The organism is Mycobacterium asiaticum, assembly GCF_001673635.1.
Taxonomy (GTDB): Bacteria; Actinomycetota; Actinomycetes; order Mycobacteriales; family Mycobacteriaceae; genus Mycobacterium; species Mycobacterium asiaticum_C.
Genome location: NZ_LZMH01000043.1, coordinates 1 through 56,994, shown reverse-complemented (window position 1 = coordinate 56,994; position 56,994 = coordinate 1). Strand labels below are relative to the sequence as shown.

The window sequence follows — 56,994 nt, the reverse complement described above, 5'->3', positions numbered from 1 at the left end:
GATCGAGACACTGGGCTTCCGGCGCACCGATGTTCGCCACATCGTCGTGACGCACTTCGACTTCGACCACATCGGCGGAATCGGCGATTTCCCGGACGCTTTCGTTCATGTGACCACGGCAGAGGCCCGCGGCGCCGTGCACGCTCCGTCGCTACGGGAGCGGGTCCGGTATCGCAGTGTGCAGTGGGCTCATCAACCGAAGCTGGTCGAGCACAGTCCCTGCTGCGGTTGCAGGAGGAGATGTTCTCGTTCAACCGCAAACAGCTGCACGACAACCAGGCGCGACTTGCCGAACTCTATGAACGACAGGATCCGGACGTGGTCATCGTGTGCGCACACGATCCGAGCCTGTTGGCACTTGCTCGGAAGACAGCCTGAATCAGCTGGTCGGCGGCGGCACAGGTTCGTCGGAATGTGCGTCGTGCCAGCGCAGTTCCGCGTCTCGAACCTGGCGGTGCGCGCGTCGCAACCACGCCAGTCCGGCGCCGCCGATCACGAGGCCGGCCACGGCGCAGACCGTTCCGGCCGCGATGCTGCCATTGGCCAGCGCGGCCAGGCCGATGATCAGACCGGCTACCCCGAGCGCGACGCCGACGATGCCAAGGGCGTTCGTACCGTTCTTCATCGTCTCGCCGGCGTGCTGCCGGGTGGTGCGATGGTGGTCGATCGGGTCGGTCTCTGGATTGGTCACATTTGCTCCTTGCCGTGAAGCCACATACCCGGCGACACGGGGGCTAAACGGTGACGCGGGCCACCTGAGATGGGGTGACGTTTGATGTCGCGGGCGCAAGGGGTGGCCGATCCGAGGCAAGGGATAGCCGCGTCGGCCCAGGGCAACGTCATGCTGCCAAACCGGTAACCCCGTTCTCATTCGCTTCTGGCGGTGTGTCATAGTCGGCTACGGAGGTCGATATGGCGAGAACAGTGGTGATCGGAGCCTCGAGCGGTCTGGGGCGCTGTATTGGTGTCGGCTTGGCGCAACGCGGCGATCAGGTCGCGCTGCTCGCCCGGCGGCGGGAACGCATCGAGTCCGCCGCCCACGAGGCGGGATCGGCGGCCACCGCCATCGAATGCGATGTGACCGATGAGGCATCCGCGCAAGCCGGCATCAGCGCCGCGGCCGAGGCGTTGGGCGGCATCGACAACCTCGTCTACGCCCCGGCCATCAGTCCGCTGGTGCGCCTGGTCGATACCGACGCGCAGACTTGGCGGCGGGTGTTCGATACCAACGTGATTGGTGCATCGCTGGCGACGGCGGCCGCCGTCGGCCATCTGGCGGCGTCAGCGGGCAAGGTGGTGTACCTGTCTTCGGATGCGGGCACCTTCGGTCCGCCGTGGCCGGGGCTCGGCGCGTACGGCGTCAGCAAGGCGGCGCTGGAGCGGCTGGTCGAGGCGTGGCGCGCCGAACACCCCGAGATCGGCTTCACCAACCTCATCGTCGGCGAGTGCGCCGGCGGAGAGGGGGAGGCCCAAACGGGGATGAACACCGGGTGGGATCGCGAACTCGCCATGCAGGCCTATCCGCTGTGGGTCTCTCGCGGTTGCATGCCGGGTCAGCTGATGCCGGTCGAGGATCTCGTCGAGGTCGTGCACACGATCCTGCGCACCAACGCTTCGACGTCCATGCCGGTGGTGATCGCCCGGGGGGCACCGGCGGCGGCCGGGGCTGTGCTGGGCGGCCAGCGACCCTAGCTGCCGGGGGCGGCCACGAGGCACCGGCCACCGGCGGTATCGAAAAAGACCTCGGCGACCGCGGATTGCGGAATGGCTGGGAACTCGAAGCGGTGCACCTGTTGGCCCGCCTCGATGGTGCTCTCCAGCGTTTCGGTGCTGCCGTCCTTCTTGATCACCACCGCGGTGACCTGTTCGGCGGTCAAAATATGTTGCGGCTCATGGAAGTACCACACTTCGATGCCGGCGCCGGAAGACGTCGGCTGCCAGCCATCAGAGGAGAAGCAGGCCGGTGCGGCGGCCGCGGGCTGCCATCCGGCGGTCGCGAAGCAGCCCGCGGCCAGGACGAGCGCAAACATTTTCGACACGAGGGTTCCTTCCCGGTTCCCGGCTTAGCTGCGCGGATGAATGAAAATACCCTCCGCCGACACCATTACGCCCGCTTCGCCGCTGATCTGTCCCGCCGCAAACGTCTTGACGCCATCGATCCTGTCCACCCACGCGTCCGCGCGCAGTGGCTGCCGCAACGGTGTGGGTTTGTGGTAGCGCAGGGTCAATGTCCCGGTGTAGGCGGGCTTGCCCGGCTGGTGTGCCGTGGCGCCCAGCACATGGTCGAGAATCAGCGCCGACACGCCTCCGTGCACGTGTCCGACGGGCCCTTCGAACGCGGCGCCCAAATTGAACTCGGTCCACACCGACCCGTCGTCCTCATGGTGAACCACTAACGGCGGCGCCGACGGATTACGAACGCCGATAACAACATTGCCGGATGCGATGCCCTGACCGTCGTCGATTTCCCGCTGCCCGAACGTGCCCGGCATGAGCTCGGCGCTGAGTTGCGCGGTGACGCTGTCGATTCTGACGGTGGCGTCGGCGATGACGTCGTGGTCGACCTCGGTGCGGATCGTCGCGTCGATCAAGCGGCGCACCGACGCTGCCAACGTCTCGTATACGGGCAACGAATCAGTCATCGACGCAAACGAATCCACCATGCCCGTCACGATAGAGCAGCCGTGATTGTCCCGGTCAGCGGTCCGTGCCTGAGCGATTCGACGGTGGGGATTGTTAACCTGGCGAAGTGAGCGAACCCAGCGCACCCAGCGACAAGGTGAAGTCGGCGCTGGCCGCCACCAGCTGGGCGCTACTGGGCATGATGTCCTACGAGGAAGAGATCTCGGGCTACGACCTGAAGAAGTGGATCGATTGGAGCGTCGACCTCTACTACTGGAGCCCGTCCTACAGCCAGATCTACACCGAGCTGAAGAAGCTGGAAAGCCTCGGTTTGGTGACATCGCGCGTCGAGCGCGACGAGGGCACCCGCAGCCGGCGCCTCTACAAGATCACTCCGGAGGGTATGGCCGCGATCACCGACTGGACCAACAATGCGCCGCTGGACCCACCGGTACTCAAACACAGCATGCTGCTTCGGGTTACGTTCGGTCACCTGAGCAACCCAACCCGGCTCAAGGAGCTGCTGGCCGAACACGTGGCCTACGCCGAAGCCCGGTACCGCAAAGCCGTCGAGGACGCCGAGGGTGCCGAGGTGCAGCCCGCATGGGCGTATTCGGTGATGGCCCTGCGCTGGGCCGCCAAGTATTACGCGGCCGAGCGTGAATTCGCGCTGGAGTTGATGAAGGATATCGACGAGGCCGGCGCCGTCATCGAGAACGCAGCCAAAGGCGGGTTCGGCAAACCTCGGCCCACGCCGGGCTATTGGCGCGAGGTCGAGAAGCAGGTCCAGGCCAAGCGCGCCGCGGACTAACCCGCTGCGTCTCGCGCGGGGTTGCGCGCCGCGTCCCGGGCCGCGATGTAGCCGTACACCAGGCCCTGCGCGATCGTGGCGCCCGCACCCGGATAGGAAGTGCCGAACGCATTGGCGGCGGTGTTGCCGATGGCATACAGCCCGGGGATCACGCTGCCGTCCTCGCGCAGCACCCGCGCGCGTTCGTCGGCCCGAAGCCCACCGCACGTGCCCAGGTCGCTCAACACCATTTTCACCGCGTAGAACGGTCCGTTGGTCAGCGGGCGCAGGTTGGGGTTGGGTTTGATGGTCGGGTCGCCGTAGTAACGGTCGTAGGCGCTTTCGCCGCGGTGGAACTCGGGATCCCTACCCGCAACGGCGTTTTCGTTGAACCGGCGCATCGTTTCGGTGAATTCCGACGTTGGAACACCGATCTGCGCCGCCAGGTCGGCCAGCGTATCGGCACGCGCGGCGATCCCCGCGTCGAACCACAATTGCGGCACCTTCATCCGCGGGAAGAGTTCGGCGCCAAAGACATAACTGTTCCGATATTGCCGGTCAAATACGATCCACATCGTTTCGACGGGACTGCCGGACCGCTCCAGTTCGAGCAGCCGCTGGCCGAACGACATGTAGTCCGACGCCTCGTTGGTGAACCGGCGACCGTGCTGGTTCACGATCACGCAACCCGGTAGCGACCGTTCGGCCAGCATCACCGTCGGCGCCTTGCCGGGCAGCGGCGCGATCGCGGGGAACCACCACGCCTGGTCCATCAGGTCGATGCCGGCACCGATCTCCTGGGCGACCCGGATCCCATCGCCGGTATTGGTGTCGGCACCGAGGCTTTGGTTCGCCCCGAGCGACTCCGACTGAAACTTCCACCGCATGTCCATGCTGTGGTCGAAGCCCCCGGTGGCCAGCACGACGCCGCGGCGGGTGGTGACGGTCACCTCGCGGCCGCCGTGGCTGAGCACCGCGCCGGTCACCCGGTCACCGTCGTCGAGTAGGCGCGAAAGCGAGGTGCCGGTCCACACCGGGATGCCGGCGTTGATCACCCCGGCGAGCATGCCGGCCGCCAGGCCCTGGCCGCCCGCGGCGTAGCGCCGCCCGATCAGCAGCCCGCCCATGCCCTGGGCGATGCGCTTGCCGAATGTCGGTATGCCCTTGCGCGGCACGCGCGCAACCAGATTCATCCACCGGTAGTCGGCACCCGTCGTCGGAATCGCGAACCCGGCCTCCAGCACACCGGGCCGCAGGCGGGTGCGGTACTGGCCCAGGATCGCGGTGTCGAACGGATGGCACTCGCAGGTGCGGCCCGCCGCGCTGCCGCCCGGCTCCTCGGGGTGGTAGTCGGAATAGTCGCGGGCCCAGAACAGCCGCAGGGGCGTGGTGCGCCGCAGCATGTCGACCATTGCGGGCACGTGTTGGACAAACCCAATTGACCGCTGTGCGGGTGCCGAGCCGGCGACCACCGCCTCGAGGTAGCTGGTGGCCTTGGCGGCGGTGTCGCCCGCGCCGGCTTCCTGGAGGATGGGCCCGGCGGGCAACCAGAGGGCGCCGCCCGAGCGGGCCGTCGACCCGCCCACGCAGAGCGACTTCTCCACGATCAGCACCGAAAGCCCCAGCTCATGGGCGGTCAGCGCGGCGGCCATGCCGGTGCCGGAGCCGACCACCAGCAGATCCACGGAAATGTCGGCGACGGCGAGTCCGGACGGGATCGTCGCGCTGGGTGCAGTCACAGTTCTCACGCTAGGCCGGTCTGATCTGGGCGCGGAAGAGGCTTCCTGATCAGTGGAACATGTGATCGCCAAGCCGGGCCGGGGGGCGTTGAATGATGGCTATGACGTCGCAGCCCGAGACCGACGAGATTCGGCTGATTGAGGCCCAACCCGCGCCCACCCGGTTCGCCCGGGGCTGGCACTGCCTGGGCTTGGTCCGAGATTTCGGTGACGGCAAGCCGCACGCCATCAACGCGTTCGGTCAGAAGCTCGTCGTCTTTCGCAGCGGGGACGGCAGGATCAACGTGCTGGACAGCTACTGCCGGCACATGGGCGGTGACCTCTCGCAGGGCGAGGTGAAAGGTGACGAGCTCGCGTGTCCGTTCCACGATTGGCGGTGGGGTGGCGACGGCCGGTGCAAGCAGGTGCCCTATGCGCGGCGCACGCCGCGCACGGCCCGCACGAGAACCTGGACCACCATGGAGCAGGACGGGATGTTGTTCGTGTGGAACGACCCCGAAGGCAACCCACCCTCGCCAGACGCGACCATCCCGCGTATCGAGGGCGCCAGCAGCGACGAGTGGACCGACTGGCATTGGTACACCACCGTCGTCGGCAGCAACTGCCGCGAAATCATCGACAACGTGGTGGATATGGCGCACTTCTTCTACATCCACGGCTCGTTGCCCACCTACTTCAAGAACATCTTCGAGGGACACGTCGCCACGCAGTACATGAACGGCGAGGGGCGGCCGGATATGGGTGGTGAGGGCTCGAAGATGCTCGGCACCACCTCGGTGGCGTCCTATTTCGGCCCGTCCTTCATGATCGACGATCTGACCTACCACTACGAAGACGGTGACCAGCAGACGGTCCTGATCAACTGCCACTATCCGATCGACGCCAATTCCTTTGTGCTGCAATACGGCATCATCGTCAAGAAGTCCGAGACGCTGCCCGAGGACGAGGCCATGCAGACCGCGATCAGCCTCGGCGACTACGTGAAGATGGGCTTTGAGCAGGACGTCGAGATCTGGCGGCACAAGGCGCGGATCGACAACCCGCTGCTGGTCGAGGAGGACGGCCCCGTGTACCAGCTGCGGCGCTGGTATCAACAGTTCTATGTCGATGTCGCCGACGTGCAGCCAGACATGGTGGACCGCTTCGAGTTCGAACTGGACACCACCCGGCCCTATGAGGCGTGGATGAAGCAGATCGAGGCGAACATGGCCGCCAAGGCGGGTTCGGTGTCGTGATGCTCTCGGTGCGGACCGACAACCGGCTCGACGACATGCCGATGGCTCCGGTGTCGTGCGGCGCGTGTGGGGCCGCGGTGCTGGTGCGCAAGAGCAGCTGGAATCAGACCAGCGTGCAGTGGAACGCCGCGGCGTCCGCGCAATGCGCCGAGCGTCGCGACGCCGACCGGATCGCCGGGCACCACCGGCGGCCGTTCCTGGCCTGCTCGGCCCTGCGGGAGTCGATCGAAGCCGCCATCGTGGCAGGGAATTTGGCGATCGTTGACGGACTTTGACGCTCCCGTTGCGGTGGTGACCGGCGCCAGTCGCGGTGCCGGCCGCGGTATCGCCTGGGCACTGGCGGCTTCCGGGTGGCGGGTGTATGGCACCGGGCGCACCATCACTGACGCGCCCCCGGGTGGGGTCGCGGTTCGGCTCGATCACAGCGACGACGACGCCGTGGCCGCGTTCTTCGACCGGGTGCGTGCCGACGGTGGCCTGGATCTGCTGGTGAACAACGCCGCCGTCATCTCCGACGAACTTGTCAGCCCGAAACCGTTCTGGGAGAAGCCGCTTGGGTTGGCGGACGTATTGGATGTTGGACTGCGGTCTTCTTACGCGGCGTCCTGGCATGCCGCGCCGCTGCTGGTGTCACGCGGTCGTGGCCTCATTGCCTTCACCTCGTCACCGGGATCCGTGTGCTACATGCATGGGCCCGCATACGGGGCGCAGAAAGCCGGGGTCGACAAAATGGCCGCCGACATGGCAGTCGACTTTCGTGGGACGGGCGTTGCGGCGGTGTCGATCTGGATGGGCATTCTGCTCACCGAACGACTGCGCGGCGCCTTCGAAGGAAATCCGAAAGCGTTGGCGGCGACCGCCGAGCACGCCGAAACACCGGAATTCACCGGGCATTTGATCGATGCGCTGTATCGGGACCCCGGCCTGGCCGAGCTGAGCGGGCGGACGTTCATCGGGGCGGAGTTGGCGGACCGCTACGGCATCACCGACGAGGGTGGCCGCCGGCCGCCGTCGCACCGGCACCTGGGCGCGCCGCGTGACCCGAGCAGCGTGGTGGTCCGGTAGGGATGCTAGCCCGCGGGGCTTTCGCGAGCAGCGTGGTGGTCGCCAGTCCCCGCGAGCAGACGCAGAATCGCACAAACAGCGCTGTTTCAGTGCGATTCTGTGTCTGCTCGCGGGGAAACCGGGGAGACCGGGGAGACCGGGGAGACCGGGGGTACCGGCGCTACAGCTGGAAGGCGCTGATAGGCGCTTCCTCCGGGTAGACCGACGGCCCGCCCAGATCGAACGCCGCATTCAGCGCACTGATGAACGCCGCGTCATGCAGTGGCTCGCTGGGTATGTCCAGCTTGATGCCCCGGGTGCCGGCGTCGTCGACCATGATGTCGATGGCCTTTTCGATAGTCAGGTCGTCCGAGCCTTCCATGTTCTTCTTGAGTTCGTCGAAGTCGGAGAACACCTCGGCCGACCAGTGCACCAGGAACCGCAGTTCGTCGGTGTGGTGGCGGGCGATCACCTCGTCACCGTTCTTGAGCAGCCAGTGGTCGCGGTGGCCCGGGTCGCCGGTGAACACGGTGTCGAAGGCCAGTCCAACCGGAATCTGTTGCTCCAGCGGCCCGTTCGCCTCACCGCGGTGCACCATCATCTCGTTCTGCACCACCACGCCCCGATTGTAGATCGGCGGAAGCACCCGCTTGGGGGCCTTCAGCGGACCGTCCGGCCAATAGGTGAAGCCGCTGCTGGCGTCCAGCGAGAACCAGGTGATGACCTGAGCCATCTTGATCAGGTAATCGGTGAACAAGCCGGATTTGCCCATCACGCTGGTCAGCCACGTCGGGGCATTCTCGTGCCGCACACCGCGGAAACTGGGTGAATCCAGGTGTCCCGGATCGCGATTCGCGCACGGCCCGTTGATGTTGAACAGCATCAGTTGGGGTTTGGCGTACTCGGCGTTCCAATAGCTCTTGGCCAGCTCCAAAAACCGTGCGTTGTAGAAGCAGTCGTGCAGCTGCGGGTAGAGCACCGCACCGTAGTTGGCCAGGTATCCCCGGAACGTCGGCGTGAGGAACAGGTCCAGTGACGGGGTGTAGCCCTCCGGGAACAACCCGCTCATCGTCGCGATCAGCTCGTCGGCAGACGCGAAGTGCTGCGAGATGATCAGCCGCCACGGCCCCTCGGTGCGCACCACGTCCAGCAGCCGCTCACGCTGGTCGTCGGTGTAGACCTTGTCGACCTCGCGGGGCGGTGCGGCGGGCCGCAAGACATCGGACAGCTCCATCCGCCGCTCCTGGGTGAGCATCAATCGTCTCCTTCTGCCGCTGCGATACCCATGCGATTCTGCGCAGCACCCGCACGCCAGGGAGTCCGGTTGTCCGGTGACCGGGACGCTAAAAGCGAAGGGGGTTCTCGAACTTTGCGCGCAGCAGTGCGCCGATCTCGGCGATGGCCAGCCGGCCGCGTGCCGTCGCCTCGGACCGCATCAGGAAGCCGTGATACATCCCGGGGTAACGCGTGCACGTGGTCTGCACCCCAGCATCGCGGAGCCGGTTGGCATACCGTTCGCCCCAGTCCCGGATCGGGTCGCAGCCCGCCGTCACCACGATCGCCGGCGGCAGTCCGCTCAGGTCGGTCGCGTACGCCGGAACGAGATAGGGGTCGGTACCCATGTCGGCGAGGGAATGCAGGTAGTCGATGTCGTCGCGACTCAGCATCGGCGCGTCGGCGAGCAAAGTGATTGACGGCGCGCTCATGTCGCGATCCAGGCCGGGGTAGAGCAGGACCTGCGCGCAGATCGCCGGCCCCGCATGGTCGCGGGCGGCCAGCGCCACGCCGGCCGCCAGTGACCCGCCCGCGCTGTCCCCGACCACCGCGAGCCGCCCGGCGTCCACACCCAGTTCCTTGGCGTGCGAGGCAACCCACTCTGTCACCGCATACGCGTCGTCGAACTGGGCGGGTGGTGGCGATTCGGGCGCCAACCGGTATTCGACGGCGACGACGACCGCACCGGACGCCGACGCCAGTGCCCGGGCCAACGGTTCGAACGAGCGGTTGCTGCCCATCACCATGCCGCCGCCGTGGAAATACACCAGCACCGGCTGGCCGGAAGCGTCGGTGGGGCGATAGATCCGGGCCGGAAGGCGTTCGGGGATAACCACGTCGGTGATGCCGGCCATCTCCGGCATATCGTCGGGCAGGGGAGCGGCCTCGATGGCGGCTCGGACCGCCGCAAAGCCCCGCTCCCGCATCGGCGGAACGTCACCGAACGAGGCGATCCGCGCGGCGGCGTCCGGGTCGAGCTTCATGTCTGGCGCCGGGCCGGCGGGCTCTGTGTAGCAAGGACTTCGGCTCGCCGCATCATCGCCTCGGTCACCGATTCCTGGGTGACCAGATAGAACCGCCCCGCGGCGGCCTGGTCGAACAGCGTCTCGGCGGCGGTTAGCGGATCCATCGCCGCGGCCTTGATGTCGAGCATCGCGGCCCTCTGCGCCTCGGCGGCTCCGGTGTCACCGTCGTCGACCCCGCCCGCCGATTCGAAGATGTTGGAGACGACGGCGCCGGGCAGCACCGCCTGCACGTGGATGTGGTGGCCATGCCCGGCGGCTTCGATATCGAGACGCAGACACTCGGTCAGCGCGAGCACGGCATGCTTGCTCATGATGTAGGGCGACTGCAGCGGTATTGCGGTCACCCCGCCCACCGACGACAGGTTCCATACCCAGGCCTGCTCGTCGCTGGCCATCATCGCGGGCAAAAACGCTCGGACACCGTGGAATACGCCGCTGATGTTGATGTCAACGATGCGCCGCCAGTTGTCCAGCGGCGTGTCCCACAGATAACCGAACTGCTCGACGCCGGCGTTGTTGACCAACAGCCGTACCGGGCCGACGTCGCGATAGGTCCGGTCGGCCAAGTCTTGTACCGCATCGGGGTCTCGGACGTCGCAGTCGGCAGCGACGGCGGTGCCCAGTTCGTCACGCAGTGCCGCGATGGCATCGGCGTCGATATCGGCCAATACCACCGACATGCCCAGCCGGTGCGCGTACCGCGCCAGTCCCGCGCCGATTCCCGCGCCCGCGCCGGTGATGACGGCCACGCCGCCGGAGAACGTTTCGCGCGCGTTCACGACCCCATGCTGGCATGCCGCTCGGAAAGCAGCTCCGAGTTGGTGGTGTCGAGGACGACGTCCATCTCGGTGAACTCCAGGCCGTGGGTCCCGCCGCGTCGCACACCGACCTCCGCGACGCCGCTGGACACCGCGAACGGCACGAAGTTGGCGATCTGGTTGACGAAGAGGTAGAACCGGACGCGGGTGACATCCCCGTCGGAACCGAGGCGGTGCACGTTGGTTGCGTGGTGGCGCAACGGGTAGGGGCTCTGCTCCCGGTGCTCGGTCAGCCACTGCAGCACCTTCTCGCGGCCGTGCAGCTCAGGCGACATCAGCTCTTCGAAAGGGCTTGCGCCGCTGTCGCTTCTGCTCACATACCGGATGTCGTCGGCATACCGCGCGGCCAACTCTGGATAGTGCGCCTCGTCGTAGTAGTACCAGAAGCCGGCGATGAACTCCTGAAGTTCCGGCAGCGTGATGTCGTGGCTCATGGCTGTGAGTCAACCCCGGCGCAGCCCTGAAGGCACCCAGAGCGCCCGGTCAGTGGAACACCGTCTTCACCCGGTGATCAGGTCCCACAGCCCGCCGGCACTGGCGTGCAGCGCCGCGTCGGTGACCTGCTCGTCCCAGTAGCGCGTCGAACCGAACTCCGAGCGCCATGCAAGTGCGGCCCGGGTGAACTCGTGCAACCGGTGCTCGCGGGTGGTGCCGATCGCGCCGTGCACCTGGTGGGCGTTGCGCACCACCACCGCCGTGGCGTGGCCCGCGCACGAACGCGCCGCGGCGACCAGGAAATTCAGGTTGAACGCTGACCATCCGCTGGACACCGCGGTGGCCAGCGCCGCCTCCGTCGCCGCACGGGCGAGCGCAGCCTCGGACGCGATGTCGGAGAGCATGTGTTGCACCGCTTGGAATTTCGCGAGCGGCCGGCCGAATTGGACTCGCGCGGTCACGTGCTCGATGCACAGCTGCACGATCCGATCCAGGGCGGCGCAGATCTGGATGGCCCGCGCCAGGCCCGCCTTCAGCCGCAACTCGGTGACCAAAGCCAGGGTCGCCGGCTCACCGGACAACACCGTCAGGTCGGCGGCAATCGCGTCACGCGGCTCACCGATCAGGTTGACGCCCGGGGTGATGGACAGCTCCTCGACGGGGGCGTCTGCGACCCGGTACCCGCCCTCGGGCCGCCACACCACGACCACCCGGTCGGCGCCCGCGGCCCACGGCACCGCGGTCGCCTCGCCCTGCTTGTCGAGCACGGCCACCGTCCGCACCGCTGTGTCGACGGGCAGACCGGTCGCCTCTAACAGCCAGCAGCCCAGTAAATCATGCTCCGCCAACGGGATTCGCACACCATGACCGGCCGCGGCGGACAGCAGCTCGGCCGCCTCGTACCAGCCGGCCCCGCTACCGCCTACTGCTTCGGCGCCGGTCAACCGCACCAGACCGAGTTCGTCGAGCTGGCTCCACAACTCCGGATCCCGCCGGACGGTCGCGCCGGGCGGATGCTTCTCCCGGTACTCGCCGAACACGGCGCTCATCATCTCGACGAGGGCCGGGTCGGCGCTCATCGCAAACCCAATCCGCGCGCGATCACACCGTGCAGCACCTCGTTGGTGCCGCCGCGCAGGGTGAAGCCCGGCCGCTGGTCCACAGCGGCGCGAGCCAATTCCGAGAACACCGCATCGGGCGGGTCCTGCAGGTCGGCGAATTCGGCGATATCACCCTCGGTGCTGGTGCCAAGCACCTTGACCACCGCGGCGGGCAGGTCGGCAGGTTCGTGGCGTTGCAGCGCACCGGCCACCGCGGTCGACATGCGGTGCAGGCCGGCGATTCGTGCCACCAGCCGACCCAGATCCGCGTCGCGGGGGATCGCGTTCGCCGCCATCCGGTCGGCACACGCCGCCAGCAGCACGTAGGTGGACAGGAACCGTTCGGGTCCGCTGCGTTCGAAGCTCAGCTCGGAGGTCACCTGCCGCCAACCGTCGCCGATCGTGCCGAACACCATGGGGTCGGGCACGAAGGCGCCGTCCAGGATGACCTCGTTGAAGTGATGGGCGCCGTTCATTGAAATGATCGGCCGGATGTCGATGCCTGGGCCGCGCAGGTCGACGATGAACTGGCTGAGTCCGGCGTGCCGGTGCTGGGGGTCCACCGGCTCCGTTCGGGCCAGCGCGATAAATGCCTCGGCGACATGCGCTCCCGAGGTCCAGACCTTGGTGCCGGACAGCGACCAGCCGCCGTCGACCGGCTCGGCCCGGGTACGCACGCTGGCCAGGTCGGAACCGGAGTCGGGCTCACTCATCCCGATGGCGAAGAAGCACTCCCCGCGCACGATGCGCGGCAGAAAGTGCCGCTTCTGCGCTTCGGTGCCGTACTTGAGCAGCGACGGGACGATCTGGCGGTCGGAGATCCAATGCGCGGCGACCGGAGCCCCGGCGGCCAGCAGCTCCTCGGTGACGACGAACCGCTCCTGGAAGGAGCGTCCGTGCCCGCCGTACTCGACCGGCACCGTCATGCCCAACCAGCCCCGCGCGGCGAGCGCGGCGGTGAAATTCTGGTCCCACCGGGACAGCCACGCGTCGACGGTTGGCGTGAACGCGCCCGCCGCCAGCTGCTCGGCGACGAACGCGCGGACCTCGCCGCGCAGCTGTCCGGTGGCCTCGTCGTCGAGCCCTGCCGGCGGCACCAACCTGGGTGGCATCAGCGCGTCCGCCACTTGGCGATGCGTTCCTCGTGCTCGGGGTCGCGGTGCGCCAGCGGCTGCATCGCTGCCGCCATGCCCAGCGTCGACTCCAGGGAGCCCGTCCGGGACTCCTGCAACAGCCGCTTGGCCATCCGCAGCGCGTGCGGCGGGTTCTTGGCGATGCGTTCGGCCAGCTCGTTCGCCTTCGGCAACAGTTCGTCGTGCGGCACGACGCTGCTGACCAGGCCCCACGCGAGCGCGGTGGCCGCGTCGATGCGGTCACCGGTGAACGTCATCTCTGCGGCGCGTTGGTATCCGATGACCCGCTGCAGGAACCAGGTGCCGCCGTCGCCGGGGATGAGACCGAGTTGCACGAAACTTTCCGCGAAAGATGCTCGCTCAGAGGCGATTCGGATGTCACACATCAGAGCCAGGTCACATCCGGCGCCGATGGCCGCGCCGTTGACCGCCCCGATCAACGGAACCTCGAGCCGGGCCAGTGCCCGCGGAATGCGCTGGATTCCGTCGACGTAGGCACGGCGCTGGTCCAGCGCACTCAGCGCGAAGATGCCCGCCTGGTCGGCCATCTCCTTGACGTTGCCGCCGGCCGAAAAGATCTTGCCCTCGCCGGTGAGGATCACCGCGCGCACCTCGGTATCGGCATTGGCGCTGTCGACCGCCGCCTCGAACTCGGAGATGACGTCCTTGCCGGTGATCGCGTTTCCGACGGCCGGCAGGTTGATCGTCCAGGTGCGGATCGGTCCGTTGGTGCTGATATCCAAAGCGGTGCTCATGCTGGCAACTGTAGGGAGTCGGTTTCAGTCGCCCGCCGACGCGCGGGCGAACCGCTCCCGTAGCGCCCGTTTGAGCAGCTTGCCGCTGGGGTTCTTGGGCAGCGAATCGACGAGAAACACCTGCTTGGGCGTCTTGAACCCGGCCAGGTGTTCCCGGCAGTGCGAGATCAGGTCCTCCTCGGTGAGGCGCACGCCGTCGCGTGGCACTACCGCGGCCACCACGGCTTCCACCCACACCGGGTCGGCCAGCCCGAACACCGCGACTTCCTGCACGCCGCCGTGCCGGTACAGCACCTCCTCGACCTCCCGGCTGGCGACGTTCTCGCCGCCGGTCTTGATCATGTCCTTCTTGCGGTCGACGACATGCAGCAGACCGTGCTCGTCGTAGAAGCCGAGGTCACCGGAATGGAACCAGCCGTTTCGGAACGTTTCCGCGGTTTTCTCGGCGTCGTCGAGATATCCCAGCATCAGGTGCGGGCTGCGGTGCGCGATTTCTCCGACGACACCGGCGCCGACGGGTTCGTCGTCATCGTCGAGGATCGTGGTCTCCACGTTGAGCACCGGGCGGCCCGCGGCGCCGGCATGAGCGTCCTGCTCGTCGGGCTTCAGTGCCGAGGCCAACGGCGCCATCTCGGTCTGGCCGTAGAAGTTCCACAACCTCAAGTGCGGCAACCGTCGGCGCATTTCGCCGAGGATTTCGGTCGGCATTGCCGAAGCTCCGTAATAACCCTTGCGCAGGCTGGACAGGTCGACTTCGTCGAACAGCGGCGAGCGCAGCAGGCTGATCCAAACTGTGGGCGGCGCAAAGTAATTGGTGACTCTGTAGCGCTCGATGGTGCGCAGTACGGCCTCTGGTTCGGGACGCGGCAGGATGATGCTGGTGGCGCCGAGATATATATCGGGGATCAGGAAGTTGTCCAGCTGGGCGCAGTGGTAGAGCGGCAATGAGTGGATTTCGACGTCGTCCTCGCTCTTGTCGCCGGCCGCGATGGTGCTGATGTAGTTCCAGAGCAGGCTGCGGCTGCTGTGCATGACGCCCTTGGGGCGGGATTCGGTGCCGCTGGTGTACATCAACCGCAGCAGCTGGTCGTCGTCGATGAGCGGCTGCGGTGCTCTCGTCCTCGTTTTCAACCAGTCAGTGAAGTCGTCGCTCAGCGTGAATGTCGTCGTGTCGCGGCCGCCCACCCGCAGCGCGTCTTGGGCGGTTGCCAGGAATTCGTCCTGGACGAAGAACCCGCTGACGTTGCTGTGCCCGAGGATGAAACCGATCTCTTCGGCCGTGAGCATGAAGTTCACCGGGACCAGGACCACCCCGGCGCGCGCGGTTGCGAACACCAATACCGCGTACTGCCAGCAATTTCGGGCCAGCAGTGCGACGCGGTCGCCGGCCGTAAAACCCTTGTCGTGCAGGGCCGCCGCCGCCCGGTCCACCAGGTGCTCGAATTCGGCGAAGGTCAGGACGGTTTCGCCGTCGATGATCGCCGTCTTGTTCGGGTGCTTACGAGCCGGGCGGCGAGGGATGTCCCCGAGCGAGTGACTTCGCGCGCGGGCGATCACGTCTTGCATACGTCGAACATAGGCATCATGTCCCGCTCAGAGGAAAGCACCGTGGCCCTGATGCGCCATAGCTTCGATACTGACTTGCATGGCCAAGCCGGATCCCGAAGAACTGCGCGCGAACCTGCGGCAGGCGGATCCGGGCGTTCTGGTCGCCGTGCTGGCGCAGCTCACCGGTGATCGGGGGGTCGTCGACAGGTTCGGGCCCAAGATCTCCCACATCCCCGACCCGCCCGAACGCGCCGGCGTCACCGACCCGGCCACCTTTGATGCGCTCGTCGAGGCCGTGGTTTCCGCGCTGGATCGGTGCCCGGGAGCGCGTCCCGCCGATGACCCTGAATTGTTTCGCCGGTTGCTGCCATTGGCATTGGGTTCCCCTGTCGACGACGAGTTCGTGCCGCTGCTGCTCGAGCAGGGTGGTTTTCAGCTTTCCCAACCGACGTTGCCCCGTACGGTGCCGATCCCCGAGACGACGACGGTGGCCATCATCGGGGCGGGCATCGCGGGCATCATCGCCGCGCTGGCCGCCGCCGACGCTGGTGTCGCCTATCAGATCTTCGACCGCAACGACGAGGTCGGCGGCACGTGGCTGACCACCACCTACCCGGGTATTGGCGTGGACACCCCGTCGGCGTACTACTCGTTGTCACGCGAAATCAACCCGGAATGGACGAGCTACTACCCGCAGGGCGCCGAGTACCAGGCCTACCTGGTGAAGTTGGCCGACAAATACGGGCTGCGGGCACATACCCGGTTCGCCACCGAGGTCGAAGCGCTGTGGTGGGACAGCGACCGCGCGCAGTGGCATATCCACTCGGTAGACCGTGCCGGCAACCGGTCGATCAGCTATGCCCGTGTGGTCATCACCGCGGCCGGCTACCTGAACCGGCCCCGCTGGCCGGATCTGCCGGGACGGGAAACGTTCGCGGGCACCAGCATTCACTCCGCGCAGTGGGATCCGTCCCTGGATCTGACCGGCCGGCGGGTCGCGGTGATCGGCGCCGGGTGTACCGCGGTGCAGATCGTGGACGCCTGCGTCGACGAGGTCGAGCACCTGACGGTGTTTCAGCGGCAACCGCATTGGGTGGCGCCCCGCAAGCGGTTGACCGACGATGTTCCTTCGCACCGCCGCTATCTCGGCCGGCACCTGCCGTATTACGCGAACTGGAACCGGCTGAAGTCGTTCTGGGGCACCGCCGACAACAATTACCCGGTCATCCTGCGGGACCCGGAATGGGCGCAGACCCATCTTTCGATCTCACCAGCCAACGACGTGCTGTTGCAGATGTGCCTGGATTACATCGACCGAACCTTCGGTGCGGGAACGGAATTGGCGAAGAAGGTCACGCCCGACTTCGCGCCGTACGGCAAGCGGATCATCCGCGACCCGGGCGGCTACTATGCGGCGCTGACGCGCGACCACGTCGACGTCGAGGCCAGCGAGCCGCGCGAGGTCAATGCGAAAGGCATTGTCACCCAGGACGGTCGACAGATCGACCTCGACGTCATCGTGTATGCCACCGGTTACCATCTGGACTTCCTGTCCACCATCGACATCCGGGGCCGCGACGGCCGTCGACTCGTCGACGAGTGGGGGAACAGCCCGGCGGCCTATCGGGGCGGCACCGTGCCGGGATTCCCGAACCTTTTCATCAACTCAGCGCCGAACTACAGCCCGGGGCATGGGGCGGGCGCCAACTTCTCGATGGAAGTGATGGCGCACTACATCATCGAGTGTCTGCAGCTGATGGCGCTGCGCGGCGCGACCACCATGGAAGTGACGCGGCAGGCCTACGACGAATATGTGGCCGGCATCGACGAAGCGATGGCGGGCACGGTGTGGTGTCACACCCCGAACGCGCATACCTACTACCGGTCAGGCTCGGGACGGGTGGTAGTGGCCACCCCGTACCGATTGGTCGATCTCTGGCATGAACACCGGGCGCCGATCGAAGAGCATTTCGAGCTGCGATGACGGGGTTGCTCTCCGGGCGAACGGCTTTGGTGACCGGTAGCAGCCGGGGGATAGGTCGGGCGATCGCGCAGCGGCTTGCCGCCGAGGGGGCGACGGTGGTGGTGACGGCGCGGGCTCTGGAGCCGTCATCGTCAGTGCGGGCCGGAATGGCTGCGACCTTGCCCGGTACTGTCGGTGAGACGGTCGCGCTGATCGAGGCGACGGGCGGCCGGGCTATCGGGGTGGCAGCGGATTTGGAGAATCCTTCGCAGCGGGACCGTTTGATCGACGAGGTCCTCGACCGCACCGGCCGCATCGACATCCTGGTCAACAACGCGGGATTCGCCGACTACTCGCTGGTGGCGGACATGTCGATGGCGACGTTCGACCGGACCGTCGAGCACTATCTGCGGATCCCGTTCGCCCTGACCAAGTTTGCGGTGCCGGTTATGCGCGAGCAAGGTGCCGGCTGGATCGTCAACATCGGATCGGTGACCGGGTTGGCGCCGGTGCGGCCCTATCGGGATTACAACAAGACCGCCGGCGACGTGGTGTACGCGTCGTGTAAGGCCGCGCTGCACCGCTTCACGCAGGGCGTAGCCGCCGAGTTGCTTGATGCGAACATCGCGGTCAACTGCGTCGGCCCGTCGACCGCGGTCCGCACTCCCGGTGCGGCGCAACTGATTCCCGAGTCATTCCCGACCGAGCCGGTCGAGTATCTGGCCGAGACGGTACTGGCGATGTGTCATCGGCCGGCCGCCGAACGCACCGGATTGGTGGCATTCAGCCTGCACTATCCGTGGTCGCAGGGTTTAGTCGTGCACAGTTTGGACGGACGGTGCGTGCTGCCGGCACTGGAACCGCCGGAGTCAGCGAACCCAAATATTCGGGCTACTGGAATGTGATTGGGCCTTTGAGTCAAGCGGATTCGTCGTCGTCTTCATCCGCGAAGAGCTTTTCCGGGTGATGGAAGGTGTTGATTCTCGGTTGGCCGTGGTCCAGGTGGGCCGGTGGAAGCCATTCGGTGGCGCCGCGGGCGTTTTTGCGGGTGGTCCAGCCCTTTTCGGCCAGTCTGTTGTCGGGTCCACACGCCAGGGTGAGGTCGGTGATGTCGGTGCGCCCGGTGGTGGTCCAGCCGGTGACGTGGTGGACCTCGGTGTGATACGGCGGTTGGTCGCAGCCGGGCCGGGTGCAGCCACCCTCGAGGGCGTGCAGCATGAGCCGCTGCGCGGGGTTGGCGAAGCGCTTGGCGTGGTAGAGGGCCAACGGTTTGGCGTCGTCGAAGACCGCCAGATAGTGATGGGCCTGGGCGGCCATGCGGATCAGGTCGGCCATCGGGATTAGGGAGCCGCCGCTGGTGCGGGCCTTGCCGGTACCGGCTTCGAGATCCTTGAGCGTGGTGGTCACGATCACGGTGACCGGCAGCCCCCGGTGCTGGCCGAGCTGTTCGGAGGCGAACAACGTCCGTATCGCGGTGATCAGGGCGTCGTGATTGCGTTGCCCGGTGCTGCGGATATCACGGCGGGCGGTGTCGTAGTCGGGTTCGCCGTCCACGGCCGGGGCTTGGTCGGCGGGGTTGGCCATGCCGGGGGCGGCGAGTTTGGCGAGCATGGCTTCGATCAGCGCCCGTAGTTCGGGGGTGATCAACCCGGACAGGCGTGACATGCCGTCGTACTCTTGCTTGCCCAGCATCAGCGTGCGTTTGCGGGCGCGGTCCTCGTCGGTGTAGTCGCCGTCGGGGTGCAGCAGGTCCATGAGTTGGCGGGCGTATTTGGCGACCTGCTCGGGGCGGTACTGGCAGGCTTTGTCGGCTAGGTCGGCTTCGGCGGCCTCGCGGGTGAACACATCGACGTGGGTGGGTAGGTGGGTGAAGAAGTCGCGGATGACTTTGATGTGTCCGTCGCCGATCAATCCTTGTCGCTGGGCGCGTGCGGTGGCGCTCAACGTTGGCGCCAAGGTGCCCGGTCAATGCGCGTTGTTCACCGAGATCCTCGGCCTCGCCGATACGGCGGCTGGCTTCGGCTTTGGTGATCCGCAACCGATCGGCCAACGCGCACGACAGGGTGCCGCCCATTTCTTCGGTGCTCGCTTGGGCGCCGAGTTCGTTGATCAGCACATGCTGGGGCACCCGCAGCCGCCGACTCACCCGCTCCAAGCGCTCCAAGGCCCGCAACCGCTCCGGATTCGTCAACACCTCGAACGACAACGCACACAACCGATCCAACTCGGCATCGAACGCGTCGAAGACCTCCACGATCTCCTCACGCGAACTCGAAACCATAGCCACATGCTATGGCGAAGGACTGACAACTTTTTTCAGCGCAGAAGCCGAAACTCCTGCCTTGCAGGGCATTCCAACTAGCGAGGCAGCGGCAGATTGTCCCAGTTCGCGGTGTCGGGCAGCACACAAAAGCTGTGGCACACCCGATCGCGCACAATGACTTCCGGGCATTCAGGGTCGAACCAGCGATCCACCATCGCCCAGTGGATGGGATGCATCATGTACTGACCCACCAGACCGTCGACGTCGGTGAATCCCTGCTCGAACACATGCGTCCACGGGTTCCCAACCGGCTCGTCGACACGACTCAGCTGCCAGGCGGTGATCGTGTTCACGTAACGCGCTATCGACCCGAGCTCGGCCTCGAAACGTTCGATGATGTCGGCGGGGGTGCCGGGCGCCACCCGCAGCAACAGGGTGCGGTACACGGTGCCGCTCGTGACGTCGGTGCGCACGGGGCTCCCCGAATAGTTCGCACCGGTCATCCCCGTCACCGCGGCGTCGGCGACCACGGCAGCGAAATCGTCTTCGATGGAACGCCATTCGTCTTCTGCGGCGAAGCGCAGATGGAAGATGATGTCACCACCGTTGCGGGAGCCTGGCATTGTCGCTTGCACGATCGAGTACGGCGAGCGGACCGCTACCGCGCGCAGGTCACGAAGGATTCGGTCACGCTCGGACTCGTCTACGTCGAGCAACCTGATGACGCTATACATCGCACAGGTCGTCCACGTCGTCCGCGGCCGCCGCGAAGGACCGCGATCGCTCCACCACCAAGTCACTGATGCGCGCCCACCATTCACCCAACCCGGGATCCGGGCGTCCCTGCCACGTCATCTCCCACCACGCCTGCACGCTGGGTAGCGTCCAGGTGATCGTGATGGTGTTGACCTCGTCGTCGAACCAGATGGGCGGACTCACCAGGACATCGCGCAGTGTCATGCCCCGCTCGCGCGCGCCGGGGGCATATTCGGCCAGATAGGAGTCCACGAACCGGCGCGCGCTGCCGGGCTTGGTCACCACCCGGTCGATAACGAAGACCTGCCCGTCAGACATCGGCCGACCCAAGCGTCGCACTGAGCGCCGCACCGGCCCGTCGCCGTGCTTCCTGAGCTATGTCCAGCATCGGCATGCTCATGAAGCCATGTATACCGCCGTCGAATCTGAGTAGCGTCACCGGTACCTCGGCCGACTTCAGGGCGGACGCGTAGGCCCGCGCCTCGTCGCGCAACGGGTCGTGCCCCGCAATCACCAGGATTGCGGGCGGCAGTTCCCGGAGGTCGGCGTTCAATGGCGCGGCGTAGGGGTGAGTGCGGTCGGCGCGGGACGGCACGTACTGGTCCCAGTACCACTGCATGGCCGGCTGCGGGTTGTAGTACCCACGGCCGAACAATCGGTACGACTCGGTCGTGAAATCGGCTGCGATCACCGGGTAGATGAGCAGCTGCGCCGCGATCGCCGGACCACCGCGATCCCGGGCCATCACCGCCGCGACGGCGGCCAGATTCCCGCCGGCGCTGTCGCCACCGACGGCTATCCGGCCCGGGTCACCGCCGAACGCTCCGGCCGCTGCCGCGTCGGTCACCGCGTAGACGTCCTCGGCCGCCGCGGGCCAGGGATACTCCGGTGCCAGCCGGTAGGCAACCGAAACCACCATGGCGGGAACGTGATTGGCGAGGCTGCGGCAGAGGCCGTCGTGGCTGTCCAGATCGCAGAACACGAACCCGCCCCCGTGCGCGTAGACCAGCACCGGCAAGCGATCACCCTCGGGTCGATAGATGCGGACCGGGATATCGCCTCCGGGCCCGGCGACCACCGTGTCGCGGACCTCGCTGACGGGTTCGGGTACGGCCGGCGGCACGAACCGGTCGCGGATCACCGCCCGGGCTTGCGCACCAGTCATGGTGTGTACGGGCGGAAACCCGGCGTCCAGTCCTTCGATCAGCTCGGCGATCTGGGGATCGAGGCTCACGCGTATCGCAGCAGTGGCCTCGGCGACTGGAGCGTCGGCGCGACACGGCCGTCTTCGACGTTGCGCCAGATACCCATTGCGGCCATGCGCACCGGCGCCACGAGGCGTTGGTCAAACATCATGCGGTTCATTGGACCACACACCGACACCGCTGCCACCGCGTCACCAGGGCCACCGATCGGTGCTGCGACACAACCGAATCCGAGCAGAGACTCCTCCCGGTCGAATGCAAAACCGTGGCTGCGGATCTTGGCCAGTTCGGTTGTGAGCTGAGCAGCGGTGGCGATGGAGTATTTGGTCTTGCGTGTGGCCAGGTCGGCCGGTTCGTGGTTGTCCTGGTAGGCCAGCATCGCCTTGCCGACCGCCGCGCAGTGCGCCGGCTGACGCCCGCCGACCCGGGTGGGGATTGCGGCGATCATGCGGTCGCCGATCTTGTCGAGGTACAGGACGTCGGTTCCGTCCAGCACGGCGAGGTGAACGACCAGTCCGGTGGCCCGGTGCAATTCACCCAGCAGCGGTTTCGCCGCGCGCACCAGCCGGTCCTGGTGCACGGCCAGCGACCCCAGCTCGACCAGCCGCATGCCGAGCTCGTAGTCACGACCGCTGCGGCGCAGCCACCGCAGTTGCACCAGCCGCTCCAGCATCCGGTGCGCCGATGACCGCGGGAGACCGGTGCGGCGCACGATCTGAGCCAGCGTCAGGCGCCCGGGGCCCTCGAAAGCATCCAGCACCAACGAGATTCGGTCGATCACGGCGCTGGGCGTGGTGGGTTCTGGCGGTGCGGACACGGTCGCTGGCATAGGTCCTCCAAGAATCCCGCCTGCCTGGCTGCAATATTCCTATTAGGAATACCACACTGAGGTGCCTGATGTCACCGCATCCTGCCGAGCAGACGCAAAAGTCCCCTGAAATGTGAGTTTCAGGGGACTTTTACGTCTGCTCGCGGTGCTCCGCGCGCCTCGCGCTATTCCGCGCGCTAGAGGCGAGCGGCGGAGCGGCCGGCGCGGCGGCCGTAGAAGCTGCCGTCGCCCAGCGAGATGCCGCTGGCATAACCCCAGGCGGCCAGTCCAGCGGTCGAGCGGCCGGCCGCGAACAGTCCCGGGATGGGTTCACCATTGACGTGCAGCACCTCGGCGTCCAGCGAGGTGCGCAACCCGCCCAGGGTGAAGCCACCGGTGGAATCGCGCAGGTCGACCGCCCCGACCGGGGACCCGATCGGCCGCAGCCACTGAGACTTCTTGTGCAACAACGGGTCCTCGCCGCGCGCGGCGACTTCGTTGTATGCCGCGACGGTCGCCTGCAGCGAGCCGGGCGCCAGGCCCATCTCCGACTCCAACTCGGCCACGGTGTCGGCGACCCAGGTGGCCGGGCGCAGCATGAACTTGGGCGACCACGACGCCATGGCCTCTTCCTGCGAATCGTTGTCGATGATCAGGTAGGCGGTGTTGTCCTGGTGATAGAGGGTGAGCTGGCCGATCCGCCCCGGATAGGTGTCTTCGGGGACATAGCGCTGGCCGCGACCATTGACCAGGATGCCGCGCACCAATTGCTGGGGGTCGATGAAGATCGCGACCTCGGTGGCGTCCATGTGCGCCAGGTCGGCGCCCAGCGCCTGGGCCATCCGGATCGCCTGCCCGTCGTGCTGCTCGATGGACGCGGCGGGCCGGCCGGCGATCCGGGGTGCATACTGCGCCACCATCGCATCGTTGTAGGCGAAACTGCCTGTGGCCAAGATGATTCCGCGGCGGGCCCGAATATTAATCTCGGTGCCGTACCGCCGCGCCCGGATGCCCACCACCCGGCCGTCGGCAGCCACGATCAACGCCCGCACGCGGACGTCGTAGAGCGACTTGACCCCGGCCGCGGCGGCCGCTTCGACCAGCGGCTTCATCAACATGTAGCCAGCGCTGGCTTCGCCCTGCTTCTTGTTCGACATCTGCGGGACGTGACCCCGCGGCGCGGGAGAGGCAATGGTGTTGAACGGCCACGAGTTCTCTCCGCCGCTGTACATCAGGCCCTGATCGCCCATCGGCTCCCAGCCGGGCTCGGCAAAGAACTCGGCCTTGAACGGCACGCCGCACTCCACCAGCCAGTCGAAGTGGGCGACGCTGCCGGCGCAGTAGTCGGCGATGCGTGTCTCGTCGGCGCCGGGACCCATGGCGGCGTTGAGGAACGCCGCCATGTTCTCCACCGAATCGGTGAATCCGCAGGCCTGTTGCAGCGAGGTACCGCCGCCGAGGTAGATGAACCCGCCCGCCATCGACGCAGCGCCGCCCCACGAGCCGGTGCGTTCCAGGACCAGGACGTCGGCACCGGACCTGGCCGCCTCCACCGCGGCCGCCGCGCCGGCGATCCCGTAACCGGCGATGACGACGTCGGCCTCGTGCTCCCAGTCGGTGATCGTGCCTGCCGGGATAGGAGTGACGTCACGGTCGATCATTGAGCTCGGCAATCCCTTCTATCACTCAAGTCACAGGGGAGGCCTGTTGTCGCTGCAAGGCGGGCACATCGGCATATGCCCGGAAACACGTGACACATGAGACTGCTGTGACACGCTGCCCATAAACTCAGGGCCGCATCGCCGCGGGCATCTCACCGACCCACTGATGGCCCCAGTAACTGTCCGCGGTGATTTCCTCTGCGGTGTAATAGGTTTCGTCGACCCGCAGCCCGTCGGTGCCGAGCTCGATGTCCCAGTCGCCCGGTGTGCGGACATAGAACGACACCATCTTGTCGTTGGTGTGCCGGCCCAGGGTCGAGGACAACTGGATGCCTTCGGCGTTCACCCGGTCCAGCGCCTGGCCTACCGCGTCCAGGGTGTCCACCTCCACCATGACGTGCACGAGTCCCGGGTCGCGCTGATGCATGGCCGGGCAGATCGCCAGGCTGTGATGCCGCTCGTTGATGCCCAGGAAGCGGACCCGGATCGGCCCGAACTCCGGTGGCGCCGGCACCCGGAACGCCCCGCGAGACCGGAAACCCAGCACCTCGGTGTAGAAGTCGAACAACCCGTTGGGGTCCATTGCCGGCACCACGACATGGCCAAGCCCCTGGGCGCCGGTCACGAACTTCGCGCCGAACGGGGTGACCACCGGGCTGTGATCGAGCACCGCGCCGTGGAACACCTCGAGCGTGATGCCGGCCGGGTCCTGGAAAGTGATCACCTCTTCGACGCGGCGGTCGTCAGCCTCCTGCTGGGACAGTTCCTTGACCGCCACCCCGGCGCTATCCAGGCTCGCCTTGACGCGTTGCAGCGCCGCGCGGTCGCGCACCTCCCACCCGACCGTCATCACCCGGTCGGACTCACCCGGGACGACGATGATCCGGGCCGCACGCTCATCCATCCGCAGATATAAAGCGGAGCTATCGGTGCCCTTACCCTGCGCGAACCCCAGCACTCCGAACGCGAAATGCCGCCATCGTTCGATGTCGTTGGTCGAAACAGTGATGTAGCCAAGGCTTTTCAGATCACTCACGCTCGAACCTCCCTAGATCAGAGCCCGCAGCGGACCCATCGGCGGTTCCACGCCGAACGAGCTCAACGCCGATGCGTGGTAGGTCGTGCCGGGCATGTGAATGGCGTGCAACTGCCCGACGTGCACGTCGCGCCAATACCGCTGCAACGGCTTGTCCATCCGCGACGCGTTGCCGCCGGAGCGCGCGAAGATCTCGTCGACCGCCGACACCGCCCGCCACACCGCGCGGATCTGGGTGCGCCGTCCGGCCGCGCGATCCGCGAACGACACCTCCTTGCCGGCGGCGACCATGTCGTAGATCCGATCGGCGTTGGCGAGCAACTCCTGGCGGGCCGCGTTGATGTCGGCCGCGGCCTCACCGATCGCGTACATCACGTACGGGTCGTCCTTGATCGCGGTGCCGGTGGCCCCGACGCGCTCACGCTGGTAGTCCAGGTGCGCGGCCAGCGCGCCCTCCGCAATGCCGATCGTCGCCGCGGAGATGCCCAGTGGGAACATCGTCGACCACGGCATCAAGTACAGCGGCTCGGTCATGCCCGCCTCGCGCTGAGCGGTCCCGTCCATCACCTTCGTCGCGTCCATGGTCCGGTAAGTCGGGACGAACGCGTCTTTGACGATGACGTCCTTGGAGCCGGTTCCGCGCAGCCCCACCACATTCCACGAGTCGTCGACGATCTCGTAGTCCTTGCGCGGCAAAATCATGTGCAGCATCTGCGGCGGCATCAGTGGGACACCCTCAGGGTTGGCGAGCATGGCGCCCAGGATGATCCAGTCGCAGTGATCGGTACCCGAGCTGAACTGCCAGCGTCCGTTGAAGATGTAGCCGCCGTCCACCGGACGAGCCACACCTTGCGGCGCATACGGGGACGCCATCCAGGTGTCGACGTCGTCCGCCCAGATCTCGGCGGCGACCTTGGGATCCGCGTAGGCGAGCTGGTAGGGGTGCACCCCGACCACACCGACGATCCATCCCGCCGCCGGGTCCAGGGCGGCGGTCGCCATGGTCGTCTCGGCGAACTCGCGGGGGTGGGCCTCGAAGCCCTGGTACTGCTTGGTCTGCAGCAGCCGGATCAGGCCGGCGGCCTTCATCATCTTGACCGTGTCGTCGGTGAGCCGCCCGATGCGCTCGGCCTCGGGGGCCTGCTCACGCAATTGGTCGGCGATTTGCACGACTCGGTCGAGTACCCGCTCGCTCATGCTGTCGTCCTTACGTGTGTGGTCGTGCCTCTGTGTTTACTCCACTCGGTGTCCCGACTCACCGCCGATCCCGGTCAGCGGACGAAACGCTGGGTTCGGCGCCCCGCAGGACCTACCGTGGATGGTTGTGAACACTCTGGACGCAGTGGTGGTGGGCGCCGGATTCGCCGGTCTGTATGCCCTGCACAAGCTGCGCGGCCAAGGGCTCACGGCGCGGGTAATCGAGGCCGCGCCCGAAGTCGGCGGCACCTGGTACTTCAACCGGTACCCCGGCGCCCGCTGCGACGTGGAAAGCGTCGACTACTGCTACTCGTTTTCCGAGGAATTGCAGCAGGAATGGGACTGGACCGAGAAGTACGCCACCCAGGCCGAAATCCTGCGCTACCTCAACTGGGTCGCCGACAAACTCGACCTGCGCCGCGACATCTCGTTCAGCACGCGGGTGGTCTCGGCCGTGTTCGACGAGAACGCGATGTGCTGGTCGGTCACCACCGACACCGGGCAGACACTGACGGCCCGCTTCCTGCTGATGGCCACGGGTCCGTTGTCGGACGCGATGACACCCGACTTCACAGGCTTGGACACCTTCGAGGGTGAGATCCTGCACACCGCCCGATGGCCGCACCGCCAGGTGGATTTCACCGGCAAGCGGGTCGCGGTGATCGGCACCGGATCCTCGGGCATCCAATCGATCCCGATCATCGCAGAACAAGCCGAGCAACTTTATGTCTTCCAGCGCACCCCGAATTACAGCGTCCCGGCCGGCAACAAGCCACTGTCGGCCACCGAACTCGCCGACATCAAGGCCGGCTACGCCGAACGGCGGCGGCTGTCCTGGCGCAGTGGCGGCGGGTCACCGCACCTCACGGCGGCCAAACCGGCGATGCAGTTCAGCCCGGAAGAGCGCCGCGCGGCCTTCGAAAAGCGTTGGCAGCTGGGCGGTGTGCTGTATTCGAAGACTTTCCCGGATCAGATGATCGACCCGGCCGCCAACGAGGAGGCCCGGAAGTTCTACGAGGAGAAGGTCCGCGCGGTGATCGACGACCCCGAGGTCGCCGACCTGCTCATCCCAAATGACCATCCGATCGGCACCAAGCGAATATGCACTGACAGCAACTACTTTGAGACTTTCAACAAGCCCAACGTGACGCTGGTGAGCGTGCGGAGAACCCCGGTCCAATCCGTGGACCGCACCGGGATCAACACCACCGACGCGCACTACGACCTCGACATGATCGTGCTGGCAACTGGTTTCGACGCATTGACCGGCGCGCTGGCCAAGATCGACATCGTTGGCCGCAACGGTGTGAGGCTCCGGGAGAAGTGGGCGCACGGACCGCGCACCTATCTGGGGCTGGGCATCGACGGGTTCCCCAACCTGTTTGTGATCTCGGGTCCTGGGGCGCCGGCCGTGCTGGCCAACATGGTGTTACACGCTGAGGCGCAAGTGAATTGGATCGTGGCGGCCATCGAGTATCTCGACAGGACGGACTATGCTGCGATCGAGGCCCGCACGGACAGCGTGGACGCCTGGGGCGCCGAATGCGCCAGGCTCGCCGAAGCGACGTTATTCCCCAAGGCCAACTCGTGGTACATGGGCGCCAACGTGCCGGGCAAGCCGAGAGGTTTCATGTTGTTCGTGGGAGGTTTCGCCACCTACAACGGGATCTGCGCCGAGGTCGCCGACGCCGGTTACAAGGGATTCGACCTGATCAAGAAGCCATGCTGACCGGCCTGCGGGACAAGGTCGTGTTGGTGACGGGCGCTGCCCGCGGCACTGGGCGGGTGCATTGCCAAAGGTTCGCCGACGAGGGTGCCGACGTGATCGCACTGGACTTCCCGGCGGCCGCCGACGATCTCGCTTCGCTGGCAACCGAAGTCGAGAACCGCGGCCGGCGTTGCGTGACCGGCTCGGCGGACGTCGCCGACCTGCAGGCCGTGACCGCGGCCGTGGATGCCGGCGTCGAGCGGCTGGGTCGGCTGGACGTCGTGCTGGCCAACGCCGGGATCCACACGCCGGGCGGGCCCACCTGGGAACTCGACCCACGGGACTGGCAGCGCACGCTGGACATCAACCTCACCGGTGTCTGGCACACCGTCAAAGCGGGAGTGCCGCACATCGGTGCCGACGGCGGCTCGGTCGTCATCATCAGCTCGACCAGCGGGATCCGCGGCATGGCCAACGCCGCCCACTACACTGCCAGCAAGCATGCCGTGGTGGGCCTGGCCCGAACTTTGGCCAACGAACTGGGGCCGCGCGGCATCCGGGTCAACACCGTGCACCCCGGTGCCGTCGCGACGCCGATGGTGCTCAACGAGAAGACTTTCCGGCGCCTGCGACCGGATCTGGACAACCCGACGGCCGAAGATGCGGCCGAAGTGCTGCGGGCCCGCAACCTGCTGCCCGTGCCGTGGGTGGAGCCGGTCGACGTCGCCAATGCCGTCGTGTTCCTGGCCTCCGATCAGGCCCGCTACATCACCGGTACCCAGCTCGTCGTCGACGCCGGCCTGACGCAGAAGACGACATAAAACCGCACCGGCGCCTTTCGTCCGGAACTGGACCGAGATGAGGAGATGACGATGGCCGACCGCAGCCGATACGGCCCCTGGGCGCTCATCGCCGGCGGCTCGGAAGGCGTCGGCGCCGAATTCGCCAAACAGCTGGCGGGTGACGGCTTGGACCTGGTGCTGATCGCGCGCAAGCCCGAACCGCTGGCCGACACCGCCGCCCGCTGCCGGGAAATCGGCGCCCAGGTGCGCACTGTCGCGGTGGATCTGCTTGACCCTCAAGCGGTTGCGCGTATCACCGAGGAGACTGCCGACGTCGAGGTGGGCCTGTTGATCTACAACGCCGGCGCGAACACCTGTCGCGAGTTGTTCCTGGACGCCGACCTCGCCGCGATCGGTCGGGTCATCGATTTGAACGTGACCCGGATGCTGGCGCTGGTGCAGCATTTCGCGCGCCCCATGCGGCAGCGCCGCCGCGGCGGGATCATCCTGGTCGGTTCGATCGCCGGCACCTACGGTTCGATGCAGCAATCGGCATATTCCGGAGTCAAGGCCTTCGGCAGGTTGTTCGCTGAAAGCCTGTGGCTGGAATTGCGTGACCACAATGTCGACGTGCTGGACCTGATGCTGGGGGTCACCCGCACGCCGGCGATGGAGCGGGCCGGGCTGAATTTCGACGTGCCGGGGCTGTCTGTCTCCGACCCCGCCGACGTGGCCCGCGAGGGGTTGGCGAACCTGGCCAATGGCCCGGTGTTCGTTGCCGGCGACAACGCCGCCGCGGTGCGGTGGGGCAGCGGGGCGGACCGGGCCGCGATCGTCCTGGGCGCGCATCAGAGGGTCCAGGCGCTGATTGGGGGTTCCACATGACCGACATCGAGGCCCTTGCCGAGCGGCTGCGCAGGCTCGAGGACGAACGGGACATCGCAAGGTTGATCGCCGCCTACGGCCCCGCGGTAGACGCCGGCGACGCCGACATTGCCGCACGACTATGGGCCGTCGACGGCACCTATGACGTCGAGGGCTGGCGCATGCAGAGCCGCGCTGACGTGCACGCCATGGTGAGTTCGCAGCATCATCAGAACCTCGTGGCCGACGGTTGCTGTCATTTCCTGGGACCGTGCGTGGTGACCGTGGACGGTGACTCCGCGGTGGCGGTGTGCGAATCGCTGGTGCTGGTCCGCGACGGCCAGGGCTATCGGGTATGGCGCTGCACCGCAAACCATTTCGTGCTGGCGCGTGGCGAACAGGGGTGGCGGATCGCCGCGCGCACCAGTCGCGTGCTGGACGGCAAAGCCGAGGCGCACGCGCTGTTGACCAGGGGCCTGGCCGGCGCCGTCTAGCCGCGGGAAAGGAACGCCAGCACGGTGCTCTCGAACGCGTCCTTGGCCTCGATCATCGCCCAGTGCCCACAGTTGGGGAACACGTGCAGCTCGGCGTTCGGGATGGTGCGCATCGGAACGATCGCCATGTCGAGCGGGCTCACCCGGTCGTCGCGCCCCCAGGTCAACAGCGTGGGTGCGGCGACCTTGTGCATGACCGCCCACGGCATCGGCCGGTCAGAGGCGTTCATCGCCGCCATCATCGCCGCATAGGCGGCCTTGCCGTACATCCGGCGTGCCGCCGCCAAGGTGTCCGGATCGGTCGCCAACTGCCAGCGTTCCTCCATGAGTTCCTCGGTGACCAGTGACTGGTCGTAGACCATCGACTTCAGCCAGTCCACCAGCCGCTGCCTGGTGGGATCCTCGGTGAACTCCTGCAGCAGCCGAATGCCTTCGCTCGGACCGGGACTGAACGTGTTGGTGCCGATCCCGCCGATGGTCACCAGGCGGCCGATGCGGTCCGGATGCCGGATGGCGAAGTTGATGCCGACGCCGCCACCCATCGAGTTGCCGACGATGTGGGCCCACTCGACGCCGAGTGCATCCAGGAACGGCGCCACCACACCCTGAGCGGTCACCATCGGATGCCCACCGAAGTCGTCGGTCACGCCGAACCCGGGAAATTCCAGGATCAGGCAACGGAAGTGCTCGGCGAACACCGGCAGGACGCCGCGGAAGTTCCGCCAACCGGTCACGCCCGGACCGGATCCGTGCAGGAACAACAACGTCGGCGCTTGCGGGTCGCCGGCGTCGTAGTAGCGCAATGTGCCGTTCTCGGTGCCGATCTCGCGCAGGTCAGTTTCAGCAGTGTTGGCCACGTAGGCCACCCTGCCATGCCGCGATTGCCGGGTTGCGTGTCACCCCGCGTGGCGCAGCTGGGCGACGCGGTGTCCGGCCCGCGGCTCGACTCGGCGGACGGCGGTGGCGGTGAGCATCGTGCCCCAGGCGCGGGCGGCGCCGTGCCGCATGGCCGCCGGGTTCCCCGTGGTGAGGTAGACCCGCTCCGCGCGGTCGGCCGTCCGTGCCTCCGGATACCGGTAGGCGATCGCGGCCGCCAGGTGCTCGGCCGGATCGATGAGCAGTGCGTTCGGCAGCGCTTCGGCGAACCACTGGCGTGCGGCGGGGTAGTGCGTGCAGGCCAGCACCAGGGCTTCCACCTCGTGCAGCGGCGCCACGATGTCGGCCAGGTCGGCGCGGAACCGTCTGGAGCCGGTGCGGCCGGCTTCGATGTGCGCGGACAGCGGCTGCGCGACGCGGCTCAGGACTCCCCGCCCCGGGCGGGCGAGGCCGCGCCGGTAGAGCCCGGCATCGATGGTGCGCAGGCCGCCGACCACCCCGACCAAGCTGAGATCTTCGGGTACGGAGGCCAACCCATGGGCGATGATTCCCTCGACCGGCACCGGTGCTGAACCCAACCGTGTGACCACGGTGCTGGCGGCGTTGCAGGCCAGCACGACCTCGGTGGCGCCGCGTTCGGCGAGGTGGGTGACCACGGTCATCAGCCGATCGGTCAGCTGGTTGGCGCTCATCCGGCCGTAGGGTGTGGCTGCCGTGTCCGACCAGTACAGCACCGGCAGGCCGGGAGCCAGCCGGTCCAGCGCGTTGACCAGCCCCACACCGCCGATGCCCCAGTCGACGATGCCCAGCCGGGCGTCGGTTGACGTGGCCATCACGGGTAGGAGAGCGGGGCGGTCTGCCCCTTGGTCAGGGGGCCGGAGTCGAACGCGATCACCCGCGCGGACATGGTCGCTGTCAGCGTGTCCACTTTCGCGCCCGGGAATCGGCTGCCGAAATACCATCGATACTCGTGCTCAGCACGGATAGGGTTGTGTTGCAACATATTCCGCCAATCTGGGTGTTGGGTCAATGCGGCGAGGTCGTGGGCGAATTGCGGTCGGGCGCGGCGCGTCCGCAGGTGCGCGACGGCTGATCGGGCCAGGATGGGCAGCTCGCGCAGCCGCACCGGTTGCTCCACCATGTCGACCACCCACAGCCGGCCGCCGGGCGCAAGCACTCTGCGGATCTCGGCCATCACGGGATCCCAGTCCAGGTATCGGAAGGACAGGAAGGAGATCACCACGTCGATGTGGTCGTCGGGCACATCCAACGCGGGTCCATTGACCTTGCCGAATCGCAGGCGGGCGCGGTCGCGGCTGCGTTCGCGTGCCCGAGCCAACATGCCGGCGGAGCTGTCGACGCCGACGGCGAAGTCGATGTCACCGTTGTCATCCAAGGCGCGTAGCAAAGCACCGTTGCCGCAACCGATCTCGAGTACGCGGAGGCGTCGGCCGAGGTCGGCGTGCAAGCCGGCCAGCCGGTTGGCCACCCATTCCCATTCGGCGTCACGGACTCGGATGTCGGCGTAGGCGCGGTCGTACAGTTCGGCGACGCGATCGTAGGAGCGTTCCGGATGCGTTGCGGCGGGCAGACTTTGCGCCATCGGCTCGGCGGCGCAGCCGAGATACTTGCGCACGCTGCCGGCCCAGCCGTGCGACTTCTTGCCGGGAGCGGCGATCATATAGAGCTTCGGGCGGGCCGCCGGATGACGACCCGCCCACGCAAACCGGTCCTTGCGCGTGGACACGGTGGTGTAGTTGTGGTTGCCGAACGTGGCGACGCCGAACACGTCGGCGAAGAACGGCGTGAACCAGCGCGCCGTCCGGCAGGCGTGGAAATACGCCTGAGCACCGGCGGCGAAGGGGATCGTCATGTCCCGCCACTCATGCGGGGAGAACTGCTCGGGCCAATCGGTGGAGCCGAACATCGGCCCGTACATGCCGGAGTGGCTGATCAAATGCAGCTGACTGATCCTTCGGCCGGTCAGCGCGAGCCGGGTGAGTTCGGCTTCGAAGTCGGCCTTGCGGTGCAGACCCGAGACGATGACTTCCGCGTCGGGATTCTCCTCGGCAAGTTCGCGTCCCATGGTGGCCGCAGCCACCGCGAATTCGGCCGAGCCGCCGCGGTAGTGGGTGGTGTGCGCGACCCAGATGACGGGCTTGCGCCGGCTCTTGGGGGCGACGGCGGCGAACGGGATGCGCGGGTGGTCGCCCGATGGGATCCAGGCGCCGAAGTCACCGACGAGTTCGAGCACCTCGGCGCGCTCCATGTCGAAGACCCGCATTCCGGCCGGCGGTGGGCTGTAGAGGTGCAGGGTCAGCCCGCCCGCCTCGGCCGTCATGTCGTGGATGTCGTCGGGTGAAACCGGGATGGTGGTGGTTTCTCGGCGTAGGGCTTGCTCGGCGACGACCAACTGCGTGTCGTCCCAGTCGAACCGCCGCTCATGGAAGTTGCCTTCGACCGCGATCACGAAACCGCTCGAGCCGCCGTGGTCGTGCGGTGCGCAAGCGCTTTCCGGACGCCAGCGGGCGAGCATGATTTCGACCTGGTCGTCGACCCGCAGGACCGACCGGGAATACGGCTCGCCGTGCTTGGGGTCCTGCGCCAAAGCAGACAGCAGCGGTCGCGCCGCATTGGCGCGTGCGAGCAATTCGGGACCAGGGGCCTCGCCCCGGACCGCGACCGCGGCCAGCGCGTCGAGTAGGGGAGCCACGTCCGAGAGCCCGTCGTGCCTGGTTATCGGCTCGTCGTGCGCGATATCGGTCATGGTCGACCCCCTTTCGACGACCAAGCTGGGGTTGCCACCGTGATGGTTCTGGTTCGTCGCTTTTGCTGTGTTGTTACCAACCCACACGCTTGTGCCGAGCCCTTGAAGGATCCTTGGAGGATTCTTGGAACGCTGGACACGGGCGGGCGTCGAGCGTGGGCCTGATGGAGGCGTTGGGCGCGTTTCAGCTACGTAAGGCCCGCGCTCGGCGGGTAATGAGACGGCGCGCTATCACTCGCCGACACCGCGGGCGTCCAGTGGGCAGAGCCGGTCCACGTCGCCTTGCCGCAGGTACGAGGTGTCCAGGTCGCCGTTCGGGTTCATCGCGGTCATGCGTGCCGCAGGTCGTAGGTGTTGCCCAGCACCGCTTCGGTCATGGCGCCTACGCGCGAGGTGCGGCGTCCGCGCGCATGAGTTCGGCTCGCGTCTGGTCGATTTGGTCGTAGGCGTAGTTGGCCATCGCAGGGGTGGTCATGTTCCCGCCGACTTGCGCGCACCTTTCGTACGTTGCATCGCCCAACTCGTCGCGCAGCCGCCCAATCACGGTCTTGAGCTCGGGTACCGACTGCGCGGTCACCGGACTGAACGCGAATCCGGCCAGGGTGGCGGCCGGCTCGTACCGCCCTAACCGCTCGAAGAATGCGGCAAGCAGAGCCAGCGGTGTGCTCATCATCGCGGTGCTTCCCGCCTCGTGGTGATTGCGAATGGCCAGGGTGAAGAAGTCCAGCGCGGCCAGCGGGTCGCCGTGATTCGCTTCGACGCGGCACAGGACGGCCGCGAGGTGGGACACAGCACTGCGGTTGCCGGTTTCCTGGGCGATCGACAAGCCGCGGCGCATGACCTTCATCGCTCGTGCGGGGTCGGTGTCGCGGAAGGCGAAGCCATCGGCGAGGGCCGCGAAGCAAACTGCGAACGGATTTCGGGTGGCCTGGGCGGCCTCGACCAACCCGTCTGACAGTGCCATGGCCTCATCGCTGGGACCTTGGATCGATAACGCCAGGATGAGGCATCCCCGAGTGAGGGTGAGGACGTCAAGACCGCGGGCCAACTCGGCGCGGGACACCGCGATTCCACGGTCTGGTCTTCCGCTGACAGTGAAGGCGCCACTGAACCATGCGTGCAGACCGTAAGGCACTGTGTTGGGACAGGTGTCGAGCATCTGCACGGCGATTTCGGCATACCGGAGCGCGTCGGTGAATCGCCCGGCCGAATAGCACATCGACGCCAGCACATGAAGAAATGTTGACCTGGGATGATCGGCGGCGCGGGCAGCCTCCAACAGTTCTTCGGCCCAGGTGATCGGCTCGAAATTGTCCACCGCGTAGCCGAGAAAGGCGGCATTCTCGGCGATTGCGGCGGCATCGTCGAGAACCTCGTTGTCGGCCGCCCAGCGAAAAGCGGTACGCAGATTGGCCAGCTCGGCGGTGAACCATTGGTAGGCTTCGCGTTGAGCGGGGCTGTCCCACAAGGTCAGGATGTCGGTGCTCCGCCGGGCGAAGTGCTGGGTGTGAGCGCACCGAAATTCTTGTGCTACACCGCGACCCGCTAATTGTTCCTCGGCGAACTCACGGATCGTCTCGAGCATCGAGTAACGTGTCCGGCCCCCCCGTCGGTCGACGGTGACCAATGATTTGCGTACCAACGCATCCAGCAGATCCAAGACTTCGTAATCGTCGCTGCCCGATCCTGCTACCGCACAGGCGCTTTGCAGGTCGAACCCACCGGCAAACACCGAACAGCGTTCCAGCAGTAGCTGTTCCGCGGGGTCAAGGTGATCGTAGGACCACGCGACGGCGTGGCGCAGGGTTTGGTGCCGGCCGAGACCGCGTCGCGAGCCGACCAGCAGCCGGAACCGGTGGTTGAGCCGGTCGCGAACCTCGAGCGGCGACATCGACGCCATCCGCGACGCCGCCAGCTCGATCGCCAAAGGTATCCCGTCCAGACGCCGGCAGATCTCAACCACCGCGTTAGCGTCGTCGGCTTCCGCGACGCTGAAATCCGCCGAAACGCTCTGCGCGCGTTCGACGAATAGGCTGACGGCGGGAGAGGCGATGCCGTCGCCCACGTCCAGGGATGGCACCGACCACGACTGTTCGTCGGCGACGTCCAGCCGTTCCCGGCTGGTGGCCAGGATCCGTACGCTCGTCGAACGCGCCAGTATCTCCTCGATCAGATCGGCTGCGGCATCGCGGACATGCTCGCAGTTGTCGAAGACCAGCAGCCGAATCCGGCCCTCCAGCGCGGTGGCCACACTCTCGGTCATGTTCTTGCCCGGCTGCTGGGTGATGCCCAGCACCGCGGCCACCGCGTCGGGCACCGCGCCTGGATCGGAGACCGCGGCCAGCTCGAAAAACCAGACCCCGTCCGGGAATTCGTCGGACATGCGAGTAGCGACCTCACAAGCCAACCCGGTCTTGCCCACTCCGCCGACGCCGGCCAGGGTCACCAGCCGGTGCACCTTCAGCGCGGCGCGCACCTGGTCGACCTCGGACTCGCGTCCGACGAAACTCGTCAATGAAGGACGCAGATTGCCGGGACTGCTGTCCAGCGCTCGTAACGCGGGAAACTCAAAGCGCAGGCCCGGCGCTCGCACCTGAAACACCCCGACCGGCGTGGACAGGTCCCGCAGTCGCCGGGGACCCAACTCCACCAGGTCCACTCCGGTGACCAGCGCAGCCGTCGAATCGGTCAACAGGATCTGCCCGCCATGTCCGGCGGCCATCACCCGTGCGGCGCGATTGAGCACCGTGCCGAAATAGTCTGCATCGCGCAGTTCCGCTTCCCCGGTCGCCAAGCCCATTCGTACCGGCAGCTCGAGTGCCTGCTGCGCGGCGACGGCGGCGTCGACGGCGGATCGGGGCGAGGCGAACGCCGCGCACACTCCGTCACCGGTGTGTTTGAACACGTACCCGCCGCGGGTTTCGATGGCCTGACGCAGCACCTGGTCGTGAGAAGCTAACGCGGTCCGCATGCCCTGGGCGTCGGCTTCCCACCGACGCGTGGAACCTTCCACGTCGGTGAACAGGAACGTCACAATCCCCGTCGGCCAATCCTGCGGATCAGCGCTCACCCACGCAGAATGCCACAGCGAACGTCCAGGTGACAGACTTCTTCCGTGTCCGGAATTGACTTCACCTCGGTGGCACCTATCGTGCCCGTCCTTGACCTCGACGCCGCCCTCGACCGCTACCGTCGCCTCGGCTTCGATGCGCGCGTCTACGAAGGCCCGGAGCGGTACGGCTTTGTCGACCGCGGATCGGTGTCAATGCATCTGACCGAATGGGCCGAGCACGACCCGTTGGGTACCGCATCGAGTGTGTATCTCTATGTCAGCGACGCCGACGCCCTCTACGCCGAGTGGCAGGCTCTGGAAAACCTCGGCGGTCGCCTGCACCCACCGCACGACACCCCTTACGGCTTACGGGAATTCGCTTACGTCGATCCCGACGGCACGCTGCACCGCGTCGGCTCGAGGCTTTAGCTGTTGCGGTAGATCTTGATCGCGGTGGTGATCATCGGGATCTGCAACGGCAGCCGGGCCACCGCGATGGCCCGCATGTACCACGGCTTGTCCCACCACAGCCGAACCATATTGAGGTTGCCCGGGTAGACGCCGATGAACAACGCGGCCGCCGCCGCGGCGGCGGGACGCCGGGTGCGTCGCGACAGCAGCAGCGCTCCGATAACCAGCTCGGCGACCCCGGATGCGTAGGTGTAGAACCGTGCGCTGAAAGGAAGCTCGGCGGGGATGATGCCGTCGAACGGTTTCGGTGCCAAAAAGTGCAGGGTGCCGATGCCGAGCAGGCCAATCCCGACGCGCTGGGCGGCGGTCTGCGTTGAGTCGCGCTGAACGAGCGCTTCGGTGGTCATGGATGCCATTCTCACCGTCGAACCTGTGCGTTCACGACCGGGTGGCACGACGGTTGATCTCCCGTGCCACCCAGGAGGGTGCGAGGTTGGCGACCGCCATCAACGCCTTGCCCTGCGTACCCACCGCATAGTGCGGACCGTGGGGGAGGCGCGGCCGGCCCCGCGCGATCTTCAGGATGGACTCCGCGACGTCATCGGCAGTCAGCGACACTCCCATGGTCCGGGTGCTTCCGGTGTCCACGCCACTGACCATGCCGGTGTCGACGAACAGCGGCCACACCGCGCATACCCTGATATCGTCTGCGGCCCATTCCAATTCGAGTGCCTCGGTTAGCCCGCGGATGGCGAACTTGGACGCGGAGTACGCCGCCAGCTCGGCCTGTCCGTACATGGCCGATGCCGAACACACATTGATCACCTGGGCGTTGGGCGTCGATCGGAGGTACGGGTAGGCCGAATGACAACCGTTGAGTGTGCCGCCGACGTTGACATCGATGATTTTCCGCTGCGCTGGGAGAGGAATCTCTGCGAAGCGCCCCGATTCGAGGATGCCGGCGTTGTTGATCAGCACGTCCAATCGGCCGCCGGTGCGCTCGGCGAGCTCGCCCAGGCGGGTGCCCCATGCGTCAGCATCCTGCACGTCGAGGGAATCGACCACCGCCTCCGGCCGCAGCTCGGCACGCAGGGCCTCCAGCGCCGAAGGGTTGCGCCCGTAGGCGGCGACGCGGTACCCCGCGCGGTCGAACCGGACGGCTGTGGCCCGGCCAATACCCGCTGTGGCACCGGTGATCGCGACGGTTTTGCTGGTCATGGTTTGCCTCCTTGCCATCTCTATTGCCGCGTGACCGGCGTTCAACCTCGGGAAACGGCACAACCCGGACGTAGGATCCTGGAATGGCTAACCAGGCCGGTGGCGACGGGTACGGGCCGGACGAACTCGACCGGGACACTTCCGGGCGGCTCGGGTCGGGCGAGCGCCGCGTCGCGGGTTGGCAGCGGGCGCTGCGCTGGGTCGCCTGGCTGGCGTTTCTGGGCATCGCCGTCAAGAACTCCGACCGGCCGTCCTTCGGCGCGCTGGAGTTTCTGGCACTGGCGATCGCGATCGGCGTCAGCGTCTGGTGCCTGGCGCGGCCGCTGGGTGGGCCGAAGGTCGACATCGAGACCCCGGCCCAGGCGCGCGGGACCTTCGTGTCGAAGACCAGCTGGGGCCTGGTGTTGCTGGGTGCGATCCTCACGGTCGGCGGCGTGGGCGCCATCGGCGCGATCGTCTACGACCTGTCCAGCGGGCGCGCCACGATCGGGGATGTGCTGCACGACATCGCGATCTTCGTCGAGGGCTGGCTCGCCGAGATGTTCACCAACTACGCCTACGACGCGGAGCTGGAGAAGACGCACGCCTACGCGCTGTTCGTGCTGATCGTGCCCGGGCTGCTGCTGCTCGGTTTCACCCTCGTCCCGTTCGTGCGGCGCGGTCGGGAGTTCCGTGTCGAACCCGACGCCTCGATCTCGATCCGCACCACGCGGGGCTTCGAGCCACTGCTCGAATATGAATATTCCGACGTCACCGCCGACGGAACCACGATCCGCTTCACCCCGGTTACACCCCAGACACCGGCCATCGTCCTGCCCCAGGCGCGGGTGTTCTGCCGGGAGAACGGGGCGCGCCTGGAACCGGCCATCAGCGGCGAACTCATCGGGCAACGACTGGCCCGGCGCGGGTTCACCGTCGACGAGATCGACAGCAAACGCGGCTACTTTCGCGCCCGCCGCGGCGGTCCGGGCGCGGTCTAACATGCACAGGGACACACACGGAAGTCAGGAGATCCGATGGTCCAGATCCACATCGAACGAACGATCGCCGCGCCCGTGGAGAAGGTCTTCGACTGGCTGGCGGATCCGGCGAGCCTGACCGCCGCACCGTTGGTGATCAAGTCGGGCTGGGCGAAGGACTCACCGGCTCCGGGGGCGGGTGCCGTCCGAGTGGTGCTGGGCACCGGCATGTGGTTTCGCGAGGACATCACCGCCTACGATCGCCCGAACAAGTACTCCTACCTCATCGTTCGCTCAATTCCGGCCTTCAATCATGACGGTGGCACGCTGACCTTCACCCCGTCCGGGAGCGGCACCCGCGTCGACTGGCTGACCAACTACACGCACCCGTTGTATGCGGGTGGCAAGTTGCTGGAAAAGGTCAGCCGCCCGCTGTTGCGGTCGAATTTCGAGGCGATCCTGACGGCCTGCGCCAAAGCGCTGGAGAGCCGAGGGTGACGCGCGCTCAGGGACGCACCTTCGTGGTGACCGGTGCGGCCTCGGGCATCGGCCTGGCCACCGCGCGGCGCCTGTTGGACGACGGCGGCACCGTCGTCGGCGCGGACCTGAGCGCACCACCCGACCTGGGTTCGCGGTTCCACTTTGTGACGGCCGACGTCACCGACGAGGCCTCGGTGGCGGCGGTGTTCGCCGCGGTACCCGACCGCCTGGACGGGGTCGTCCATTCCGCCGGGGTGGCCGGCGGCGGGCCCGTTCATCTGCTTCCGCAAGCCGAATGGGACCGGGTGATCGGGGTGAACCTGACCGCGACGTTCCTGGTCGCCAAGGCGGCGCTGACGAAGATGATCGAACAGCCGCGGGTCGACGGTGAGCGGGGCTCGATCGTCACGCTGGCCAGTGTCGAAGGGCTGGAGGGAACCGCGGGCGGCAGTTCGTACAACGCCGCGAAGGGCGGAGTTGTGTTGCTTACCAAGAACATTGCGCTCGATTACGGTCCGAGCGGCATCCGGGCGAACGCCATCTGCCCGGGGTTCATCGACACGCAGATGCTCAAGTCCGTGTTCGAACTGCCCGGCATGGACGGGCCGCTGGACTCGATCACCACCGAGCACGCCTTGCAGCGGCTGGGCCGGCCGGAAGAGATCGCGGCCGTGGCTGCTTTCCTGGTTTCCCCGGACGCCTCATTCGTGACGGGCCAGGCTATCGCCGTCGACGGCGGCTACACCGCCGGGCGTGACCACGGGGTGGTCAAGCTGTTCGGGCTGCCCGGCTGATCAATCGCCTTTTCCGCCTTTGGGTTTCTTACCGTGCTTGCCCGGCGGCCCGGGGGGCGGCGGCGGCGCGGGTTCCGGCGTGCTGGCGACTGTTGTGGCGGGTGCGACGGTTGTGGTCGGCGGTGGCATTGGTGCGGTGGTGCCCGCCGGTGACGGCGAGGGCGTCGACAACGACGGGCTGATCACGATCAACAGGACCGCGAGCACGAAGGTGGCCAACAATGCCGCCGCCCACAAGCCGCGCCGCGAGGGAGGCGCCTGCGGTGGTGCGCCGATGAAGGTGCTGCTGCCCAACGCGGGCAACGGAGCCGTCATCACCCGCGTTGCCGGCCGAATCGGCGAGGTTGCCAGGTCCGCGCTGCCAAGCGCGGCGCGCATCTCTGCGGCCTGACCGAACTTCTGGCTGGGCTGGCGCGCCATAGCCCGTTCGATCACCGCGGCAATATTGGGCCGGACATCCGGTCGCACGGCGGTCAGCGGTGCCGGCGACTGGCGCAGGATCGCGTGCGCCAACGAACCGAAGTCGTTCTGCGGGAACGGGCGGCGCCCCGCCAGGGCCTCGTACCCTACAACTCCCAGGGCATACAGGTCGTCGGACGGGGTGGCCGGTTTGCCGGTCAACCGGTCCGGGCTCACATAGGCCATGCTGCCGACGATTTGACCAGTCATGGTCTGGACGCCGCCGCTGGTCTTGGCGATTCCGAAATCGGCCAGCTTGGCTTCGCCCGTCGCGGTGAACAAGATATTGCCGGGCTTGACGTCGCGGTGCACTATGCCTGCGTCGTGCGCGACGGCAAGCGCGTCGAGAACGTCTTCGAGGACGGACTGGACGAAGGGCTGGGGGAGCGGCCCGCGCGCGATGTGGTCGGCCAGCGACACCCCGGGCAATCGTTCCATCACGATGAACGGCATCCCATGGTGCTCGCCGACGTCGTGGACCACCACGATGTGCTGACTGCTCAACGCGGCGGCGGCGCGGGCCTCGGTCTCGAACCGCAGCCGGCTTTCCGGCCGGGACTCGCCGATCGGACTGAGCAGTTTGATCGCCACCCGGCGGCCCAGCTTCGAGTCCCACCCTTCGCGCACTTCGGCCATGCCACCGCGGCCGAGCACCGGCCCCAGTTCATATCGGCCTGCGAGCAGTCCCGGCGGTGGCTCCAACACCGCCGCACCCGTGGGCTGGGGCTGGCGACCTGTGGGGCTTCCGGGCTGAGTTTCCATGTGTCGTATTCAGGTCATGCGGGATCGCGCGCGATTTCTGCCCGTTGGGGTAGCCGAATGTCCGGACAGCGAAACCTGCGGCGTACTGTTCACCATCGATCGGCGGTGAAGCGGCGATAGGAATCAGGTGACGTCGGTGAGAGATGACCAGCTCGTTTCGCTGGCTCGCGGGATGCGTGATTTGGTGCGCGCCGAAGCGGCCGAATCCGAGCGGAAACGCACCATGACCGACGCCATTGTCGACGAGATGTGGGGCAGCGGGCTGATGACGGCACTGAGCCCCGCCGAGGCGGGCGGTATCGAGCCGTCGTTGGCCGAGACCATCGAGACATGGATCGAAATGGCGTGGCAGGACGGCTCTTTCGGGTGGATCGGGATAGCCAACCTGCCGTCCCGGTTCGCCGCGGCCACCTACCTTCCCGACGAGGGTTTCGCCGAAGTGTTCACGGCCCACGACAATCACGTCACGATGGGCGGGCAGTTCTTTCCCAACGGACAGGGTGCGGTCGTCGACGGCGGCTATCGGGTGAGTGGTTCGTGGAGTTTCGGCTCGGGTGTCGGTCATTCCCAGTACGTCGCGGCGGGGTTCTTCCCGATGGACGACGGCGAAATGCGCTGGGTTAGCGAGGGCATTCCCGAGATGCGGGTGGCGGTGATTGCGCGCGACGAGATCCAATTCAATGACGGCTGGCATGTGCAGGGTCTCAAGGGCACCGGTTCCTACGATTACACCGCCGAAGACGTGTTCGTGCCCGCGGCCAGGACGTTCGGGCTGTTCGACCGCCGCCCGTACCGCGGGACGTCGCCAGCTGCGCGGATGGGGCTGATGCCGGTGACCGCCGCCGGGCACGCGTCGTGGGCGCTCGGGGTGGCCAAGAGCATGCTCGACGACGTCACCGAGCTGGCGGCGACGAAATTCCGGATGAGCGACATGGCGTCGCTGGCCAGCCGGCCCACCTTCCAGAAAGGCTTGGCACACCACGTCGCGGCGTGGCGCGCTGCCCGGCTGCTGGTGCTCGACGCGTTCAGCACCGCGGAGACCGCGGTTGCCGCGGGGGAGGACCTGAACCCGACCCTGCGCGCGGACATGCGGGCGGCCGCCGTCTACGCCACCGATACCGCGCGCGAGTGTGCCGAGTGGGCTCACCTGGTGGCCGGCACCAGCTCGATCCGGGAGGGCAGCCGGCTCGAACGCGCCTTCCGTGACCTCTATACCGGCACCCAGCACGCGTTCATCAGCGAGAAGGTCGCGATGGACTGCGCGCAGATCTGGTTGGGCATCATCGACGATCAGTTCGGACTCTGATCTGTTTGACTGTTGCCATGACTGACCATGAGCTGGCCGCGCGACTGGCGACCGAGGCGGGCCGGTTGCTGCTCGGCGTCCGGGCCGAATTCGCCGAGGCCGACGCAAGCGAGCGGAAAGCTGCGGGGGACAAGCGCTCTCACGACTTTCTGATGGAAGCGCTGGGCGCCGAGCGGCCCGACGATGCGGTGCTGTCCGAGGAAGGTGCCGACGACCCGGTGCGATTGCGCTCGGAGCGGGTCTGGATTGTCGACCCGCTGGACGGCACGCGCGAGTTCTCCGAACTCGAGCGCGACGACTGGGCGGTGCATGTCGCACTGTGGCAGGCCGGCGAACTCCTCGCCGGCGCGGTCGCCCTGCCCGCCCAAGGGATCACTTTGGCGACCCCGACGGTCGCGCCGCCGCCGGCCACCCCGGACAAGCCGCGGATCGTGGTGTCGCGTACCCGTCCACCCGCTATCGCGCTGGCCGTGCGGGACGAGCTGGATGGGATTCTGGTCGAAATGGGTTCTGCCGGAGCGAAAGTGGCCTCGATCGTGCAGGGGCTCTCCGATGTGTACGTCCACGCCGGTGGGCAGTTCGAGTGGGATTCGGCCGCACCGGTGGCCGTCGCCCGGGCCGCCGGCCTGCACACCTCCCGCATCGACGGATCCGCGTTGGCCTACAACCAACCCGATCCCAAGCTGCCGGATCTGGTGGTGTGCCGTCCCGAATTCGCCGACGCCGTGCTGGCGGTTACCGGCCGTTCCTGAGCGGACCTGCGCCGGCCCGGCCGCAGATACGGCTTTGCCCGCCTCCGAGCGACAACTGTCTGGTTGAATTCGCAAGTCCCGGACGGGATTGCGCATTACACCAGACAGGTGTCGCTCAGAGGCGGGCAACAGTCCATATGTCCCCGGGACGGGCTTACCTTGCCCCGCTGAACTTGGTAAGGACACCCGAGGCCACGCTGCCGCCGATGATCAAGCCGATACCCAGCAGGAAGTCCACCGAGTCGGTGACCAGTCCCACCACGCCGGTGACGACGATGAACGTCGGCAACCATTCGACCATCTGCAGCATCGAGGGGACCTCCGCCGGCTCGCCGTTGTCCAGGTCGAACATGGCTGAGGCGTAGTCGGGGTAGAACTCGGTGAAGGCGATCGCGAAGAAGATCGCTGCCAGCTGCAGGATCCAGCCCGTCCAGAAGTTGCCGGCGTCCTGCAGAACCGCGTCGCCGAAGAAACCGGCCGCCGCCGCGAACGTGAAGGCACTCGCCCACACCGCGGTGATCACGTTGTTGATCCGCTTGAACAGCGGGCTGTCCCAATACTCCTGCGGTGTCGTGTCCTTCGCGTACGCCATGGTGAACGGCCGGCGGATCAGCAGTGTGAACCACGCGAACAGGGCGAGGGAGATATTGGTCAACTCACCGGCCCACACTTCCAGGAACCGCAGGGCGCTGTCGGTGGCGACCAGGCCGACGATGGCCAGCGCAGCGAAGAAGACGGCGCCGAACACTTCCAGCAGGTGAATCTTGATGCCGCGCGCCAGCCCGACGAGCAGGATCAACACCGAGAAGGCCAGCGCGGAGGCCACCGCGATCTCGAATCGGCCCGGCGCCGACAGGATTGACAACAGCGCCCACGGCGCGATCCCGGAGAACGGCGACTTCAAGAACCCGTCAAGTATCTCGCCGACACCACGGCGTGCCTTGGGCTGCTCCATCGAGGGCTGCGTGTCGCGGGGGGTCGGCTGGGTCATAACAGGCTCCGATTTCCTAACATTCCAATTGTGACAGGTCGATACTGACATACGTGCCAGTGACATGTCAATTGTGGAAGGTTATGATGGTCCGGTGAGTTTACGACACGCGGCGCTGGGATTGTTGTCCCAAGAGCCCGGCAGCGGTTATGACCTGCTGAAACGGTTCAAAGAGTCGATGGACAACATGTGGCCGGCCACTCAGAGCCAGCTCTACGGCGAGCTCAACAAGCTCGCTGGCGCCGGGCTGATCAAGGTCTCCGACGTGGGTCCGCGCGGGCGTAAGGAATACGAGATCACCGACGCCGGCCGCGCCGAGTTGTATCGCTGGATGATGTCGCCGCAGGAGGATCCGCCCATCCGCAACGCCGCGATCCTGCGGGTCTTTCTACTCGGTCAACTCGAGCCCCCCCAGGCGCGGGAGTATCTGGAGTCGTTGTTGGCCCTGGCCGAAGAAGAACACGCCCGCTACGCCGAGATGCTCGATGCCTATGACTGGACGATGGACGACGACGCGTTCTTCGCCCGGGCTGCCCTGGAACAGGGTCTGCGCTGGACCCAGCATGAGATCGAATGGGCGAAGTGGGTGCTCGACGGCCTGCGGGAGCGCAGCGCTAAACGGTCGGCTTAACCAGCTCAGCCGGCTGGGCCGCTCGCAGCGCATCCCCAAGCGTCCAGATTGCCACGCCCAGCAACACCAGGTCTTTGAGCAGGAACTGGCCCGGTAGGGCGGTCAGGACGGGTATTCCCGCGGCATGGGTTGCAAACAGCCCGGGTGTGGTGAACAGGAAACTCACCGTCCCCAGAAAGAGCACGATAGCCAGCGCACTACCGAGCACGGACACCCTGGGCCATACCGGGAACGTCGCGATCAGCAGTGCCGCAACGATTTCCATCGTTCCCAACGCTCGCGCGACAGCCGTGACACTGAGGAAGTCGTAGATCCAGCTCATCAACGGGCTGTGTTCGATGAGCACTTTCGATTCCATCTTGACGTACTTGCCGAACCCGATCCAGGCCAGCACCAAGACCAGTCCGTAGCGGGCGACGAGCTGGCCGAGGCTTGTGATTTTGTCAGCGATTGGAGTCACAGCAATGTATTACGTAAAAGGGCGGCGGTCGGTTCGATCGCGTAGCGCCCGGCCCATCCGGGCTACGGCCTCGGTCAGGATCGCCTGCGAGGTCGCAAAGTTCATCCGGACGTGACCCGCGCCGCCGCTGCCGAACACGTGCCCGGAGCTGAGCGCGACGCGGGCGTGATCGCGAAACCAGCGGGCGGGACCGGACAGATCGGCCACCACTTTCAGGCCCTCGGTGTGGTCATCGTCGATGCCGAGCGCGCGGCAGTCCAGCCAGGCCAGGTAGGTGCCCTGGGGTTCCAACAACCGCACGCCGGGAAGGTGCTCGGCGACCAAGTCGTTGAGCAGCGCGCGGTTGGCATCCAGGCCTCCCAGCAGCGCATCGAGCCAGTCGACCCCCTTGCTGAACGCCGCGGTGTGCGCGATGAGGCCCAAGTGGCTGGCGCCGTGGCCCACCTCTTCGGGCATCCGGCGCAGTTCCGCACCTGCCTCGGGGCCGGCGATGGCCAGCGCCGCCTTGATACCCGCGAGATTCCACGCCTTGGACGCCGATGTCAGCGCCAGCGCATTCTCGGCACCCGGGACGCTCAGATAGGGCGTGAAGCGTGCTCCCGACAGCACCAGCGGAGCGTGGATCTCGTCGGAGACCACCCGGACATCGAACCGGCGGGCCAGGTCGGCGACCGTACGCAATTCGTCGGCGGTGTGCACGACGCCGGTCGGGTTGTGCGGGTTGCACAACAGGTAGGCGACTTTGCCGGCAGCGCCCGCAGTCTTGCGCGAACGCGCGAACGCTTCGGCCAGCACGTCGAGGTCGATGCGCCCCCCGGCATTAAGCGGGGCTTCCAGCACGGTGCGGCCGTCGTGCGAGACGAACGCATAAAACGGCGCGTACACAGGCGAATTGACGATGACCGTGTCTCCGCGGTCGGTGACCAGACGCAACATCTCGACGATGCCCAGCATGACGTCGGGCACCACCCGGGTGCGTCCGACCGACAGCCCATCCCACTGCCAGCGCCCGGCGGCGAATTCACTTATCGCTTTGGCATAGCCCTTGCCGTGCGGGTAGCCGGTGTCGCCGGCGTCGACGGCCCGGTGAATGGCTTCCGCCACGCTGGGAGCCAGGTTGACGTCCATCTCGGCGACCCACAACGGCAGGACATCGGCGGGGTGGGCGCGCCACTTCATGCTGGTGCGGTGGCGCAATTGATCAAGCGTCAACTCCTCTAGCGGGTTATCGACCACTGCTCGAGATTAGAAGATGGCGCAGTTAGGAGCTCAGGACGTGATGAAGGCGTGTGTCGGGATGGTCAGCGGCAGGTCCACCGAACTCAGCAGACCGGGTTGTGCGGCAACGACATACGGGACGGCGTTGACGACGCGCATGGCGGTGGCCACCATGGCGCCGGCTCCGGAGGTCATGTTCGCGATTCCCGCTCGGGCGGGATCACGCAGCGTGGCGGCCAGGCTGCAGTCGATGTCGGGGTCGCCGCTGATCACCACGCGGTAGGAGAGGTCGCCGATCCCGGTCGGCCAGTCCGGCGCGACGTCATGCGCCAGGCGGGTGACGTGCTCGATGACGATGGCCTCCCGACCGTCAACCACGCCGATGGCCCGCATCCGCAGCGCGCCGCACGTACCGGCTTCGACAGTGCCCATCGCCACTTCCAATGTCCGGTTGGTGACGGCGCGATCGAAGGTCTCGCGAATCTCCTGAACCTCCACGCCGAGCGCATCGCCGATCAGCCGGATCTGGCCCTGCCACTCACCGGCGATCGCGCCCGGGAAGCTGATCCATGGCTGATAGTCCAGCGGGCGACCGAAACCCAATGCGTCGCTCATGATGTCGGGCACGCCGTAGTCGTCGTAGAGACCGATCTCGTAGGAATGGATCTTCTCGATGGCCGAGGATTGCGTGCACAGCACCAGGGGCAGGTAATCGGCGGCGAAGCCGGGCTCGATACCCGAGGCGTATAATGACACCTGGCCCTGCTTTGCGGCGGCGACCAGCTGGTCGCGCCATTCGGTGGGTGTGTAGGCGTGCGGGTTCACCAGCCGGGTGGTGCTCGTGGTGACGACGTTGATTCCGGCTTCCAGCAACTTCGCGTAGTCCGGGATCGCCAGGGCGTCGCGTTCGGGGCCGCTGGCGGCATAGATGACGCAGTCGGGTTTCAGCGCGATGAGGGCATCGGCGTCGGTGGTGGCGGCAACGCCGATCGGATCGCCACCGGCCAATTCCCCGGCGTCCCGGCCGTCCTTGTCCGCGGAATGCACCCATACCCCAACAAGATCCAGATTTGGGCGCCGTTGGATCGCGCGAATGGCTATCGACCCGATGCCTCCCGTCGCCCAAACCACTACGCGGTGACTTGCCGGGTTGGCCATCCGGGCCCCCTTGCTGCTCTGCGATACCGAATATTTGATCCGCAAGTTAACAGTCGGCGCGATGACGGGTCAAGGGTTGCAGTATGTTCTGGGTCGGCCTGGCCGAGCGTCATGAACAAACGTTAGGTTATAGCGGACGTGAGGAGACGGTTATGCGGGTCGTGGTGTGGTCGACCGGGGGAGTCGGATCGATTGCGATCGACGCGGTGCGGCGCCGGCCGGACCTGGAACTCGTTGGGGTCTGGGTACATTCGCCGGACAAGGTGGGGCGGGACGCGGGCGAGTTGGCCGGTGGTGCGCCGCTGGGGCTGGCGGCCACCGGCGACGCGGACGCGTTGATTGCCATGAAACCGGATTGTGTGGTGTATGCCGCCAGCGGCCCCGACCGCGACGGCGCCGCCGTGCCCGAATATGTGCGTCTGCTTTCGGCCGGGATCAATGTCGTTTCGACGTCCTCGACGAGCCTGGTGTATCCGCCGTCCTATTTCGCGCCGGACTGGCGTGACCAACTCGAATCGGCGGCGCGGGACGGTGGGGCGTCTTTGTACGTGTCGGGCATTTTTCCCGGCTTCGCCTCCGATGAGATGGCGCTGCTGATGACCACGCAGTCGAAGAGCATCCGCAGCATCACCGTCAGCGAGGTGGCCCTCAACGATCACTATCCGGTGGCCGACGTGATGATGGACGGCATGGGGTTCGGTCGCCCGCTGGATTTCGAGCCGATGCTCAAGACGCCCGGGTTCATCGAAATGGCTTGGAAGGCATCGCTTTGCCTGATCGCCAGCGGGCTGGGCGTCGAGATCGAGGAGGTGCGGGGCACGCTGGATCGCGAGTTGACCGACCGCGACATCGAGGTGGCTTTCGGCACGATTCCCGCCGGCACCTGCGGGGCGGTACGAACTCGGGCGGCCGGGGTGGTGAACGGCCGCGAAGCGATCGTGGTCGAGCACGTGATCCGGATGGCCCGCGACGTCGCACCAGACTGGCCGACGTCCGACTGCGACGCGACCTACCGGGTCGACATCGAGGGTGAGCCGGACATTCACTGTGTGCTGACGTTGGGCGCGGCGGAGGGACACGGCGCCGGACGCGCGGCGATGGCCGCCACGGCCATGCGGGTGGTGAATGCAATTCCGTATGTTGTCGAGGCCCCAGCGGGATTGCTGAGTTCGTTGGATTTGCCGACGACCTTGCCGCGGCACGCATTTGAGTAGCGCCCGCGAGCAGACGCAAAAGCGCCCGACACGCCGAGCGTGTGGGCGCTTTTGCGTCTGCTCGCGCGTCAGGCGAGCTGGACTCGGCCGGTGATCAGGTCCATGATCGGCTTGCCCGGGGCGTAGGACCCGGTGATCGACGCCATCGCGTGGCCCTGGTCGACGTTGAGCGTGATGCCGTTGACCGATGCCGCGGCGTCGCTGTTCAGCAGGATCATCGCCTTGCCGATGTCCTCGGGCGTCAGGGTTTGGCTGCCGGTGTCGTCGCGGTAGTCCTGAGCGAAGGTCAGCCACAGGTCAGCATTGGCCCGGGCCAGCGGCGTGTCGGTCGGGCCAGGGCAGACCGCGTTGATGCGCACGCCCTTCTTCTGGAAGGGGTATCCCTGCCAGGCGACGTAGCCGTTGATCGCCTTCTTGCTGAACCCGTAGTGGATGATGCCCTGCGCCTCGCGCTCCTGGCACCAGTCGTGTGCCGACTTGTAGTCGGGCGTCGCCAAGAAGTCCTGCACGAGTTCCAGATCGTTCTCCCAGCCCATGCCGGCCACCGACGAGATGAAGCAGATTGCCGCACCGCGCTGCAGCAGGTCCTTGGCGAACAGCCGCTCGATCAGGTGCCGGTGCCCGATGAAGTTGACCCGCATCAGCTTTGGCCCGTCGGCCACACCGGCGGCGGAGAACAGCTTGTCGACCTGCCCGTCGAGTTCGTCGACCGCCCGGTCGATCGAATCCTGATCGCTGAGGTCCAGCGAGATCGCCCGATCGACCTCGAAGTCCACCGGTGCATAGTCCATCACCGTGACGTGCGCACCGAGAGACTTCGCGATCTGCGCCGCCGCGGCGCCCATACCGGTCGCGCCGCCGACCACCAGAACACGCTTTCCCTGGTAACCCAACAAGTCTGACGCCGTTGTCATCTCATCCCCTTTTTCCCTGGTGGTTCGTGCACCGACGTTACAGTATCTGGACCAGATGTAAGTTACAAACCCCGCGGTTGACCTCTGTCGCAGGTCCCACGTAGCGTACGTGAGACAAATATTAGGTTTGCTAGGAGTGGCCTTGTTCACGCTGCGGTTCGACATGCGGGCCCCGGCTTTTGGGGGTGACCCGGCGGAGCTGTATGCCGCAGTGCCGGAGATGTGCGCATGGGGTGAACCCATGGCTGCCTGGCAGCGGTGCTGTGTGAACACCATGGATCCGACGACGGCTACCTGCCGTCACCCCTGTTGCTCGCGTCGGCGATCGCGTCGCGCACCGAGCGGCTGGCGCTGACGCTGATCCTGATCTTGCCGTTCTATGACGCGATCCGGCTGGCCGAGGACATCGCCGTGCTCGACATCGTCAGCCGGGGCCGGGCGTCCTACATCATGGCGTTGGGATATCGGCCCGAGGAATACGAGATGTTCGGGCTGGGCCTGGGCGACCGCGGGCGACTGGCGGACGAAAAGCTGGGGATGCTGCGCCAGTTGCTTGCCGGGGAGACCGTGGTGCAGGACGGGCGGCGAATCAAGGTGACGCCGCAACCGCTCACCCCGGGCGGGCCGGGGATGATGTGGGGCGGCGGCAGCGTCGCGGCGGCCCGCCGGGCCGGCCGCTACGGGCTGGGCATGCTGGCGAACGGCAACGTGCCGGGAATGCGCGAGGCGTACGAGTCGGCGTGCCGCAAACACGGCCACGAGCCGGGGCCGGCGTTCTTTCCCGACCGCGACACGCCCTCGGTGACTTTCGTCGCAGACGACGTGGACCGGGCCTGGTCGGAGCTCGGCGAATACTTGCTGCACGACGTTCGTACCTACGCCGCCTGGAATCCCGGCAACGAGACCTCGGCGGGCTTTTCGCATGTCTCGACGATCGACGAGCTGCGCGAAACCGGAAAGTCGCACGTGATCATCACGGTGGAGCAGGCGATTTCCTGGGTCCGCGCCGGAAAGATGTTGACCCTGTCGCCGTTGTGCGGCGGTGTGCCGCCCGAAGTGGCGTGGCCATATCTGAAGAGGGTGGGTGAGGTCGTCTTGCCCGAGGCCGCCCGCCCGGTAGCCGCGGAGAGTGCATGACATCTACCGAGATTTATTACGACCCCTTTGATTTCGACATCGATGACGATCCGTACCCGATCTGGAAGCGGATGCGCGATGAGACTCCGCTGTATTACAACCCCAAGTACAACTTCTATGCGCTGAGTCGGTATGAGGATGTCGCTCCGGAGCTGACCAACTGGGAGACCTACCGCTCCGGCCGCGGCACCACCATGGACATCATCATGAGCGGGGTCACGGTGCCGCCTGGGGTGATCCTGTTCGAGGATCCACCGCTGCATGATCTGCACCGACGGTTGCTGTCAAGGGTTTTCACGCCGCGACGGATGGAGGCGATCGAACCGCTCACCCGGGACTTCTGCGTTCGTGCGCTCGACCCGCTGGTGGGCTCGGGGCGCTTCGACTTCATCGAGAACCTCGGCGCGATGATCCCGATGCGCACCATCGGCTATCTGCTGGGCATCCCCGAAGACAGCCAGGCCAACATCCGTGATCGGGGCGGGCGAGCAATCAACCTCCGGGAGGGGACTTTCCGGGCGGTCGACGAGGATCTGTTCGAGAAGAGCTACGAGGTCTTCGCCGAGTACATCGACTGGCGCATGGACCACCCGTCCGACGATCTGATGACGCAGTTGCTCAACGCCGAGGTGGAGGAGAACGGTGTCACCCGGCGGTTGGAGCGGACCGAGGTGCTGATGTACACCAGCATGATCGCCGGGGCCGGTAACGAGACGACCACCCGCCTGATCGGTTTCATCGGTCAGCTGCTCGCCGAGCATCCGGACCAGCGCCGCGAGCTGGTGGCGAATCCGGCGCTGATCCCGATGGCGATCGAAGAGGTGTTGCGGTACGAGGCGCCGTCGCCGGTGCAGGCCCGGTATGTGGCCCATGACGTGGAAAGCCATGGCACCGTGATCCCCGAGGGGTCGATCATGTTACTGCTCAACGGATCTGCGAACCGTGACGAGCGCAAATTCGTCGACGGTGAGCGGTTCGACATTCATCGGGGCGGTGGTCATCTGAGCTTCGGGCATGGCCTGCACTTCTGTCTGGGTTCGGCGTTGGCGCGCATGCAGGCGCGGGTGGCGCTGGAAGAGGTCCTCAAGCGCTGGCCGGAGTGGGAAGTCGACTACGCCAACGCCAGCAAGGCGCACACCAGCAGCGTGCGGGGCTGGGCCAAGCTGCCCGTCATCACCGGATGAGGTACTGAGACATCCGGGCCGGGCTATCCGAGCTGGTCCACCAACACCGCGCCCTCGGGTCGGTTACCGAGTGTTTGCAGTTGCAGCGCAATGCTTTCGGCCTGCGCGGTAAGGCGCAGCACCTGGGCCAGTTCGCCGGGCGCATCGCATTGCAGGTAGTGGTCGGCGGTCGGCATCACCCAGTAGCGGCTTCGGCCGGCCATGTTCCGCAGATACTTCTGCCAGACGTGGTTCGCCACCCGCAGCGGTGCAACGGTGTCGTGCACGCCCCAGACCAGGCTGACGTTGACGTGCAGTTTGGATAGTGCTTCCAGCCAACGCTTTTCGTCGGCGGCGCGCTCGTGCAGATACTGGATGGTGTCGGGCAGCACGCGCATTCCGTCGTTGTAGGTGAAACACTTCGCCAGCGCGGCGATTTCGGGATGCTCCAGTGTGCGGCGCGGCATGAAGGTGGTGTACCCCAGACCGGCGGCCAACATCTCCGGTGTGGTCTCCGCGGCCGTGGCCCGGCCCGTCGAACTGTCGAGCAGCGCGGTCTGGAATGCGGTGAGGTTGGACAGCGGCAGGTAGATGTTGGCGTTGGTGATGATGAGATCGATCGGCAGTGCCGACTTCTCCGCCAATAGACCCAGCGCGATCATGCCGACGCTGCTGCCGCGATCGTGGGTGATCATGCGGAAGTCGGTCAGGTTCCACACCTCGGTGATGGCATGGACGAGCAGGCGCGCGTCGTCGTAGAGCGAATAGACGTAGGGCTGGGGCGGCTTGTCGGACACGCCGTAGCCGGGGAAGTCCAGGGCGAAGATCTCGAACTCCTCGCTGAGTTCGCGGGCCAGCGGGTAGTAATCGATGCTGGAGGTGGGGAAGCCGTGCACGCAGACCAGCGGGGGTGCACCGGGTGTGCCGTAGCGCCGAAGGAAAACCGTGACCTCTTGCTTGTCATTGGCCTCAGTGGTGGATCGCCACTGCAATTCCGTTCCGCCGCTGTTCCATTCCACAAAAACGTCCATGGTGTTGGCCTTTCTGGGCTAGGTGAGCGGGAAGGTCACAATGGCCAGCAGCAAGGGCAACTGGTTTCCCTTGAGTTGAGGAGCGGCCAGCACCGCGGGGCCGAAGAATGATCCGCTGAGGTAGTTGTCGGCGTTCCACACTTGTTCCGCATTGACCTGCCCTTGATAACTGAAACCTTCCATCACGTAGGGCAGGCCGTCGGCCTCCAGCAGCGACGGGCCGCTCATCAATTGAAAATGCAGGTGCGGGGCGTTGGAGTTGCCGGTGTTACCCAATTTGGCGATCTGCTGGCCCTTCTTGACCTTGTCGCCGGGCTTGACCAGTAGCGAGCCTTGGATGAAGTGGGCGTACATGGCGTACACACCGTCGCCGATGTCCATGATGATGTGGTTTCCGTCAACGTTTTCCACGGTCAGCTTGGCGGCCAGGGCCGGCTCGGATGCGGGCAGGATGCCTGGCACGTTGGCCTCGACGTTGTCGAGGGTGGAGACGACGGTGCCGTCGGCGACGGCGTACACGGGCGTCCCGTAGCTGACGAAGCTCTCGTTCTTGGTCCGGTCGCCGTCGTAGAAGTTGCCCTGGTCGTTCATCCGCATCCAGTCGATGGCGAAGCGCTGACTGTTGTTGAGTTTCATGTTCACCGGGAGGATGGCGTCGCGGTGTGCCCAGCCCGGATCGCAGCAACCGTTGAAGGCGACCCAGTTGTTGCCCTGCAATGGGGAAGCGATGAGCCGCGGCATGCCGGCCGAGATGTTGAGCGGCGCGCCCAAGGTGTCAATGGGGCTGGGCTGGCTGGATGCGCCCGGATTGGTGACGCCGGTGCCGTGCAATCGCAGCATCACGGCTTTGGGAAAGTCCGACAGGTTGTCCAACCGGAAATCGATGAGCAGTGAGCGCGCTGATTGCGGCGGGATGGTGACATCGGGTGCGGGCGCGGCCGGTACCAGTCGCAGCCGGTTGCAGTTGCCGTAGTTGCAGGCGGGATCGACCAGTGCCGGCCCGGTGAACGAGGCCAGCACCTTGTTGGGTTCCCGGGCGTCGACGACGTCCACACCGGTGAGGGTGGCGGGTGCGGCGGTCGAATTGGTGACCTGCACGTCGAAGGCCAGGTGGTACTTGTCGTCAGTGCCCGGGAAGGGAAAGGTCGGCCGGCTGATCGGGTTTACGGTCAGCGGGGTGAACGCGTCCGGGACCGTGACCCCGGCTAGCGGGTCGGCGGGGGGACTTGCGGTGCCACCGGATTGCTTCGGCGTCGATGTGCAGGCGGCGGTGGTGAGCAGGATTCCAAGGAGCGCCAGACTTTTCCGGCGAATTGCTTGGTGTCGCCTTCGCCGCTTCGCCATATACAGTCCCTCCCTTGTCAGCCCGGCTGAGCATAGTATCCCGAGTCGCAAGCGGATCACGACATGAAATCGCTAAGCAAAAATAACGATAACGAATCTCCAAGCCACCACGGTGTCGCGCGAAAATCATGCGCAGGCAAAGTGCGGCCGACTTCAGCCAGGAAGAAATGCGAATTCTGACACTCATGAATGGCGATACCGGTGCAGGGATAGGGGGATCGTGCTCAGACGGTTCCGTGCTGCACTCGTCGTGGTGGTCGCTTCGTGCCTGGGCGGCGGCTTGGCCGCGGCGGACCCCGGAGGCGTTGCGAGCGTGATGGCGGCCGCATGCGAACAACGGACCCTGGTGCTGACCGCGTTTCCCGCCGAAGCGGATGCCGTGCTGGCGCACACCATGCTCGATGCGAATCCCGTTGCGGTGTACGACAACCAGTTTTACTACCGCGGCTCGATCGCCGGTAAGAAGGTGGTCGTCGCGATGACGGGTATCGGCATGGTCAACGCGACACGCGTCACCGAGGCCGCGCTGAATCGCTTTACCTGTGCGTCGTCCAACATTGCCATTGGGGGAGTGGTCTTTTCGGGTGTGGCCGGGGGTTCCGGCCGAACCAGCATCGGCGATGTCGCCGTGCCGGCCCGGTGGACTGTCGACAACGGCGCGACCTTCGCGGCGGTCGATCCCGGCATGCTGGCCGCGGCGCAGACGCTGGCCGTCAACCTCAGTGGCGTCAACAATCTCGGGAATCCGATGTGCTTGTGCCGTCATGTGCCGACGGTCAAGCTGATCGATCTCAAACGCCAACCACAGTTGTTCGTTGGCGGTGACGGGTACAGCCACGATTCCAACAACGGCCAGGCATTTCCGTGTGTGCCCAACAGCGGAGACGTGTTTGGGTGCCAACCGTGCAGCGCACCTGGCCGATCGCTGCTGTACACCGGCAACTTTTTTCAGGCGATCGGTCCGTGGCTGGCCAAGGGGTTGCTCAGCAACCTGAACATTCAGACGGCGGAGAACCCGGCCTTCGACGCGGTCGACCAGGAGACCGGCGCCGCCCTGGCGGTTGCGGTGGCACACGGGGTGCCGTTCCTCGGTATCCGGGGCATGTCGGATGGGCCCGGAGATCCGCTGGGGTTACCGGGTTTTCCGTTTCAGTTCTTCTTCTACAAGCAAATCGCCGCGGAGAACGCGGCGCGGGTGGTTGAGGCGTTCCTGGGGAATTGGACTGGTGCGTGATCGGCCGGGAGGCCCTGGGGCGTCCGCGGGAGTCCTGGGGTGTCCGCGGGAGCCGTTGGGTGTCCGCGGGAGCCCTGGGACGTCCGCGGGAGCCCTGGGACGTCCGCGGGAGCCCAGGGGAGTATGTGCGTCGTTGCCCGCCTTTCAGCGACAATGTCGCTGAAAGTTATTTAGCCGCAGCAACTGTCGATGGTTTGTCGCTGCAAGCCGGGCAAAGGTCACTGTCTCAGGCGAGGGCAAGATGCGCATGGCGCCCAGCTAGCCGGAATAGCGCCCAGCTAGCCGGAATACCGCTCAGCCGGGCTCCCCGGCCTCCCCGGCGCTCACCAGACCGATCCCACACCAGCCCCATCGCAGTAATCTCTCAAGCCGCCAGCACCGCCCAGGCGTTCAGCGACATTGTCGCT

54 protein-coding genes and 3 pseudogenes (1 of these 57 only partly in view) are annotated in these 56,994 nt (G+C 66.4%); 23 read left to right on the top strand and 34 right to left on the bottom strand.

Features of this window, described 5'->3' with window-relative positions:
• Positions 1-378 (top strand): annotated as a pseudogene (locus A5645_RS12380) (MBL fold metallo-hydrolase) (it extends 206 nt beyond the left edge of the window).
• 1 nt (position 379) lies between these two features.
• Here A5645_RS12380 and A5645_RS12375 read toward each other — a convergent pair.
• Positions 380-691, bottom strand: a complete 312-nt coding sequence (locus tag A5645_RS12375) for a hypothetical protein (RefSeq protein WP_253866963.1) — start codon at positions 689-691, stop codon at positions 380-382.
• A gap of 233 nt (positions 692-924) precedes the next feature.
• Here A5645_RS12375 and A5645_RS12370 point away from each other — a divergent pair, with 233 nt between their 5' ends.
• Complete coding sequence (locus A5645_RS12370; RefSeq protein ID WP_172830531.1) at positions 925-1,692, top strand: SDR family oxidoreductase; 768 nt, start codon at positions 925-927, stop codon at positions 1,690-1,692.
• Here A5645_RS12370 and A5645_RS12365 read toward each other — a convergent pair.
• On the bottom strand, positions 1,689-2,039 hold the full coding sequence (locus A5645_RS12365) for a hypothetical protein (RefSeq protein WP_253866962.1): 351 nt from the start codon (positions 2,037-2,039) through the stop codon (positions 1,689-1,691). The two genes, A5645_RS12370 and A5645_RS12365, sit on opposite strands and share 4 nt — an antisense overlap.
• 24 nt (positions 2,040-2,063) lie before the next feature.
• Positions 2,064-2,642, bottom strand: coding sequence for a PaaI family thioesterase (locus A5645_RS12360; protein WP_081288325.1), 579 nt, complete (start codon positions 2,640-2,642; stop codon positions 2,064-2,066).
• 179 nt (positions 2,643-2,821) lie between these two features.
• On the opposite strand from A5645_RS12360, the gene A5645_RS12355 reads away from it, so the two are divergent.
• Entirely contained in the window at positions 2,822-3,433 is a 612-nt protein-coding gene (locus A5645_RS12355; RefSeq protein WP_231123182.1) for a PadR family transcriptional regulator, read from the top strand.
• Here A5645_RS12355 and A5645_RS12350 read toward each other — a convergent pair.
• Positions 3,430-5,151 (bottom strand): 3-ketosteroid-delta-1-dehydrogenase, encoded by a 1,722-nt coding sequence (locus tag A5645_RS12350; RefSeq protein ID WP_065129687.1) that lies wholly within the window; start codon positions 5,149-5,151, stop codon positions 3,430-3,432. The two genes, A5645_RS12355 and A5645_RS12350, sit on opposite strands and share 4 nt — an antisense overlap.
• 101 nt (positions 5,152-5,252) lie before the next feature.
• On the opposite strand from A5645_RS12350, the gene A5645_RS12345 reads away from it, so the two are divergent.
• The 3 genes from A5645_RS12345 to A5645_RS12335 are packed head-to-tail and all read left to right on the top strand — an operon-like array spanning position 5,253 to position 7,451.
• Positions 5,253-6,386 carry a 3-ketosteroid-9-alpha-monooxygenase, oxygenase component gene (locus tag A5645_RS12345; RefSeq protein ID WP_065036279.1) on the top strand — a complete coding sequence of 378 codons (1,134 nt, stop codon included), beginning with the start codon at positions 5,253-5,255 and terminating at the stop codon, positions 6,384-6,386.
• A complete protein-coding gene (locus A5645_RS12340; protein ID WP_065129767.1) occupies positions 6,386-6,661 on the top strand; it encodes a ferredoxin in 276 nt (91 codons plus the stop codon). The genes A5645_RS12345 and A5645_RS12340 overlap by 1 nt, the downstream gene beginning before the upstream one ends.
• Positions 6,648-7,451, top strand: coding sequence for an SDR family NAD(P)-dependent oxidoreductase (locus A5645_RS12335; protein WP_065129686.1), 804 nt, complete (start codon positions 6,648-6,650; stop codon positions 7,449-7,451). The genes A5645_RS12340 and A5645_RS12335 overlap by 14 nt, the downstream gene beginning before the upstream one ends.
• A gap of 160 nt (positions 7,452-7,611) precedes the next feature.
• Here A5645_RS12335 and A5645_RS12330 read toward each other — a convergent pair whose 3' ends face one another.
• The 8 genes from A5645_RS12330 to A5645_RS12295 form a co-directional block, all read right to left on the bottom strand.
• Entirely contained in the window at positions 7,612-8,685 is a 1,074-nt protein-coding gene (locus A5645_RS12330; RefSeq protein WP_065129685.1) for a hypothetical protein, read from the bottom strand.
• A gap of 88 nt (positions 8,686-8,773) precedes the next feature.
• Complete coding sequence (locus tag A5645_RS12325; RefSeq protein WP_065129684.1) at positions 8,774-9,688, bottom strand: alpha/beta hydrolase; 915 nt, start codon at positions 9,686-9,688, stop codon at positions 8,774-8,776.
• Entirely contained in the window at positions 9,685-10,509 is an 825-nt protein-coding gene (locus A5645_RS12320; RefSeq protein ID WP_065129683.1) for an SDR family oxidoreductase, read from the bottom strand. The genes A5645_RS12325 and A5645_RS12320 overlap by 4 nt, the downstream gene beginning before the upstream one ends.
• The gene (locus A5645_RS12315; protein WP_065129682.1) at positions 10,506-10,982 is read right to left on the bottom strand and encodes a nuclear transport factor 2 family protein; all 477 of its coding nucleotides are present in this window, start codon (positions 10,980-10,982) and stop codon (positions 10,506-10,508) included. Before A5645_RS12315 ends, A5645_RS12320 begins: the two co-directional genes overlap by 4 nt.
• 66 nt (positions 10,983-11,048) lie before the next feature.
• Complete coding sequence (locus A5645_RS12310; protein ID WP_065129681.1) at positions 11,049-12,062, bottom strand: acyl-CoA dehydrogenase family protein; 1,014 nt, start codon at positions 12,060-12,062, stop codon at positions 11,049-11,051.
• Positions 12,059-13,198, bottom strand: a complete 1,140-nt coding sequence (locus A5645_RS12305; RefSeq protein WP_155767987.1) for an acyl-CoA dehydrogenase family protein — start codon at positions 13,196-13,198, stop codon at positions 12,059-12,061. Before A5645_RS12305 ends, A5645_RS12310 begins: the two co-directional genes overlap by 4 nt.
• On the bottom strand, positions 13,195-13,971 hold the full coding sequence (locus A5645_RS12300) for a crotonase/enoyl-CoA hydratase family protein (RefSeq protein ID WP_065129680.1): 777 nt from the start codon (positions 13,969-13,971) through the stop codon (positions 13,195-13,197). The genes A5645_RS12305 and A5645_RS12300 overlap by 4 nt, the downstream gene beginning before the upstream one ends.
• 24 nt (positions 13,972-13,995) lie before the next feature.
• On the bottom strand, positions 13,996-15,537 hold the full coding sequence (locus tag A5645_RS12295; RefSeq protein ID WP_065129679.1) for an acyl-CoA synthetase: 1,542 nt from the start codon (positions 15,535-15,537) through the stop codon (positions 13,996-13,998).
• A 79-nt stretch (positions 15,538-15,616) separates the two neighbouring features.
• Between A5645_RS12295 and A5645_RS12290 the strand changes: the two genes are divergently transcribed.
• Both A5645_RS12290 and A5645_RS12285 read left to right on the top strand, forming a co-directional pair.
• Positions 15,617-17,503 carry a flavin-containing monooxygenase gene (locus tag A5645_RS12290; RefSeq protein ID WP_065129678.1) on the top strand — a complete coding sequence of 629 codons (1,887 nt, stop codon included), beginning with the start codon at positions 15,617-15,619 and terminating at the stop codon, positions 17,501-17,503.
• Complete coding sequence (locus tag A5645_RS12285; RefSeq protein WP_065129677.1) at positions 17,500-18,387, top strand: SDR family NAD(P)-dependent oxidoreductase; 888 nt, start codon at positions 17,500-17,502, stop codon at positions 18,385-18,387. Before A5645_RS12290 ends, A5645_RS12285 begins: the two co-directional genes overlap by 4 nt.
• A 13-nt stretch (positions 18,388-18,400) precedes the next feature.
• Here A5645_RS12285 and A5645_RS12280 read toward each other — a convergent pair.
• The 8 genes and pseudogenes from A5645_RS12280 to A5645_RS12245 all read right to left on the bottom strand — a co-directional run bounded on the left by A5645_RS12280 (position 18,401) and on the right by A5645_RS12245 (position 26,408).
• Positions 18,401-19,763 (bottom strand): annotated as a pseudogene (locus A5645_RS12280) (HNH endonuclease signature motif containing protein).
• 77 nt (positions 19,764-19,840) lie between these two features.
• Positions 19,841-20,479, bottom strand: coding sequence for a Dabb family protein (locus A5645_RS12275; protein ID WP_065129675.1), 639 nt, complete (start codon positions 20,477-20,479; stop codon positions 19,841-19,843).
• Positions 20,472-20,819 (bottom strand): hypothetical protein, encoded by a 348-nt coding sequence (locus A5645_RS12270; protein WP_065129674.1) that lies wholly within the window; start codon positions 20,817-20,819, stop codon positions 20,472-20,474. The genes A5645_RS12275 and A5645_RS12270 overlap by 8 nt, the downstream gene beginning before the upstream one ends.
• Positions 20,812-21,735, bottom strand: a complete 924-nt coding sequence (gene lipP1 / locus A5645_RS12265; RefSeq protein WP_065129673.1) for a LipP1 family hormone-sensitive lipase — start codon at positions 21,733-21,735, stop codon at positions 20,812-20,814. The genes A5645_RS12270 and lipP1 overlap by 8 nt, the downstream gene beginning before the upstream one ends.
• A complete protein-coding gene (locus A5645_RS12260; RefSeq protein WP_065129765.1) occupies positions 21,732-22,523 on the bottom strand; it encodes an IclR family transcriptional regulator in 792 nt (263 codons plus the stop codon). Before A5645_RS12260 ends, lipP1 begins: the two co-directional genes overlap by 4 nt.
• 188 nt (positions 22,524-22,711) lie before the next feature.
• Positions 22,712-24,175, bottom strand: a complete 1,464-nt coding sequence (locus A5645_RS12255) for an FAD-dependent oxidoreductase (RefSeq protein WP_065129672.1) — start codon at positions 24,173-24,175, stop codon at positions 22,712-22,714.
• 127 nt (positions 24,176-24,302) lie between these two features.
• On the bottom strand, positions 24,303-25,211 hold the full coding sequence (gene bphC, locus A5645_RS12250) for a biphenyl-2,3-diol 1,2-dioxygenase (protein ID WP_065129671.1): 909 nt from the start codon (positions 25,209-25,211) through the stop codon (positions 24,303-24,305).
• A 12-nt stretch (positions 25,212-25,223) separates the two neighbouring features.
• Positions 25,224-26,408 (bottom strand): acyl-CoA dehydrogenase family protein, encoded by a 1,185-nt coding sequence (locus A5645_RS12245; RefSeq protein WP_036359086.1) that lies wholly within the window; start codon positions 26,406-26,408, stop codon positions 25,224-25,226.
• 127 nt (positions 26,409-26,535) lie between these two features.
• Here A5645_RS12245 and A5645_RS12240 point away from each other — a divergent pair, with 127 nt between their 5' ends.
• Genes A5645_RS12240 through A5645_RS12225 form a run of 4 tightly spaced genes read left to right on the top strand, consistent with a single transcriptional unit; the run spans position 26,536 to position 30,256 of the window.
• The gene (locus A5645_RS12240; RefSeq protein ID WP_436405491.1) at positions 26,536-28,137 is read left to right on the top strand and encodes a flavin-containing monooxygenase; all 1,602 of its coding nucleotides are present in this window, start codon (positions 26,536-26,538) and stop codon (positions 28,135-28,137) included.
• Complete coding sequence (locus A5645_RS12235) at positions 28,134-28,937, top strand: mycofactocin-coupled SDR family oxidoreductase (RefSeq protein ID WP_081288324.1); 804 nt, start codon at positions 28,134-28,136, stop codon at positions 28,935-28,937. The genes A5645_RS12240 and A5645_RS12235 overlap by 4 nt, the downstream gene beginning before the upstream one ends.
• Before the next feature lie 51 nt (positions 28,938-28,988).
• Positions 28,989-29,783, top strand: coding sequence for an SDR family NAD(P)-dependent oxidoreductase (locus tag A5645_RS12230; protein WP_065129764.1), 795 nt, complete (start codon positions 28,989-28,991; stop codon positions 29,781-29,783).
• Positions 29,780-30,256: a nuclear transport factor 2 family protein gene (locus A5645_RS12225; RefSeq protein WP_065035354.1), complete on the top strand. Its 477-nt coding sequence runs from the start codon at positions 29,780-29,782 to the stop codon at positions 30,254-30,256. Before A5645_RS12230 ends, A5645_RS12225 begins: the two co-directional genes overlap by 4 nt.
• Here the strand turns inward: A5645_RS12225 and A5645_RS12220 are convergent.
• The 4 genes from A5645_RS12220 to A5645_RS12205 all read right to left on the bottom strand — a co-directional run bounded on the left by A5645_RS12220 (position 30,253) and on the right by A5645_RS12205 (position 36,969).
• Positions 30,253-31,113, bottom strand: coding sequence for an alpha/beta fold hydrolase (locus A5645_RS12220; RefSeq protein WP_065129763.1), 861 nt, complete (start codon positions 31,111-31,113; stop codon positions 30,253-30,255). The genes A5645_RS12225 and A5645_RS12220 overlap by 4 nt on opposite strands.
• 39 nt (positions 31,114-31,152) lie before the next feature.
• Positions 31,153-31,965: a glutamate racemase gene (locus A5645_RS12215; protein WP_065129668.1), complete on the bottom strand. Its 813-nt coding sequence runs from the start codon at positions 31,963-31,965 to the stop codon at positions 31,153-31,155.
• Positions 31,965-33,899 (bottom strand): methyltransferase domain-containing protein, encoded by a 1,935-nt coding sequence (locus tag A5645_RS12210; protein WP_065129667.1) that lies wholly within the window; start codon positions 33,897-33,899, stop codon positions 31,965-31,967. The genes A5645_RS12215 and A5645_RS12210 overlap by 1 nt, the downstream gene beginning before the upstream one ends.
• A 382-nt stretch (positions 33,900-34,281) precedes the next feature.
• A complete protein-coding gene (locus A5645_RS12205; RefSeq protein ID WP_065129666.1) occupies positions 34,282-36,969 on the bottom strand; it encodes an ATP-binding protein in 2,688 nt (895 codons plus the stop codon).
• A 54-nt stretch (positions 36,970-37,023) separates the two neighbouring features.
• Here A5645_RS12205 and A5645_RS12200 point away from each other — a divergent pair, with 54 nt between their 5' ends.
• Complete coding sequence (locus A5645_RS12200) at positions 37,024-37,380, top strand: bleomycin resistance protein (protein WP_081288323.1); 357 nt, start codon at positions 37,024-37,026, stop codon at positions 37,378-37,380.
• On the opposite strand, the gene A5645_RS12195 is transcribed toward A5645_RS12200, so the two are convergent.
• Positions 37,377-37,769 (bottom strand): DoxX family protein, encoded by a 393-nt coding sequence (locus A5645_RS12195; protein WP_065035359.1) that lies wholly within the window; start codon positions 37,767-37,769, stop codon positions 37,377-37,379. The two genes, A5645_RS12200 and A5645_RS12195, sit on opposite strands and share 4 nt — an antisense overlap.
• Positions 37,770-37,800: 31 nt before the next feature.
• Positions 37,801-38,580, bottom strand: a complete 780-nt coding sequence (locus A5645_RS12190; protein WP_065035360.1) for an SDR family oxidoreductase — start codon at positions 38,578-38,580, stop codon at positions 37,801-37,803.
• Between the two features lie 83 nt (positions 38,581-38,663).
• On the opposite strand from A5645_RS12190, the gene A5645_RS12185 reads away from it, so the two are divergent.
• The 3 genes from A5645_RS12185 to A5645_RS12175 are packed head-to-tail and all read left to right on the top strand — an operon-like array spanning position 38,664 to position 40,813.
• Positions 38,664-39,560, top strand: coding sequence for a hypothetical protein (locus A5645_RS12185; RefSeq protein ID WP_065129664.1), 897 nt, complete (start codon positions 38,664-38,666; stop codon positions 39,558-39,560).
• A 36-nt stretch (positions 39,561-39,596) separates the two neighbouring features.
• Positions 39,597-40,037, top strand: coding sequence for an SRPBCC family protein (locus A5645_RS12180; RefSeq protein WP_065035362.1), 441 nt, complete (start codon positions 39,597-39,599; stop codon positions 40,035-40,037).
• The gene (locus A5645_RS12175) at positions 40,034-40,813 is read left to right on the top strand and encodes an SDR family NAD(P)-dependent oxidoreductase (protein WP_065129663.1); all 780 of its coding nucleotides are present in this window, start codon (positions 40,034-40,036) and stop codon (positions 40,811-40,813) included. Before A5645_RS12180 ends, A5645_RS12175 begins: the two co-directional genes overlap by 4 nt.
• Here the strand turns inward: A5645_RS12175 and A5645_RS12170 are convergent, their stop codons facing one another.
• Positions 40,814-42,034, bottom strand: coding sequence for a serine/threonine-protein kinase (locus A5645_RS12170; RefSeq protein ID WP_081288308.1), 1,221 nt, complete (start codon positions 42,032-42,034; stop codon positions 40,814-40,816).
• A 172-nt stretch (positions 42,035-42,206) separates the two neighbouring features.
• Here A5645_RS12170 and A5645_RS12165 point away from each other — a divergent pair, with 172 nt between their 5' ends.
• Both A5645_RS12165 and A5645_RS12160 read left to right on the top strand, forming a co-directional pair.
• On the top strand, positions 42,207-43,340 hold the full coding sequence (locus A5645_RS12165) for an acyl-CoA dehydrogenase family protein (protein WP_436405493.1): 1,134 nt from the start codon (positions 42,207-42,209) through the stop codon (positions 43,338-43,340).
• Between the two features lie 17 nt (positions 43,341-43,357).
• Complete coding sequence (locus A5645_RS12160) at positions 43,358-44,092, top strand: 3'(2'),5'-bisphosphate nucleotidase CysQ (protein WP_065035365.1); 735 nt, start codon at positions 43,358-43,360, stop codon at positions 44,090-44,092.
• Between the two features lie 154 nt (positions 44,093-44,246).
• Here the strand turns inward: A5645_RS12160 and A5645_RS12155 are convergent, their stop codons facing one another.
• Positions 44,247-45,083, bottom strand: coding sequence for a DUF3159 domain-containing protein (locus tag A5645_RS12155; protein ID WP_436405490.1), 837 nt, complete (start codon positions 45,081-45,083; stop codon positions 44,247-44,249).
• A gap of 94 nt (positions 45,084-45,177) precedes the next feature.
• Between A5645_RS12155 and A5645_RS12150 the strand changes: the two genes are divergently transcribed.
• Positions 45,178-45,714: a PadR family transcriptional regulator gene (locus tag A5645_RS12150; protein WP_065129760.1), complete on the top strand. Its 537-nt coding sequence runs from the start codon at positions 45,178-45,180 to the stop codon at positions 45,712-45,714.
• On the opposite strand, the gene A5645_RS12145 is transcribed toward A5645_RS12150, so the two are convergent.
• From A5645_RS12145 to A5645_RS12135, 3 genes are read right to left on the bottom strand one after another with little or no spacing between them, the layout of a single operon-like run.
• The gene (locus A5645_RS12145; protein WP_155767985.1) at positions 45,698-46,165 is read right to left on the bottom strand and encodes a DUF417 family protein; all 468 of its coding nucleotides are present in this window, start codon (positions 46,163-46,165) and stop codon (positions 45,698-45,700) included. The two genes, A5645_RS12150 and A5645_RS12145, sit on opposite strands and share 17 nt — an antisense overlap.
• An 18-nt stretch (positions 46,166-46,183) precedes the next feature.
• Positions 46,184-47,410, bottom strand: a complete 1,227-nt coding sequence (locus A5645_RS12140) for a MalY/PatB family protein (RefSeq protein ID WP_155767977.1) — start codon at positions 47,408-47,410, stop codon at positions 46,184-46,186.
• 33 nt (positions 47,411-47,443) lie between these two features.
• Complete coding sequence (locus A5645_RS12135; RefSeq protein WP_065129659.1) at positions 47,444-48,550, bottom strand: NAD(P)H-dependent amine dehydrogenase family protein; 1,107 nt, start codon at positions 48,548-48,550, stop codon at positions 47,444-47,446.
• 152 nt (positions 48,551-48,702) lie between these two features.
• On the opposite strand from A5645_RS12135, the gene A5645_RS12130 reads away from it, so the two are divergent.
• The gene (locus A5645_RS12130; protein ID WP_065129759.1) at positions 48,703-49,764 is read left to right on the top strand and encodes an NAD(P)H-dependent amine dehydrogenase family protein; all 1,062 of its coding nucleotides are present in this window, start codon (positions 48,703-48,705) and stop codon (positions 49,762-49,764) included.
• Between the two features lie 68 nt (positions 49,765-49,832).
• Here A5645_RS12130 and A5645_RS12125 read toward each other — a convergent pair whose 3' ends face one another.
• Positions 49,833-50,843: an SDR family oxidoreductase gene (locus A5645_RS12125; protein WP_301336990.1), complete on the bottom strand. Its 1,011-nt coding sequence runs from the start codon at positions 50,841-50,843 to the stop codon at positions 49,833-49,835.
• Between A5645_RS12125 and A5645_RS12120 the strand changes: the two are divergent.
• Both A5645_RS12120 and A5645_RS12115 read left to right on the top strand, forming a co-directional pair.
• Positions 50,821-51,815, top strand: a pseudogene (locus tag A5645_RS12120) (LLM class flavin-dependent oxidoreductase). The gene A5645_RS12125 and the pseudogene A5645_RS12120 sit on opposite strands and share 23 nt — an antisense overlap.
• Complete coding sequence (locus A5645_RS12115) at positions 51,812-52,999, top strand: cytochrome P450 (protein ID WP_065129658.1); 1,188 nt, start codon at positions 51,812-51,814, stop codon at positions 52,997-52,999. Before A5645_RS12120 ends, A5645_RS12115 begins: the two are co-directional and overlap by 4 nt.
• A gap of 23 nt (positions 53,000-53,022) precedes the next feature.
• Here A5645_RS12115 and A5645_RS12110 read toward each other — a convergent pair whose 3' ends face one another.
• Positions 53,023-54,009 carry an alpha/beta fold hydrolase gene (locus A5645_RS12110; RefSeq protein ID WP_065129657.1) on the bottom strand — a complete coding sequence of 329 codons (987 nt, stop codon included), beginning with the start codon at positions 54,007-54,009 and terminating at the stop codon, positions 53,023-53,025.
• Positions 54,010-54,027: 18 nt separating this feature from the next.
• Positions 54,028-55,353 (bottom strand): M23 family metallopeptidase, encoded by a 1,326-nt coding sequence (locus tag A5645_RS12105; protein ID WP_065129656.1) that lies wholly within the window; start codon positions 55,351-55,353, stop codon positions 54,028-54,030.
• Positions 55,354-55,573: 220 nt separating this feature from the next.
• Between A5645_RS12105 and A5645_RS12100 the strand changes: the two genes are divergently transcribed.
• On the top strand, positions 55,574-56,587 hold the full coding sequence (locus tag A5645_RS12100; RefSeq protein ID WP_081288307.1) for a phosphorylase family protein: 1,014 nt from the start codon (positions 55,574-55,576) through the stop codon (positions 56,585-56,587).
• Positions 56,588-56,994 lie beyond the last annotated feature (407 nt).

Bases quoted from the DNA above. Each gene is read 5' to 3' on its own strand.
- A5645_RS12345 (WP_065036279.1), top strand. From the start codon at position 5,253: ATGACGTCGCAGCCCGAGACCGACGAGATTCGGCTGATTGAGGCCCAA.
- A5645_RS12210 (WP_065129667.1), bottom strand. From the start codon at position 33,899: ATGACCGATATCGCGCACGACGAGCCGATAACCAGGCACGACGGGCTC.
- A5645_RS12245 (WP_036359086.1), bottom strand. From the start codon at position 26,408: ATGAGCGAGCGGGTACTCGACCGAGTCGTGCAAATCGCCGACCAATTG.
- A5645_RS12225 (WP_065035354.1), top strand. From the start codon at position 29,780: ATGACCGACATCGAGGCCCTTGCCGAGCGGCTGCGCAGGCTCGAGGAC.
- A5645_RS12185 (WP_065129664.1), top strand. From the start codon at position 38,664: ATGGCTAACCAGGCCGGTGGCGACGGGTACGGGCCGGACGAACTCGAC.
- A5645_RS12190 (WP_065035360.1), bottom strand. From the start codon at position 38,580: ATGACCAGCAAAACCGTCGCGATCACCGGTGCCACAGCGGGTATTGGC.
- A5645_RS12355 (WP_231123182.1), top strand. From the start codon at position 2,822: ATGATGTCCTACGAGGAAGAGATCTCGGGCTACGACCTGAAGAAGTGG.
- A5645_RS12330 (WP_065129685.1), bottom strand. From the start codon at position 8,685: ATGCTCACCCAGGAGCGGCGGATGGAGCTGTCCGATGTCTTGCGGCCC.
- A5645_RS12290 (WP_065129678.1), top strand. From the start codon at position 15,617: ATGGCCAAGCCGGATCCCGAAGAACTGCGCGCGAACCTGCGGCAGGCG.
- A5645_RS12295 (WP_065129679.1), bottom strand. From the start codon at position 15,537: ATGCAAGACGTGATCGCCCGCGCGCGAAGTCACTCGCTCGGGGACATC.
- A5645_RS12325 (WP_065129684.1), bottom strand. From the start codon at position 9,688: ATGAAGCTCGACCCGGACGCCGCCGCGCGGATCGCCTCGTTCGGTGAC.
- A5645_RS12275 (WP_065129675.1), bottom strand. From the start codon at position 20,479: ATGTATAGCGTCATCAGGTTGCTCGACGTAGACGAGTCCGAGCGTGAC.
- A5645_RS12170 (WP_081288308.1), bottom strand. From the start codon at position 42,034: ATGGAAACTCAGCCCGGAAGCCCCACAGGTCGCCAGCCCCAGCCCACG.
- A5645_RS12340 (WP_065129767.1), top strand. From the start codon at position 6,386: ATGCTCTCGGTGCGGACCGACAACCGGCTCGACGACATGCCGATGGCT.
- A5645_RS12255 (WP_065129672.1), bottom strand. From the start codon at position 24,175: ATGATCGACCGTGACGTCACTCCTATCCCGGCAGGCACGATCACCGAC.
- A5645_RS12135 (WP_065129659.1), bottom strand. From the start codon at position 48,550: ATGGCCAACCCGGCAAGTCACCGCGTAGTGGTTTGGGCGACGGGAGGC.
- A5645_RS12315 (WP_065129682.1), bottom strand. From the start codon at position 10,982: ATGAGCCACGACATCACGCTGCCGGAACTTCAGGAGTTCATCGCCGGC.
- A5645_RS12360 (WP_081288325.1), bottom strand. From the start codon at position 2,642: ATGACTGATTCGTTGCCCGTATACGAGACGTTGGCAGCGTCGGTGCGC.
- A5645_RS12160 (WP_065035365.1), top strand. From the start codon at position 43,358: ATGACTGACCATGAGCTGGCCGCGCGACTGGCGACCGAGGCGGGCCGG.
- A5645_RS12105 (WP_065129656.1), bottom strand. From the start codon at position 55,353: ATGGCGAAGCGGCGAAGGCGACACCAAGCAATTCGCCGGAAAAGTCTG.
- A5645_RS12115 (WP_065129658.1), top strand. From the start codon at position 51,812: ATGACATCTACCGAGATTTATTACGACCCCTTTGATTTCGACATCGAT.
- A5645_RS12130 (WP_065129759.1), top strand. From the start codon at position 48,703: ATGCGGGTCGTGGTGTGGTCGACCGGGGGAGTCGGATCGATTGCGATC.
- A5645_RS12165 (WP_436405493.1), top strand. From the start codon at position 42,207: ATGCGTGATTTGGTGCGCGCCGAAGCGGCCGAATCCGAGCGGAAACGC.
- A5645_RS12195 (WP_065035359.1), bottom strand. From the start codon at position 37,769: ATGACCACCGAAGCGCTCGTTCAGCGCGACTCAACGCAGACCGCCGCC.
- A5645_RS12110 (WP_065129657.1), bottom strand. From the start codon at position 54,009: ATGGACGTTTTTGTGGAATGGAACAGCGGCGGAACGGAATTGCAGTGG.
- A5645_RS12285 (WP_065129677.1), top strand. From the start codon at position 17,500: ATGACGGGGTTGCTCTCCGGGCGAACGGCTTTGGTGACCGGTAGCAGC.
- A5645_RS12125 (WP_301336990.1), bottom strand. From the start codon at position 50,843: ATGTCGAACCGCAGCGTGAACAAGGCCACTCCTAGCAAACCTAATATT.
- A5645_RS12270 (WP_065129674.1), bottom strand. From the start codon at position 20,819: ATGTCTGACGGGCAGGTCTTCGTTATCGACCGGGTGGTGACCAAGCCC.
- A5645_RS12310 (WP_065129681.1), bottom strand. From the start codon at position 12,062: ATGAGCGCCGACCCGGCCCTCGTCGAGATGATGAGCGCCGTGTTCGGC.
- A5645_RS12155 (WP_436405490.1), bottom strand. From the start codon at position 45,083: ATGACCCAGCCGACCCCCCGCGACACGCAGCCCTCGATGGAGCAGCCC.
- A5645_RS12300 (WP_065129680.1), bottom strand. From the start codon at position 13,971: ATGAGCACCGCTTTGGATATCAGCACCAACGGACCGATCCGCACCTGG.
- A5645_RS12180 (WP_065035362.1), top strand. From the start codon at position 39,597: ATGGTCCAGATCCACATCGAACGAACGATCGCCGCGCCCGTGGAGAAG.
- A5645_RS12215 (WP_065129668.1), bottom strand. From the start codon at position 31,965: ATGGCCACGTCAACCGACGCCCGGCTGGGCATCGTCGACTGGGGCATC.
- A5645_RS12230 (WP_065129764.1), top strand. From the start codon at position 28,989: ATGGCCGACCGCAGCCGATACGGCCCCTGGGCGCTCATCGCCGGCGGC.